Raw genomic sequence first — 55,933 nt, 5'->3', positions numbered from 1 at the left:
TCACGGGCGTGCAAGGCTTCAACCAAAGCGCCGTGGTCGGTTCGGCGGGTGGCGCCAACATCACGGCGGGCCAGCTCATCGGCGGCTCGCTCGGTGACGCGAGCGGCAATCCTCCGCAAACGTCGCGCAACATCACGGTCGGTCTCGACGCCCTCTTCCGCCTCGGATACGACGCGACGACCGGACTCGGCGCGAACGTGTACGTCGGCCCGCGTTACAACCTCTTCACGAACACCGTCTCGGGTCCGCTCGGAAGCTTGACGAGCACGTCCAACCAGTTAGGAATCGGCGGCGGCCTCCTGGCGAGCGTGCCCGTCTCCGGCAACGTCTACCTCACCGGTGACCTCGGCGTGGACCGCTTCTTCGACGCTCCCATCGTGCAAACGGGCCGCGACACCAATGGCGCCACGACCGGCACGACGACCTTCAATCCGGGCACGGCCGATTACGGCACCACGAACGGCTACATCAACCAGCCCGAAACGGTCTTCAAGGCCCGTGTCGGCCTCGCGATCCGCTTCTAAGACTCGTCTCGTTCGCCGCCCTCCGCTCGGGGGGCGGCGCGTTCTTTGCTCAGCACGTCCTTGAGTTGGGCGAACGCTCCGACGACCCTCGGGAAGCCCAGGAAGGGCGCGGCGAACAGCAGCGTCTCGCGCAGTTCGCGCTCGGTCGCCCCGACGCGCAAAGCGCCGCGCAAGTGCGTGCGAATCTCGTCAGGACTGCCGAGGGCGAGCAGCATGACGACCGCCAGCAACTCTTTCGTCTTGAAGTCCAGGCCGCCTCGCTCGAAGACCTCGCCGTACGCGAAGTCTTCGATGTAGCGCCCGAGGTCGGGATCCAAGGCTTCGAGGCGGGCGCGAATTCGAGCTTCGTGCTCGGCCCACACGAGGCTCGTCGCACGGTGGCTATGGTCGTTCGTGTCGCCCATCAGTTGAGCGTCCGCCGTCCGCCGCCTCGCAGCGCTTCCTCCGCGCGCGTCATGAGGTCCGTCAAGGTGCCGTACCACTCGTCGGTCGGGTCGGTGTGCTCCAAGGCTTGCGACGCGTGCGAGTAGATGCGCGCGGGATCTTGGAAGCCTTGCTGAGAGAGGATGTCGGCGGCCATGCTGTGCGCCGTCACCCAGTCGCGTGATATCGGCGCGGACTCGCGAATGACGCGCTCGTAGTGCTCGAGCGCCTCATCGAGGTGGTAGTAGTCGAGGGCAACCGACCCGAGCACGAGGCTCGCCGGAACGGTCGCACCTTGGCTGAGCGCGTACTGCGCGCTCGCTTCGGCTTCCGGCAGGCGCCCGAGGCGGTACTCGGCTTCGGCGAGGTCGGCGTACACTTCGGGCAAGAAGGGGTACTCGTCGAAGGCGAGGGCTTCTTGCAGGCGCTCGCGCGCCTCGACGGGCTTGTCTTGGTCGAGGTACGCCACGCCGAGTTCGTGCAAGGCGAACGCGCGGTCCTCGGGGCGCGCGAGCGTCAACGACTCCTCGAAGTGCGCGGTCGCCTCGTCGTGCCGTCCCAGCGCGCTCAGCACTTGTCCCCACACGAGTTCCACGCCGTGCGACGGATCGCCTTCGGCGCGTTCCATACGGCTGGCGGTCTCAATGGACTTCAACGCGTCCTCGGCGCGTCCGAGGCCGAGTTCGGCTTGGGCACGCAGGTAATGCCAGTTGGCGAGGTGAAGCGCCTCGTCGGGTTCGCGACCGTAGAAGGTGCGCGCCCGCTCCAGCACGACGAGGGCTTCCTCGTGCCGCTCGAGTTGCAACAGCACCGCCGCGCGCTCTTGCAGCATGATCGCGCGGTTGAGCCCTTTTGCTTGGTGCGCCGCCTCTGCGTACAAGCTTTGCGCTTCCTCGTGGTGGCCGAGCGCCTCCTCGGAGTCCGCTTGCCAAGAGCGCAGGCGCCAGCGCAGGTGAACGGGCAACTCGGTCGCGATCGGCGCGGCGTCGAGCGCTTCTTGCGGCTCGTCGCCAAGGGCGAGGGCGACCATTACGTGGTAGCGGGCGACTGGCTCGAGGTCGGGAAGAGGCACTTTGAGGTTGGGGTCTTGCGCTTCGCGGGCGAGAACCGCGCCGCGCGCGGGATCGGTACGCGCGGTGAGTTCGGCTTGCAGGGCGCGGTACAACTTGTCGTCTCGCAAGCTCGGGTCGAGCGTGACGGCGTCTCTGAGAGTCCGCCGAGCGTCCTCGGCGCCCGCGTCGCCATACAGGCTGTGCAGGGTCGCCGTGAGCAACGACAGGACCGCGCGTTCGGGGCGCTTCGCGACGCCGTACGCGGACTCCAGCGTCCAGTAGGCCGCGTCGAAGTCCTCGTGCTCCAGCGCGCTCAGGGTTTGTTGCCAAGTCGTCGAAAGCTCGATCATCTAGGCGCTCAGCATACCAAGGACAAACGGGCGGGCGACCGCTCGGATCGAGTCAGGACGTTTGTCCGCGAACGCCTCGCCTCGACACGTCAAAATGAACGTTCAAGACTGCTTCCACGGGCTTCGATTCCTGAAGCTTTTCCTGTGACACACACTACGCCGCTTCACCTTGAGTCTGGTACACTCAAGTATCGCGATTCCCGACGTGGGAATCCCACCCGACGCCGTCCATCGGAGGACCTACTTTGAGACGTTTCAACCCTTGGCTCATCTTGCTGCTCGTCCTCGGCTTGTACTTCGTGTTCGCGAGCAACCCCATTTCGAATCAACGCGAGGTCAGCTACACCAGCCTCGTCAACCTCGTTCGTGAAGGCCGCGTCGAAACCCTCGTTCAAACGGGCTCGACCGTCAACGTCACCTTGAAGTCGCCCACCGAGGTCACCACGGTGCGCGGCGGTACGCAAACCGTCGAGAACTTCATCGCGCGGATTCCCGACAATTCGGGGACGCCCGACACCTCCTTTCAGCAGCTTCTCATTCAGCAAGGCGTCGACACGCGCATCCAGGTGCCCAGCCCATGGGGCGGCATCCTGCTGAGCCTTCTGCCCGTCTTGCTGCTCGTCGGACTGTTCTACTTCGTGTTCATGCGGACGCAAGGCGGCCAAAGCGGCGTCATGCAGTTCGGCCAAAGCCGCGCGAAGAAGTACGGCAAGGAAAACCGCGTCTCCACCACGTTCGGTGACGTCGCAGGTCACGAGGAAGCGAAAAAGGAACTCATCGAGGTCGTCGACTTCCTCAAGAATCCGCAGAAGTACGTCGGCATCGGCGCGGAAATTCCCAAGGGCGTGCTTCTCGTGGGCCCTCCCGGCACCGGTAAGACCCTTCTCGCCCGCGCCGTGGCCGGGGAAGCGGACGTGCCCTTCTACACCGTCTCGGCGTCCGAATTCATGGAGATGTTCGTCGGGGTTGGCGCTTCGCGCGTTCGCACCCTCTTCGACGACGCTCGGAAGTCCTCGCCCAGCATCATCTTCATCGATGAAATCGACTCGATCGGTCGCAAGCGCGGCGCCGGCATCGGCGGCGGGCACGACGAGCGCGAGCAGACCCTCAACCAGATCCTCTCGGAAATGGACGGCTTCGACAAAGGCACGAGCGTCATCGTGATGGCGGCGACGAACCGTCCCGACATCCTCGATCCGGCCTTGCTGCGTCCCGGTCGCTTCGACCGTCAAGTCACCATCGACTTGCCGAACATGAAGGAGCGCGAGGCGATCCTCAAGGTCCACATGCGCAACAAGCCCCTCTCGGGCTCGGTGGACGTCGTGGAGCTTTCGAAGAGCACTCCGTACTTCTCGGGCGCGGACCTCAAGAACCTCGTGAACGAGGCGGCCCTCGAAGCCGCGCGCGTCAACAAGTCGCAAATCGACATGAACGACTTCTACCGCGCGCTCGACAAGATCACCCTCGGCCTCGAGAACGGAAGCCTCACCATCACGCCCGACGAGCGCAAGGCGATCGCTTACCACGAGGCGGGCCACGCCGTCACCGCCGCCGTCACGCCCGGCGCCGACAAGCTTCAGAAGGTCAGCATCATTCCGCGAGGCCGCGCCCTGGGCGCCGCGTTCTACCTGCCCGAAGAACAGGTGCTGATGAGCAAGGAGCGCCTGGAAAACCAACTCGTCGTCGCCCTCGGCGGACGCGCGGCCGAAGAGGTGTTCATCGGCAAGGTCACGACGGGCGCCGCCGACGACTTCAAGAAGAGCACGAACATGGCGCGCCGCATGGTCCTCGAGTGGGGCATGGGCGACACCTTCCAGCACCAAGCCCTCTCGACCGACTCCGGTCCGGTGTTCCTCGGCGAGGACATGGCGCGGCCCAAAGAGTTCAGCGAGCACACCGCCCGCCTCGTCGACGAGGACGTCAAGCGCATTCTCGACCGAGCGTACGCCCGCGCCAAGCAACTCGTGCAAGAGTACGCCTCGGCGATGCACGAAGTGGCCGAAGCCCTGCTCACGAGCGAACTCATCACGGGCGACGTCGTGCGAAGCGCGGTCGGCAAGGCGCGCGGCGAAGGTTCCCTGCAGCCCAACCCCGCCGACTGATCGAGTCGCCTCAACGTCAGCCGCCTCCCCTCGGGGGCGGCTTTATTTGCGCCACATAAATAATTGGTGAAGATCTCTGGGCATTCGTGGTATTTTGAGGCCAGCATCGCTAAACTGTCACGGATCGCTCGTGTCATGCGGGCACTTGAGGAGGATTGTTTGAACGCCAAAGTCATCGTCGTGACCTCCGGCAAAGGGGGCGTCGGGAAGACCACCACCACCGCCAACATCGGCGCGGGTCTCGCCAAGCTCGGGGAGAAGATCGCCGTCATCGACGTGGACGTGGGACTGCGCAACCTCGACGTCGTCATGGGGCTCGAGAGTCGCGTCGTCTTCGACCTCGTGGACGTCCTCGAAGGCAAGTGCCGCATGCGTCAGGCCCTCATTCGCGACAAGCGCGTCGAGAACCTTTACCTCCTGCCCGCCTCTCAAACGAAAGACAAAGACTCTCTGGACGCCGACAAGATGAAGCTCGTCGTACGCGAGCTCATCGAGCAGGAAGGCTTCGACCGCGTTCTGATCGACTCGCCCGCCGGCATCGAAAGCGGCTTTCGTACCGCGGCCGCGCCTGCCGAAGGAGCGCTCGTCGTCGTGAACCCCGAAGTCTCGTCGGTGCGTGACGCCGACCGCATCATCGGCCTTTTGGAAGCGCAGCAACTGCGTGAAATTCGCCTGATCATCAACCGCTTGCGGCCCAAGATGGTCGCGAGCGGCAACATGCTCAGCGAAGCGGACATCCTCGAGATCCTCGGTGTGAAGCCTATCGGCATCGTGCCGGAGGACGAAGGCATCCTCGTGTCCACCAACGTCGGCGAGCCCGCCGTGCTCGGCAATACTCGCGCGGGTCAGGCTTTCTTGGCGACCGCCCGTCGCATTCACGGCGAGGACGTCCCCTTCGAGAAGTACGAGGAGAACAAGGGCTTCTTCGCCACGCTGCGCCGCCTGTTCGGAGGTGCGTGATGTTCTGGGGCAGAAAACGCAGCAAGGAGACCCTCAAGGACCGCTTGGAACTCGTGCTCGCGTACGACCGCGCCCAAATTCCACCTGGCAAGGTAGACGCCCTGCGCCGTGACCTCATGGAGGTCGTGAAGCGTTACTTCCCCACGAACGGTTCGGACGTGGAAGTCGAGCAGCGCGGCGACATGGTCGTACTCGTCGCCAACATCTCGCTGCAAGACGACGTGCCCCAACGTGGCGGACGTCCCGCTCGCTGAGCCCTATGAAACGCCCGCTCACGATGGAGCGTTAACGTGAGGTCCGTGTCGAAGCTCGATTTCTCGCTGCCGATGCTCGTCGCCCTCTTGCTCTGCGCGGGCCTCCTCACCATCAGCTCCATCTCCTCGGCGCCCGCGCTCGACCACCAAAATCTCTTTCAGAAGCAACTGCTCGGGGTGGCGCTTTCACTCGTCCCGATCGGTTTGATGTGGTGGGCGGGCCGCGACCGCATCTTCGCCTTCGCGCCCTTCTTGTACTTTTTCGCGCTGTTGCTGCAAGCGTCCACCTTCGTGATCGGCAAGGATGTCAACGGGCAAACGAACTGGATCGATATCGGCTTCTTGCAGTTCCAACCGCTCGAAATCCTGAAGTTCGCGACCATTCTCTTTCTCGCGTCCGTCATGCGGGGCGGCTACCAAGGCTTCGCGTCGTACCTCGCGCCGCTCGCGCTCTTCCTGCCGGGCGTGGGCCTCGTCGTCACCGAGGACTTCGGCGGAGCGCTCGTGCTGTCCGTGATCTTCCTGGCGATTCTCTTCGCGTGGCGAGCGCCCATCTGGCACTTGGCGCTCGCGCTCGTCGCCGTCGCCGTGGTCTTCCCGACGGTGGTGTACCCGCATCTCAAGCCGTACCAGCAAGCGCGCCTCACGATCTTCCTCGATCCGTACAAAGACCCTCGGGGGCAAGGCTACCAAGTCATTCAAAGTACCATCGCCGTCGGCTCGGGCGGCTTCGAAGGCAAGGGCTACAAGCAAGGCACGCAGTCGCACAACGGCTTCGTGCCCGAGCCGCACAACGACTTCGTGTTCGCGTCCTTCGCCGAAGAGCAAGGCTTCGTGGGCTCGGTCGCGCTGCTCGTCGTGTTCGCCTTGCTGTTGTGGCGCCTCGCCGGCATGGCGACGGACGCCCCGAGGTTGCAAGACCAACTCGTGTTCGCCGGAGTGCTCGGCCAAATCGGCTTTCAAGTCATCGAGAACATCGGCGCGGCCCTTTCGATGCTGCCGCTCACCGGCATCACCCTTCCGCTCGTCAGCTATGGCTTGTCGAGCCTCGTGTCCGTCCTGTCGACGCTTGGCATGGCGTGGGTCATCTACCGCGACCGCTTTCAAGAAATCTGACGTCATGACATTCGGCCCTCACATGCCCCGTGTACAACGGGGCATGTTCGTTCGCTTCATCCTGACAAGCTTGCTGCTCCTTTCTGTCGCCGATTCGGCACCCCTGCTCGAATTGCGAGAACCGAACTGCCCGTCCGAGTTCGGCCCGGAACCTCGCACGGCGGCCGAGCGCGAGCGGCGCGAGGCGTGGAACCCCTACGTCAAAATTCTTCCGACGCTCGAAGCCAAGCTGCCAAAGGCGCCCGACGCCACGATCTCGATGCCGGTGCAAGGCGTCCGCGTCGCCCAAGTCTCCGACACCTTCGCCGCCCCTCGCTCGGGTGGACGCAAGCACGAGGGGCAAGACATCTTCGCCAAACGCGGCACGCCCGTGTACAGCGCGACGAATGGAATCGTGTGGCGACTCGCGAACACCCCGCTCGGCGGCAACTGGATTTTCGTGGTCGGCGCGGGAGGACGGCGCTACTACTACGCCCACCTCGACCGCTACGCGCCGAATCTCAAAGAAGGGCAGAACGTCACGACGAACACCCTGCTGGGCTATGTGGGAACCACCGGGAATGCCGAAACGACGCCGCCCCACTTGCACTTCGAGGTGAACGCCGGCTCGCAAGCAAAATGCGATTACCGAGCTATCAATCCGCTTCCGTTGCTGCGCGACCGATAACACGCAAGCCGTAAAATCAAACAGACGGCGTTACGTCAATCGGCCGATTCGGCGCGTGTGTTCTTCTGAAATCATAACGCCATGACCGATTCAGCGAGCTTGAGCGGAAAGGTTGCCCTCGTCACGGGCGCGACGCGCGGCGCCGGGAGAGGAATCGCGGTCGAACTCGGCGCGCTCGGCGCGATCGTCGTGTGTACGGGCCGCACCACGCGCACGAACCGTTCGGATCTCAACCGGGCCGAGACGATCGAGGAAACGGCCGACCTCGTGACGGCCGCCGGAGGACGCGGCATCGCCGTTCGCTGCGATCACACCGACGAAGGAGACGTCCGATCGCTCACCGAGCGTATCCACGCTCAGCACGGAGGACTCGACATCCTGATCAACGACGTTTGGGGTGGCGAGTCGCTCAGCGAGTGGGGCAAGAAAGCGTGGGAACTCGATCTCGCCAAGGGCCGCACGATGCTCGAGCGCGCCGTGCTCAGTCATGTCGTCACCGCGCGCTTCGCCCTGCCGCTTCTTAAAGCGGGCGCGTTGATCGTCGAAGTCACGGACGGCGACACGTGGTCTTACCGAGGCAACGTCTTTTACGACCTGGCCAAGACGGGCGTCATGCGCCTCGCGCGCATCTGGTCGTGGGAACTGCAAGAAGACGCGCGCGCCGTCACCAGCGTTTCTGTCACGCCCGGCTATCTTCGCAGCGAGGAGATGCTGACCTTCAAGGGCCTCACCGAAGACAATTGGCGCGAAGACAGCGACCCGAACTTCCAAGAGTCCGAGACGCCCCGCTTCGTCGGACGCGGCATTGCCCGTCTCGCCGCCGACCCCGACAAGCGCCGCTTCGACGGGCGCGCCCTTGCCTCGTGGACGCTCATGGACGAGTACCGTTTCACCGACGTGGACGGACGCACACCGCATTGGGGCAAGTGGTTCGCGCGTCTGCAAGCCGAAGGCAGCAGCGGAGAGTGAAGGCGCTCTTAATCCGGAGTGTGATTCGTTCGCGTTTGACTCCTCTGCGAACGGGAGTAAGCTTTCCCGCGTGGAATATCGCAACCTTGGCAAGAGTGGCCTGAAAGTCTCCGAGATCTCCCTGGGCGGCTGGGTCACATTCGGACACAACGTCAACGACGAGAGCATGGTGCGCGACATCGTCCTGAAAGCGTACGAGTCGGGCGTGAACTTCTTCGACCAAGCGGACGTGTATGCGCGCGGACGCTCCGAGGAGCTCATGGGCGCGGTGCTGCGCGAGCTGCCGCGTCACACCCTCGTCATCTCGTCGAAGGTCTTCTGGCCCATGAGTGACGACGTGAACGACCGCGGCTTGTCTCGAAAGCACGTCTTGGAAAGCATCGACAAGTCGCTCAAGCGCCTCGGCACCGATTACCTCGACATCTACTTCGCGCACCGCTACGACGAGAACGTCCCGATGGAAGAAATCGTCATGGCGTTCGATCACGTCGTTCGCTCGGGCCGCGCGATGTACTGGGGCACCAGCATGTGGCCTGCCGCGCGAATCGCCGAAGCCGTCGAGTTCGCCAAGGCGCACGGTCTGTACGCGCCCGTCACGGAGCAGCCCGAATACTCCATGCTGCGCCGAGAGCGCGTCGAGAAGGAAATTTTGACTTACACGCACAGGGCCGGCGTCGGCCTCGTCGTGTGGAGCCCGTTGGCGATGGGCATGCTGACCGGCAAGTACGACGAGGGAATGCCCGAAGGCAGCCGTCTCACCGACAACGAAAACTGGGGCAAGAACTTCGTGACGGAGGAGAACCGCCAGCGCGTCAAGACCCTCAAGACCATCGCCGACGAGCTCGGCATCACGCGCGCCCAACTCGCCCTCGCATGGGTGTTGCGTCAACCCGGCGTGTCCTCGGCGATCACGGGCGCCACGAAAGTGCAGCAAATCGAGGAAACGGTGGGCGCGAGCGGCGTGAAGCTCACCGACGACGTGGCCGCGCGCATCGACGAGATCCTCGCGAGCTGAACCCACGATTCGCGACGCTGGAGGCAATGCAACGTTGCCTCCAGCGTCGTCGTACTTTCTATGAACGAATGAACGACATGGAGATTGCCACATGACCCTCGCCATCGAAACGCAGGCCTTGCGCAAGGAATACCGTGGGCGCGCCGTCGTGCAAAGCCTCGACCTCGAAGTCGCCCAAGGAGAAGTCTTCGGCTTCCTTGGCCCCAACGGTGCCGGGAAGAGCACCACCGTGAAGATGCTGCTCGGCCTCGTCAAACCGACGAGCGGCAACCTCAAAGTTCTGGGTGGCAGCGTCGAGGACGCCCGAGTGCGGCGCTTCGTTGGCTTTTTGCCCGAACAATTCCGCTTTCACACGTGGATGAAAGGCTCGGAGTTCCTCACATTCCACGGACGCCTCGCGGGCCTCGACGCGCGGGAAGTAGCCGAGCGCGTTCCCGCCGCGCTCGACCTCGTCGGCTTGTCGGGCCGAGGCAACGACGAATTGAAAGGCTACTCGAAGGGCATGCTGCAACGCGTCGGCCTCGCACAAGCGATCATCCACAATCCCAAGCTGGTCTTCCTCGACGAACCCACTTCCGCCCTCGACCCTATCGGACGTGTGGAAGTTCGCAACATCATCCACTCGCTCAAGGACTCCGGCGTCACCGTCTTCCTCAACTCGCACCTGCTGTCCGAAGTCGAGCAGACGTGTGACCGCGTCGCGTTCGTCAACGGCGGCAAAATCTTGCAGGCGGGCAAGATCGATGATCTGCTCGGCCCACCGAAATTCCTCGACGTGCGCGTCGACAAGCTGTCACCCGAACTGCTCATGAAGCTTCGCAAGCTCGGCACCGTCAATGCCAGTGGCGGCGGCCGCTTCCGGCTGCAACTCGGCGCCGCCGACGTGCCCGACGTCGCCTCCACCATTGTGGCGAGCGGCGCGCGTCTCTTCGAGCTCACGCCGCATCGCCCCGACCTCGAAGATCTCTTCGTACGCCTCGTACAGCAAGGAGGAGACAAGTGAAGCAAGTTCTTCTCGTCGCCGAGCTCGCCTTGCGCGAAGCCACGCGGCGCCGTCTCGTCCTCGTCTTGCTCGCCCTCTCGATCATCTTCTTGGGGTTCTACCTGTACGGCGTCCACCTTCTGCACAACCGCCTCACCGAACGCGCGGGTGACCTCGGCCTCGACCGTCCCGGACGCTCGGCGAGGGTCGCGTACGGCTCCACCGTCTTGTTCGGCATGTACCTCGTGAACTTCCTCGGCGGCCTCATGGCCGTTTTGTCCAGCGTCGGCGCGATCTCCGGGGAAGTCGAAAGCGGCACCATTCAAAGCGTCGCGTACAAGCCCGTCTCGCGCGGAGCGATCGTCGCCGGGAAGTGGCTCGGCTTTGCCATCGTCAACCTCTCCTACGTCGCCATCCTCTCCATCGGCCTGCTTTACGGCTCGCGCGCCCTCACCGGCTACTTTCCCCCCAATCCTTGGCCGAGCGTCGGCTTGATCGGCCTGACGGTCGTGCTGCTGCTCACACTCACCATCCTCGGCGGCACGATCTTCACGACGCTCGCCAACGGCATCGGGGTGTTCTTGCTGTACGGCCTCGGCTTCGCCGGAGGCATCCTCAGCTCGATCGGCGGCTTCACGAACACCCCATTGCTGATTCGTCTCGGCAACGTCAGCAGCTACGTCATGCCGTCCGACGCCTTGTGGAAAGGCGCGTCGTACTACCTGCAACCCCAGGAGTTCCTGCAATTCGGTGACGCCACGCGCGGCGGCGGCAATCCCTTCATCGGCACCGCCCCGCCCGAACCCGCCTTGATCGTTTGGGCGGCCGTGTACGTCGTCCTCGCGCTCATCCTCGCCCTGCTGATCTTTCGGCGACGCGACCTTTGACTTCCGACAACGAAACGAGCCCCGCTTCTCGGCGGGGCTCGTTTCGTTGTCGCTCAATCGATCGGGCTGGGGTCGTTGCTCGCCAAGTCCGTCTGCTTCTCTTCGTTTTTCCCGATGATGCGCTCGTGGTGCGCTTCGGCGCTCGTGTCGGGCTGCACCGCCGCTCGATCGATGCCCAAGTCGTTGGCGGCGAGCGAACCGATTTTCGGAATCGGCGCGCTCGAACCGTGGAGATCCGCGTCCGTCAGCGTTCCCCGTGAGACCGTCTGCCCCTCGTCCAAGCGCTCCTGGTAGTCCTGGTTCGGCTGGTCCTTGAGGCGGTTACGCTCGATCGACGGCGGTGCCGCTCGCTCCTCGCCCGCGAGGTTCGAACTGCGTTCCGCGTCGCGCCGCAGCAACTCCTCGTTGGAGCCCGGGGTGTTCGGAGTGGTCATGTTGGGATTGTCGCGTTCGCTGTTCATGTCGATCTCCTTCGAAGGAAAGGCCGAAATGACGGTCGTCGAGCTCGACGGCGCGGCGGAAGCGGATACCACCTCGTCCGGGGGCGCTTGCGGAGACCGAGCGTTGATCTCCGCGATAAGTCGTTCTCGCGCCGCGATCTCCTCGTCCACACGGTCGATCTCTTCACGCAACGCCAGCAGGACGCTCTCGTCGGAGCCTCCGTGGTAAGCGCGCCCGAGACGACCGTACAACCCGTCCAACTCGCGGTGCAACCCGAAGACTTCGAGGCGCAGACGCGTCGTCTGCGTCATCTCCTCGCCGCGAGAACGGGCGCGATCCATGCCGCGTTTGACGCGATCGAAAATACCGTCGAGCAAGAGGTCACCTCCAAGTGAGTATGAGGACGAGGACTTCGGGAGGCGTTAGCACGGGCCTAAGGGGGCTTGGGGGTTGGCGGGGCTCGGAAGCGAGCTACGTCTGAAGCGAGGCAAAGGGGAGAAGGGTCGAAGACGATGGAGTGGTGACGAAGCGATACCGCCCGTGCCCGCTTCGACCCGCTCGGTGCAACGTCGAGCCCCCGACTCGCTTCGAGTCGGGGGCTCGGGTGTTCTCACGCATTGTGACTTGGCCGTTGCGAAGCCGAAACCACTCGTCAGTTCAACAATTCGGCTCTTTGAACTTGCTCTACTTGCGCCACGTAAGGCATCAAGGCATCTCGCAGCGCCCGCTTGAGCTCGTCGAGTCCCTGCTCCTTCTTCGCGCTCACGGGCACGCCGCCCATGCGGTCCCGCTCGCGTTCGAGCACGTCCGCGGAAGCCGCGTCCGCCTTGTTGAGCGCGACGACCGTGGGCAACTCGCCGATCTCGAGTTCACGCAGAATGCGCTGCACGCTTTCGTGACGGGCGTCCGCCGCGGGGTTGGCGACATCGACGACGTGGAGCAGGACGTCCGCGTCTCCGATTTCTTCGAGGGTGGAACGGAACGCTCGCGCGAGGTCCGTGGGAAGGTCTCGAATGAAGCCCACCGTGTCCGTGAAGACGACCGGGCCGACGCCGTCGATGAAGCCTTGCCGCGAGGTGGGGCGCAGCGTGGCGAACAGCTTGTTCTCCGCGAGAACCTTGCGCGGTTCCTCGGCGGCGTGCGTGAAGGCGTTGAGGAGGGTGCTCTTGCCCGCGTTCGTGTACCCGACGATGGAGATGACGGGCACGTCGTTGCGCGAGCGGCGCTTGCGGCGCTCTTCGCGGCGCACGGCCACACCTTCGAGTTGCTTTTCGAGAAAGGCGATGCGGTCGTTGATGAGGCGTCGGTCCATTTCGAGCTTCGTTTCGCCGGGACCGCGCGTTCCGATCGCGCCGCCCGCCGCACTGCCGCCCGAGGCGCCGATGCGCGAAAGCTTCGTTCCTTGCCCCAGCAGGCGCGGCTTCATGTAGCGAAGCTGCGCGAGTTCGACTTGCAGCCTGCTTTCCACCCCTTGAGCGTGCAAAGCGAAGATGTCGAGGATGAGCTGCGTGCGGTCGATGACCTTGAGGCTCGTCGCTTCCTCGATTTCACGCGCTTGCGCCGGGCTGAGCTCTTGCCCGAAGACGATCATGTCCGCGTCGAGGTGGTAAGCCTTGGAGGTGAGCTCCTCGAGCTTCCCCTTGCCGACGAGGGTGCCGGGCTTGAGGTGACGGCGGAAGACGAGCTCCTTGTACACGACTTCCGCGCCCGCCGTGCGCGCGAGCTCGCTGAGCTCTTGCAGGCGGTCCTCGGCGTCGAATTCACCCGTGTCGATCTGCACGAGGATGGCGCGCTCGCCGTCCTTCCTGCTTTCGCGCAACGTGCGCGCGCGGGCGATTTCCTGCTCGAGCGCCGTGACTTGCGCGCCGAGATCGAAATCCTCGATCTCGTACGGGCTTTGCGGAGGATAGACGCGCCAGTCTTCTTCCTCGCCGGTCGTGCCAGGAGGCGTGAGGTGCGCGAGGTGGACGTTGCCGGGCAAGCCGTCGCTGCGCACTTCGATCGCGGCGACCGCGTCGAGGCGATTGAGGAAGAGCGTGGAGAGGTCGCTTTTGCTGAGCCCGCCGCCCTTGGGATGCGTGTGCAGCAAGTGGTAGCCCGAGAGGCGCGTCTCACCGAGGCGCTGGGTGGGCAGCTCGGTGCCCTTCGCGTCGGCCACGGAAACGCTCAGGACGCGGCCGCGTCGATCGATGAGGACGCTGATTTCGCGCCGGATGTCGTGCGAAAGCTCGCTGAGGTTGCGCGCGAGTTCCGGGCTGGTGACGACGCCGGGTTCGATGCGGCGTCGGTAGAGGTTGCTGAGCTGCTTGACTTGAGCGGTCTTCAGACCGCTGGTATTACCATGCACTTTTTCTATGGTCATTCCTCCAAGGAACGAGAAGCGATTGGCCGCGAAACCCGCTCGAACGGAGCGGTTTCGTGCGGACGTCTAGGCTTCGACACGTGTCAAAAGTGTAACAAAACCGCGCTCAGCGCAATAGGAGCAAGGTTTCACTACACTTCACGGCTCAAAGCACGGCTTCTTGGCGCATGCGTCCAGGGTAGGGGAGACGTGGCCGGGATGCATCCGCCAAATGAACGAGGGGAAGGCGTGACCTACGCCTTCCCCTCGTGGGCGACCTTGCGGCGCTCAGCGTTTGTCGCGAGGCTCGCGTCGAACGTCGTCGTTCGTTCGGCGAAGCGCAGTTTCACCGGGCGTGCCGTCAGCGACCGAGTCGTCGCCGAGGTCGTCGAAGACGCCGCGAGCGCCGTGGGCATTGCTGACGTTCTTGCGGACGGTGTTGCCTGCTTCGATGAACTCGTTGCGCAGGTCGTCCATCGGACTGGGCGTGAGGAACGCGGGCCGTTCGTTCGTGATCTCCGTCGCCTCTTGCTTCTCGCTCTTGGCGGCGTCTTGAGAGCGTCGGGCGACGAGCGATTGCAGGCGTTCTCGAAGCTGGGGCTGGCGCCACAGGAAGTAGCTTCCGACCGCGAGGAGCGCGAGGCCGACAGGGAACGAACCGCCACGTGGCCGAGCAGACAGGTGAACCTTGACGTGCGACAAGCGCTCGTCGAGCTCCACGAGCCGCGCTTCTTGTCGCTCGAGTCGCGACGTCACGTCGCGCTCGTGCGTGGACAGCAAACGCTTCATCTCGGTCGTCACGGCCGCCACGAGTGGCGGCAGCTCGCGCCTCAGTTCCTGCCCGATCACGTCGCTCACGTCGCGCGAGCGTTGCTCGGTGATAGCAGTGGATGCCTCGCGGGCGTCCGAGACAAGGTCTCGTGCGGCGTCACGCGCCACTTCTCGCGCGTCGTGCATCTCGTGAACTTCGAGGTGGGCATCGACGGGACGCTCGGTCGTGGCAACGATGGGAGTTCCGTGGTCGGTGTTCGTCATGGCGGTGTCTCCGTTCGCGATGTTGGCCGACTGGCGTCGGCGGTTCAGCAGGAAGAGGGCGCCGCCCGCCGCGAGGATCGGGACGGCGAGCACGAGGGCACGTGGCCACTCGGAGGCGCGGCGCTCCGAGGTGAAGAGAACGGCCGTGCCGTCGGGATTTTCCGTCGGCGAGTCGAAGTTCTGCGCTCGAATGCCAAGCGGAGTGCGGTCGTCGCTCGCTTCGATGTGCTTCACGTCGAGCACTTCGCGTCCGACGGTCTCGGTCACCGTGTGCGTCTCGACGACGGCACGCTTTCCGACTTCGACCTCCTCGGTCATGAAGGCACGCTTGTGAACGGCGGCCCGTTCCGCTTCCACGTCGACGCGCAGGGTGGCACTTCCTTGTCCGATTCCGACGCCGTCGGCTCGACGTTCGTCCTCGACGGGATGACGGCGAATCTCCACGACTTCGCGCGTCAGGGGAACGGAGACGTGCTCGCTTCGGGTTTCGACGTGCTTTCCGACCTCCACGCTGCCGATCGGCACGCGTCGCTTGTCGACGACGAGGCGTTCCTCGAGGAGGCGCAGTCGCTCAGGCGTGCGGAACAAGTCCTCGCTCGCGGTCGCTGGGAGGGGCGTGGGCGCAGTGGTCGGCGAGGGAAAGTTCGGATTCGTGTACGAAGACGAGGGCGCGGTGGGTCCTCGGGCGTCTCCCGGCCCTTCGAGCGCTTCTCCGGGCGTGTAGGGACGCAGATCGAGGAACTGCTCTCGCGTGAGAGCCTCGAGATAGACGGCGTCGTCCTCGATGCGCGCCAATCCGACGGGGACGAGGAGGTCCTTGTGATGCAACATGGAGCCGCTGCGCACGACGAGGTACCGCACGTGCCCGCCCGAAGGGTCGACGAGGACGTCGTGGACCTTCCCGACGTTCGCGCCACCGATGACGTAGAGGGGATGGCCCATGGGATGGTCGAGGTGGTCGGTCCTGAGTTCGTCGCGTTCACGCATGAGATCCGACAAGGGAACGAGGAATGCCACGTGGACTCCTTTCCGGCACAGTGCCGTACGAGGTCATTGTTGGCACGCCGTGTCGATGAATCCTGTGGATTGCGGCCCCGATCTTGGGAAAACATCTACGGTCGGGGCATGAAGAAAGCCGAACCTTTCGGTTCGGCTTCGCTTGGCGGAGAGGGTGGGATTCGAACCCACGGTACAGTTGCCCGTACTTCGGTTTTCGAGACCGACCCATTCAACCGCTCTGGCACCTCTCCGCAGAGGCATGGGTCTGCGTCCCGGAATGTAGCATGCTTCGTTCTCGTTGACAAGCACCCGGCGAAGGGCGCGATGCACTAAAGTAAGCCGTGCGCTCGTCGTCCGATTCGCCCGCCTCGCTCCCGATCATCGACATCACCTTCGATTCGAAGCCTCCGCGCAAATCGGCGGCGCGAAACACGATCATCGTCATGCTCGGCACGCTCGGCTCGCGGCTCTCGGGTCTGGTACGGCAAGGCGTCATCAACACCTTTCCGCCCGCCCTCACGGACGCGTTTCTCGTCGCGTCGCGCGTGCCGAACCTCTTGCGCGAGTTGCTCGCCGAGGGCGCGCTCGTGAACTCGTTTATTCCGGTGTACAAGAGCTTGCCGGACGCGGATCGCCGCAAGTTGGCGGGCGCCGTGACGGGCGTGCTGATCGCCGTGAACTTGCTGCTGTTGGCGTTCGGTGTCTTGGCGGCGCCGTTGCTCGCCGATCTCCTGTTGTCGGCGAAGCCGAACGTGGACCGCGACACCGTCGTGTACATGACGCGCCTCGTCATGCCGTTCTTGATGCTCGTGAGCCTCTACGCGATCGCGATGGGAATTCTCAACGCCGACGAGCACTTTCGCGAATCGAGCTTCGGTCCGATCGCGTTCAACATCGCCACGATCGCCATGCTCCTCGTCTTGCCGCACTCGGCGACGTGGCTGGCGGTCGGATGGATCGTGGGCGGCGTGGCGCAATTGCTCATCCAGATCCCGGCGTTGCGCAAGTACGGCCTCTTGCCGAGGCCGAGCCTCAGAGGGCACAGGGCGCTGCGGCGCGTGCTCGTGAACATGGTGCCGTTCACCCTCACGGCGGGCGCGCGGCAGTTCTTGAATCTCGTCGTCACCAACTTCTTGTCGAGCTCTCAGTTTCCGCGCGGCACGATCACGGGCTACGCGAACGCCGAGACGATCTTCCAGATGAGCATGGGCCTGTTCGTGATGTCTCCGGCCCTCGCGATTTTTCCGCGCTTCGCCGCGTTGCGCGCCGAGGGCGACTGGAAGACGTTTCGAGCGTTGACGTTGTCCACGATTCGCTCGGTGGTGTTTCTCAGCGCGCCCATCTCCGCGCTGTTGTGCGTGCTGGCGCCGTACGCGGTGAGCGTCTTGATGTTCTCCGGCGACGCGACGGGCGACAAATTCCGCGCGGGCAGCCTGATCCTCTCGACGTGGTCGCTCGCGCTCGTGCCGTGGGGCATCAACACGATCTTGCTACGCACGTTCTACGCCCGTGAGAAGACGCGTGAGGCCGTGGCGATCTCGGCCGTGTCGTTCGTGTGCGAAGTCGGCTTGTACGCGTTGCTGACGCCCGCGCAGCGTTTGGGCCTCGCGGGGTTCGGCGTCGCGAGCACCATCATGGGAATCGCGACGTGCGTGGCGCTCACGGCGATGTACCGCGCGCAACTCGGCTTTCCCTTGAAGCAACTGTTCGCCTATCTGGCGCGCGTGCTTCCGTTGGCGCTCGTGGCGGGTTTGATCGCGTGGGCGGTGACGCGTGTCTTGCCTCAGCCGGGTCGTCCCGTGCCGGGCGCTCTCGGCTTCGGCGTGGCGAGCGCGATCGGGCTGGCCGCGTACCTCGGGTTGGCCGTGGCCTTGCGGGTGCCGGAAGTCTCGGGCGTCACGCGCCGACTGCTGCGGCGCTGAAAATCAGCGTTCCTCGTCGATCACGCCGAGCAGGGTGTACGCGAGAAGAAGCATCCTCTCGCGTTGTCGGTACGCCTCGGCGGCTTTGCCCGTGCTCGCGAGCTTCACGGTGGACACGTTGGCCTTCAAGCCGACGGCTTTCGCGAGGGCGAGGGCGCGCGTCGCGTGCACTTCGTCCGTCACGAGCGTCACGGCGCCCGTCAGGTACGGCTTGGAGTTGCGCAAGTTCTCCAGAGTGGAGCGGCTGCGCGTCTCGGCGATCAGGACACGCTCGGGTACTCCCTGGGACCGCAAGAACTTCACGCCGACGGCGCCTTCGCTGAACCGGTCACCTTTTCCCACGCCGCCCGATACGACGATGCGCTTCACTCCGCCCGCTCGGTACAAGTCCAAGGCGTGCCGCAAGCGCCGCTCGAACGCGGGCGAGGGATGCCCGTTGTACTGAGCCGCTCCCAAGACGAGCAAGGTCGGGTACGGGCGATCGACGCTCGCCGCGCCCGCCAACATCAACACCGCGCCGAGCACGAGAAGGACGAGGAGGGGAACGGCCCCGGGAGCACTGCCTTGCGAGCGCATTTCTCGAATCGTAGCACGGTCCTTGAAGGCTTTCTGAAGGTGGCGCGAAGGCTCGAAAGGTGGGTGTAGACTGCTCGTGATCCGAACGCTCGTTCGGCGACCACCGTACGCACCCGAGGAGGTTTTCATGACGCAGACGACCACGGCCCCCAAGACGGCGGGCGGCGACAAGGGCATTCAAGCGGGCAAGATCTGGTTCAACGGGCAACTCGTGCCGCAAGAGGAAGCGAAGGTCAGCGTCCTCTCGCACGCTCTGCACTACGGCAGCAGCGTCTTCGAGGGCATCCGCGCCTACAAGACCGATCGCGGTCCCGCCGTGTTTCGACTCGACGAGCACACCGAGCGCCTCATTCACTCCGCGCTCATCTTGCGCATGCCCGTTCCGTACACGCCCGACGAAATCAACGAGGCGATCAAGGCCGTCATTCGCGAAAACGCCTACGACGAGTGCTACATCCGCCCTCTGGTCTTTCGCGGAGGCGCGACCCTCGGCGTGAATCCGCTTCCGTGCCCTGTCGAAATGATGGTCGCCGCGTGGAAGTGGGGCGCGTACCTCGGCGAGGACGCGGTGCGTGAAGGTGCCAAACTCGTGACGTCCTCGTGGGTGCGCTCGCCGGGCAACGTCATGCCGACGAAGAGCAAGGCGGGCGGCAACTACGTGAATTCGAGCCTCGCGAAGGCGGACGCCGTGAGCGCGGGCTTCGACGAAGCGGTTCTCCTCGACGCGCAAGGTTACGTCGCCGAGGGCTCGGGCGAAAACATCTTCTTCCTCAAGGGCGGCAAGCTGCACGCCATCGCGCATTCCGTCACCTTGATCGGCATCACGCGCGACACGATCTTCCATGTCGCCAGGGACATGGGCTTCGACGTCGTTCCGGTCATGGCGACGCGCGACGAGCTCTACACCGCCGACGAGGTGTTCATGACGGGAACGGCCGCCGAGGTGACGCCCATCGGCTCGATCGACTTCCGCCCGATCGGGACGGGCAAGGCGGGCGAGGTGTCCTTGGAGATTCGACGCCGGTACCTCGACATCGTCACGGGCAAGAACGAGAAGTACGATCACTGGCTGACGTACGTGCGCTGAGCACTCGAACGAAAAGAGACACCCGGAAAACGTTTTCCGGGTGTCTCCACGTGAAGGTTCAGGGATTGACGGCGCCGAACAGTTGCGCGCGCGAGCCGAGACGCAAGTTGAGCACGACCGTTTCATCACCGCGCTGCACCGTCACGGGAATGAGGTCGCCGATCTTTTTGCTGCGCACGACGTTGATGAGGTCGTCCCAGGTGGGCGTGGCCTTGCCCGCGACTTCCACGATGACGTCCGCCTTGATGGTGGTGCGTGAAGTTCCCGACGCGCTTCGCAGACCCGCTTGCTCGGCGGGCCCACCCTTCGTGACGGCGGCGACGATGACGCCGGGGCGCTTGCCGAGGCCGTACTGCGCGTAGGCGGCATCTTGCAGGTCGTAACCGACCCATTGAATGCCAAGCACGGGCGCGTCACGCTTCACGCCCGAGCGAAGGTCGCGAAGCAAGACGCTTGCCTCTGTCATGGGCACCGCGTAAGACCGCCAAGAACTGCGATCGGTGGCACGAATGTAGCTCGTGATGCCGACCGCTTCGCCGTTCGCGTTGATGATCGGGCCGCCGCTGTCCCCGGGAATGAGGGGCGCCGTCATCTCCAGGGTGCCGTTCGGAAAGTCGGCGCGGCCCGCGTCGACGCCGAGCGCCTGCAAGTTGCCGTACTTCGCCGTGAGGAACGAGCCGCCGCCGTTGCCGACGCCGAGAACGGCGTCTCCGACCTTGGGCGAGGCCTTGGCGAGCGGCAGGAACGGAACGTTGCCCGTCACCTTGACCTTCAGCAAGGCGACGTCGTTGTAGTCGTCGAAGCCGATGACGTCGAAGGCGTACTCTTTCTTGTCGACGGTGATCGCCTTGGGATTCTTGGCATCGAAGACGACGTGGTAGGCGGTGAGGGCAAAGCCGTCGTTGCTGATGAAGAAGCCCGTGCCGACGCCGTTGTCGCCCTCGATGCGGAACGCGGCGGAGCGCGTCTTATCGAAAACGTCGGCGCCGACGCGCGGCGTGGTCGTGGTGGCGCCGCCTTGTCGAGCTTGGGCGACGGAGGGCGCCGTTTGCGCGCTGGCGATGGGAACGAGGAGGAACGCGGTCAGGAGCGCCGTGAGGGCGCGCAGTCGTTTCGACATACGTTATTTTCACGTCGGCGCATGAAGCCCGCTGCGAAGAATACTGAGAAGTAAAGGAAAGCTCTAACCTTCTCACGCTCCTCGAGCTTGATCGTTCGTGAGGCTTGTCGCTTCAGCCTCGTTGCTCGCCGTATGTTTTGTGCTAACCTCACGCGCAAGATCATGCCCAAGACCCTCGTCATCGTCGAATCGCCCGCAAAGGCCAAGACCATCGGGAAGTACCTCGGTCGCGGGTACGTCGTGGAGTCGTCTATCGGGCACATTCGCGACCTTCCGAAGAGCGCGGCCGAGATTCCCGAGAAGTACCGCGGGCAGGCCTGGGCGCGCCTCGGGATCGATCCCGACGACGACTTCAAGGCCCTCTACGTCGTCTCGAACGAGAAGAAAGGGCAAGTCGCGAAGTTGAAGGCGCTCGTGAAAGACGCCGACGAGGTAATTCTCGCGACGGACGACGACCGCGAAGGCGAAAGCATCGCTTGGCACCTGCTGCAAGAACTCAGGCCCAAGGTGCCCGTGCGGCGCATGGTCTTTCACGAAATCACGAAGGAAGCCATCCAAAACGCGATCGAGAATCCTCGTACCATCGACGAGAACCTCGTGGAAGCGCAAGAAGCGCGGCGCGCCCTCGACCGCTTGTACGGCTACGAGGTCAGCCCGGTGCTTTGGAAGAAGGTCGCACCGAAGCTCAGCGCGGGCCGCGTGCAAAGTGTGGCGACGCGCATGCTCGTGGAGCGCGAGCGCGAACGAATGCGCTTCGTGTCGGGAACGTGGTGGGACGTCGACGGGCGATTCGAAACGGCGACGCCCGAGCGTTTTCCGGCGGTGCTCGTGGAAGTGGAAGGCAAGCGCCTCGCTTCCGGCAAGGACTTCGACGCCGTGACGGGGCAGCTCAAGAAAGGCTCGGAGGCGTTGCTGCTGAACGAGGAGGGGGCGCGCTCGCTCGCGGAAGGGTTGCGCGGCCAGCCGTTCGCGGTGCTGTCCGCCGAGCAAAAACCGTTCACGCAGCGGCCCTATCCGCCGTTCATCACGTCCACTCTGCAGCAGGAAGGCAGTCGCAAGATGGGCTTCTCGGCGTCGCGGACGATGCGGGCCGCGCAGAAGTTGTACGAGGGCGGCTACATCACGTACATGCGCACGGACTCCACGACCTTGTCCAAAGAGGCCATGGACGCCGCTCGTAAGCAGGTGCGGGCCATGTACGGCGAAGCCTTCTTGCATCCCGTGCCGCGCACGTACGACAAGAAAGCGAAGAACGCCCAGGAAGCGCACGAAGCGATTCGCCCCGCCGGAAGCGCCTTTCGCACGCCCGAGAGCCTGCGCGGCGAGCTCTCGGGTGACGAGTGGCGCTTGTACGACCTCATTTGGAAGCGCACGGTCGCGTCGCAGATGGCGGATGCGAAAGGACGGCGTTTGCAAGTGCGGCTGGGCGGCACGGCGACGGACGGTCGCGCCGTGATCTTCGCCGCGTCGGGCAAGGCCATCGATTTCCCCGGCTTCCTGCGGGCGTACGTGGAAGGCAGCGACGACCCGGATGCCGCGCTCGAAGACCGCGAGGTGCTGCTGCCCGCCTTGAAGGCGGGCGACCGCGTGACGGCGCGCGACCTCAAGGCGCTTTCGCACGCGACACAAGCGCCCGCGCGCTACACCGAGGCGTCCCTCGTTCAAGCCCTCGAAGCGGCGGGCATCGGGCGCCCGTCGACGTACGCCTCGATTCTCGGGACGATTCAGGACCGAGGGTACGCCCAGAAGAAAGGCCAAGCGCTCGTGCCGACATGGACGGCATTCGCGACGTCGGCTCTTCTCGAACACCACTTCGGGCGCCTCGTGGACTACGACTTCACGGCCCGCATGGAAGAGGACCTCGACGACATCGCCGGAGGGCGCCAGCGACGCGCGCCGTATCTGCGCGGCTTCTACTTCGGTGAGAACGCCGGGTTGGGTCTCAAGACGCTCGTGAACGACCGCTTGTCGGAAATCGACGCGCGCGAAATCGCGACGATCGAGGTGCCGAAGTTGTCGGGCACGGACATCGAGGTGCGCGTGGGCCGCTTCGGGCCGTACTTGCAGCGCGCTGAGACGAAGGCGAATTTACCCGAGGACCTGTCGCCCGACGAGCTCACGCCCGAGAAGGCCGAGGAACTGCTGGGCCGACCGAGCGGTGAGCGGTCGCTGGGCGAAGACCCGAACACCGGCCTTCCCGTCATTGCGCGCGCGGGTCGCTTCGGGCCTTACGTGCAACTCGGCGAGGGCAACACGCCGTCGAAGACGGCGTCGCTGCTGCCCGGCGACGATCTGAACACCTTGACCTTGAACCGCGCGTTGCAACTGTTGAGCTTGCCGCGCTTCGTCGGCACGTCCGAAGGCGAGGAGATCTGGGCGCACAACGGGCGTTACGGTCCGTATCTCAAACGTGGCAACGACAGCCGCAGCCTCGCCGCGCCGAACGAGTTGTTCACCGTGACGTTGTCGCAAGCGGAAGCTCTCTTTATGCAGCCGCGCGCTTTCGGACGACGTGGCGGCGCGGCGAGCGGACCGCTGAAGAAGTTCGAGTTCGACGACCGTGACGCCATCGAGTTGCGAAGCGGGCGTTACGGCATGTACCTCACCGACGGCAGCGTGAACGCCACCTTGCGCAAGGACGACGATCCGAACACCCTGACCGCCGAGGAAGCCCTCGCGCTGCTCGTGGAGCGCGGCAAGCCGCCGAAGGGCAAGCCGGCGCGCAAGACGGCGAAGAAGGCGCCCGCCAAGTCGGCGACGGCGAAGTCGAGCGTCGCCAAGACCGTCGCGCCCAGGACGAGCGCCGCGAAGAAGACGTCGGCCAGCCCGAAGAGCGCGGCAAAGACGTCCGTCAGGAAGCCCGCGAGCGCCAAGAAGGCCGCGCCGACCAAAGCGGCCTCCACGGCGAAGGCAGTGTCGGCCGACAAGGCAGCGATCGGCTGGGACGTCTTGAAGCGGCACGTGAACGTCCTCAGCGACACCGAGCGTCGGCTCGTGACGGCCGTGCGCGAGGAGAAGCGCAAAGTCGAGGATGTCGCCGCAGAGCTCGGCTTGGACGTGAAGCAGGCCAAGGGCATGAACCTCCAGGCGTCGAAGAAGCTCAACCAAGCGGCGCGCGGTGGAAGGGCCGCTTGAACTCAAGCGTAACTTTTCACAACCGTTTCGTTTTCGCTTACACTGGGGCATGACCATCGTCAGACCCCAGTCGCTCCATCTCGGGCGGCTCGCGAGCGCGTCGGAAAGCGGCGCGCTCGAACTTCCGGCGTCGGGCGGGACGTTGCGCGTGCTGCATCTCGCCGACGAGCGCCCGGACGAACCGCGCGCGTGCTGGTACGTGTGCCTCGCGGGGCGCGTTATCGTGGATCTTCCGTACGCGAACTTCGCGCACTTGCGCTCTCAAGAAGCGTGCCGCGTCGAAGCGGGAATTCCGCGCACCCTGACGCCGATCGGCGCGGCGACCGTCCTCGTGATCGAGGTGCAGCCTTGACGCATTCCGAGCCGATCGATTCCGAGACACTGTTCACCGTCGAGGCGACGCCCTTCAAGTTCGGGCCGGGCGCCGTGAACGACGCCGCGTGGGAATTGAAGCGCCTCGGGGCGAAACGCGCGTTTCTCGTGGCCGACCCGAAGCTCGGGGAAATCACCGAGCGTCTGCGAGGCGACCTCGCCCGCGAGGGCGTCGAGACGGTCCTCTTCGACCGCGTACGCGTCGAGCCGACGGCCGAGTCCATGAAGGAGGCGGCCGTGGCCGCGGCGGCCGCCGAACCGGACAGCTTCGTCGCCCTCGGGGGCGGCTCCACGATCGACACCGCCAAGGTCGCGAACCTCCTGTTCACGCACGGCGGCAGCGTCATGGACTACGTCAACGCGCCGATCGGCGCGGGACGCAAGCCGCCGACTTCCCTGAAGCCGCTCCTCGCTATTCCCACGACGTCCGGATCGGGGTCCGAGGCGACGACCGTGGCAATTCTCGACTTGCCCCACCTCGGCGTGAAGAGCGGCATCTCCCATCGGTATCTGCGGCCCACGCTGGCCCTCGTGGACCCCGAGCTCACGCGCGGCGTGCCTGCGGCCGTGACGGCGTCCGCCGGACTCGACGTCGTCTGCCACGCGATCGAGTCCTTTCTGGCGCGTCCCTACACCTCCAGATCGAAACCCGATACGCCCGACGACCGCCCGCCTTATCAAGGCAGCAATCCCGTCGCGGACGTCTGGTCGAGCCGCGCCATCGAGTTCGGCGGACGGTATCTCCGCCGCGCCGTGCACGACCCGAACGATTTGGAGGCGCGCGGCTTCATGATGCTCGGCGCGACGATGGCGGGCGTCGGGTTCGGTTCGGCGGGCGTGCACGTTCCGCATGCCTGCGCCTACCCCATCGCGGGCTTGAAGCACGCGTACCACGCGCTCGGATACGACACCGCGTTCGTGCCCCACGGATTTTCCGTCATCGTGACGGCGCCCGCCGCGTTTCGCTGGACGTACGACGCGGACCCCGCTCGGCACGAAGAGGCCGCGCGCCTGCTCGGCGCCGCCGAGCAGGGAAGCAACGCCTTGCCGAACGCCCTGCTCGCGCTCATGCGCGACGTCGGCGCTCCCGCCTCCTTGCGCGAACTCGGGTACGAAGAGGCGGATCTCCCCGAACTCGTGAAGGGCGCCTCGAAGCAGCGACGTCTCTTGGACGTCGCTCCGAAGCGCGTGTCGGACGGTGACCTCGAAGCGATCTTGCGAGCCTCGCTGTGAACGAGCGCGAACACACCCGCCGTGACTTTCCACTTTTGCGCGCCGTCCCGACTCGATGGATGGACAACGACGTGTACGGGCACGTCAACAACGTCGTTTACTACTCGTACTTCGACACCGTCGTGAACGCGTACCTCATCGAGCGAGGCGTGCTCGACCTTCGCGGTGCAGGCGTGATCGGGCTGGTCGTCGAAACGGGCTGCCGATACTTCGCGCCGCTCGCCTTTCCAGAGGTCGTGACGGCGGGCTTGCGCGTCGCGAAGCTCGGGACGTCGAGCGTTCGCTACGAGATCGGTCTTTTTCGAGCGGAGGAGGACGTCGTCTCGGCCTTCGGTCACTTCGTCCACGTGTACGTGGACCGCGAGACGCGCCGTCCGACGCCGCTTCCAAACGACTTGCGCGCCGCTTTGACCGCTTTGAGCGAATCGTCACGAGCGGGATAAATACCCCCTCGACCCGGTGCTAGACTCCGTCCATGAGCGCGACGAACGGCCAAGCCCTCCTCGACAAGGCCCTCGCGGGCGAGCGACTCTCCCATGCCGAGATCGCCCGCCTGTACACCCTGCCCCTGCCCGACGTGGCCGCCGTCGCGCACGAATTGCGTCTCAGGCGCACCGACCCGAACGTCGTGACCTTCCTCATCGACCGCAACATCAACTACTCGAACGTCTGCAACGTCGCGTGCAACTTCTGCGCTTTTTACCGCACCGACCGCCAGAAGGACGCGTACGTTCTCGACTACGAGCAGATCTCCCACAAGATTCGTGAGCTCGAAGCGGTCGGCGGCACGCGCATCCTCATGCAAGGCGGCGTCAACCCGAACTTGCCGTTTGACTACTACACCGAGTTGCTGCGCCACATCAAGCGTCACCACCCCACGATTCGAATCGAGGCGTTCAGCCCGGAGGAGATTCTCGGCTTCGAGAAGTTCTTCGGCATGGACGCTCCCCGCATCCTCGACCTGCTGATCGAAGCGGGCCTCGACGGTCTGCCCGGCGCGGGCGGTGAGATCTTGGAAGACGACGTGCGGGCCAAGGCCGCGCCCGCGCGCATCAAGAGCGCCGATTGGTTCCGCATCCTCGACGTCGCGCAGGCCAAGGGCTTGTACACCATCTCCACGATGGTCATCGGCTTCGGCGAGACGTACGAGCAGCGCGCCTCGCACCTCCTTAAGATCCGCGATCAGCAGGACAAGGCGCTGCGCGACTACGGCAACGGCTTCGCGGGCTTCGCGATGTGGTCCTTGCAAACCGCCAACACCCGCCTCGCTGGCAAGGCGCCCGGCGCGACCGCGCACGAGTATCTGCAGCAGATTGCCGTGGCCCGCATCGCGCTCGACAACCAGCCGAACATTCAAACGTCGTGGCCCGCTCAAGGCTTCAAGGTCGCCCAGACGGCGCTCTTTTACGGCGCGAACGACCTCGGCTCGACGATGCTGGAGGAAAACGTCGTTTCGGCGGCGGGCGGGCACGGCCGTTACAGCGCCACGGTGCGCGAACTCGTCCGCATCGCGGTCGACGCGGGCTTCACCCCGGCGCAGCGCAACTCGTACTTCCAAGTCATCAAGTACCCGGACGTCGAAGAACTTTTGAAGCCGAACCTCGAAGTCGTCGCGGGCGACTGACACGCGTCACGAAGGCGACAAGCATCGTCGTGTCGACGCGGTGTCGGCGGCTTGACGGGCGAGTTCGTTCTGCCGCGGCCCGGGAGCGACCTTCGCGACGACGCAAGGCTTCGCGCCAAGCTTGACGACCGCGAGGTACGACGTGATCCTCTTAGGATCGGCGGAGTTCTCGGAAGCGTTGTAGCGCACGATCAGCGCGGTCGGCACGCCGCCGCCGAGGCGCCACTCGGCGCGAGGTCCCAACGTCGAGAAAGACGAGCTCACGATCGTCCACAAGTCGAGGGACGTGCTGGTCTTGCCGCGCACCACGACGACGTTTTGCCGAAGGTCGCCTTCCTCGACGAGAAGACGGTAACCGCCGAGGCCGCCGCAGTCGTCGCGAACGTACCCCGTATACGACGTGTTCGTGACGAGGTTACGGCAGTCTTTGGCTTCGAGTGAGGTGTACGCGTGGGTGTTCGCGGCGAGCGCGAAAGTGGAAACGGAAACGGTCAGCAGGGCCGTCAAGATGGCGTTCATGACTCCTCCTTGAGCCGAGTGTACACACCGCACGTTACGATGCCTCATGCCGAACTGGGTGCTGTACGCGTTCATCTCGATGCTCTTCGCGGGCTTCACGTCCGTCGTCGCCAAGCAGGGCTTGACGGGCATCTCGGGCGAGCTCGGCCTCACGATCCGCACGATCTTCGTCTTCGTGTTCGTCGTGCTGTTCTCCTTGTTCGCCGTGCCAAGGCAGGACTTCTCGTTGCTGACCCGCACGAATTACCTGTGGCTGGCCCTCTCGGGCGTGACGACGGCGGTGTCGTGGGTGTTTTACTACCGCGCGCTCAAGCTCGGCGAGGTGTCCACCATCGCCTTGATCGACAAGGGCAGCTTCATCGTCGCGGTGATTCTCGCCTGGCTGCTTCTCAAAGAGCAGATCACGCCGAGGGTGATGCTCGGAAGCGCCCTCATCTTGGCGGGACTACTCGTCGTCTCGCGGAAGTGACCGTCTTCTCGTTCGGCGTCGCGCCGAGCCGCTAAACTGCTCGTCTGATGTCCGCGCTTCGCCCGCCCCACACCTTGTCCGTCGCGCCGATGATGGATTGGACGGACCGTCACGACCGCTCCTTCTTGCGCCTCGTCACCAAGCGCACGTTGCTGTACACCGAGATGGTCACGACGGGCGCGATTTTGCACGGCGACCAAGGTCGGCATCTCGACTTCTCGCCGCAAGAGCATCCCGTGGCATTGCAACTCGGCGGCAGCGACCCCGAAGCGCTCGCGAAGTGCGCCCGAATCGCGCAGGCGTGGGGGTACGACGAGGTGAACCTCAACGTCGGCTGTCCGTCGGACCGCGTGCAGAGCGGAATGTTCGGCGCTTGCCTCATGGCCAAACCCGATCTCGTCGCGGCGTGCGTGGACGCCATGCGCGCCGCGACGAGCTTGCCGGTGACGGTGAAGCACCGCGTCGGCATCGACGACCTCGATTCCTACGAGCACCTCGCGACCTTCGTGGCAACGGTCTCGGGCGCAGGCTGCGACACGTTCATCGTGCACGCCCGCAAAGCGTGGCTCTCGGGCTTGTCGCCGAAGGAGAACCGCGAAATTCCGCCGCTGCGCTACGAGGTCGTGCGGCAACTCAAGGCGGACTTCTCGCATCTCACGATCGTCCTCAACGGTGGCGTGAAGTCGCTGGAAGCCGCGCGAGAGCACTTGACGTGGGCGGACGGCGTGATGATCGGACGAGAGGCGTACTCGAATCCCTTCGTGCTCGCCCTCGCCGACGCGACGATCTTCGGCGAGGACACCCCGGCCCCGACTCGCCGGGACGTCGTCACGAGGCTGCTGCCGTACCTCGAGGACATGCTGGCGCAGGACGTGTACCTCTCGCGCGTCACCCGCCATATTCTCGGCCTCTTCGCGGGACAGCCGGGCGCGCGCGGTTGGAAGCGCGTGTTGAGCGAGGAAGCGCACAAGCCGGGCGCGGGCGTCGAGGTGGTGCTCAAGGCCCTGGCGCAAGTTCCCGACGCCGTGCTCGATGCTCGGCCGTGCGCTCGGACGGCTGCGCCCACCGTTTGAAGCGGCGCGGTAGACTACTCGAAGTTTCGCCTTCGGAGGGCTTCATCATGACTCAGACCTTGATCCGTGACTCGCAACTGTTCGCCCTCGTCGATCGTGAGCGCCAACGTCAATTCGAAGGCTTGGAGCTCATCGCGTCCGAGAACTTCACGTCGGCCGCCGTGCGTGAAGCCGTCGGATCAGTCCTCACCAACAAGTACGCCGAGGGCTACCCTGGCAAGCGCTGGTACGGCGGCTGCGAGGTCGTGGACGAGGTGGAGCGCCTCGCCATCGAGCGGGCCAAGGAACTGTTCGGCGCCGCTTGGGCGAACGTGCAGCCGCACTCGGGCAGCTCGGCGAACCTCGCCGTGTACTTCGCCTTGCTGCAAAAGGGCGACAAGGTCCTCGGTATGGACCTCAGCCACGGCGGTCACCTCACGCACGGCAGCCCCGTGAATTTCTCAGGGCAGAACTTCGAAATCGTGGGTTACCAAGTCGACCCCGAGACGGAGACCCTGGACATGGACACGGTGCGCCGCCTCGCCCGCGAGCACCAGCCGAAGATGATCATCGCGGGCGCGAGCGCGTACTCGCGCACGATCGACTTCGCCGCCTTCCGTGAAATCGCGGACGAAGTCGGGGCGCTCCTCATGGCCGACATCGCGCACATCGCGGGCCTCGTCGCGGCGGGCCTCCACCCGAGCCCGGTGCCGCACGCGGACGTCGTCACGACGACGACCCACAAGACCTTGCGCGGACCTCGAAGCGGCCTCATTCTCTCGCGCGACCCCGAGATCGGCGCGAAGATCGACCGCATGGTCTTCCCGGGGACCCAAGGCGGCCCGCTGGAACACGTCATCGCCGGAAAGGCCGTCGCGTTCTTCGAGGCCCTCCAACCCGAGTTCAAGGAGTACTCCGCGCAAGTCATCAAGAACGCTCAAGCGATGGTCGCGGCGTTCCTATCGCGCGGATACCGCGTCGTGTCGGGCGGCACGGACAACCACCTCTTCGTCCTCGACCTTCGCCCCCTGGGCCTCAACGGCACGAAGGCGACGAAGCTCCTCGACGCCGTGCACATCACCATCTCGAAGAGCACCCTTCCGTACGACACCGAGAAGATTTTGCACGGAGGCGGCATCCGCATCGGAACGCCCGCCGTCACGACGCGCGGAATGAAGGAAGCGGAGATGGACAAGATCGCCGACCTCATCGACCGCGCCTTGAAAGGCGAAGACGCCGAGACGGTGAAGGCGGACGTGAAGGCCCTCGCGACGCGGTTCGAGTTGCCGTAAGACGTTTGCTCGCCGCGGCTCCTTTCCCCGGTGGGAGAGGGGCTCGTTTTCTTGTTACCCTGGCTCATGTTCAAGCGATTCATAGCGCCCCTGGGTGCGGGGGCGATCACCCTCGCACTCGCCGGAGGTGGCGGCGAGCCGTCGGTCGCGTACGTCATGAACCGCGACGCCGCGCGAAGCGTGACCGCCGTGAAGCTCGCCGTGGACGGACAAGGTCGCGTCGTGCTCGCTTGGCAGGAAGACACTCGGCGATCGGGCGACGATCAAGAACGCGCAACATTCGTGAAGCGCTTCGAGAACGGGGCGTGGCGAAACCTCGGCGCGAACTTGAATTACCTCGCCGCGCGCACGGCGACGGATCTCGATCTCGCGCTGGATCAAAGCGGCAATCCGGTTCTCGCTTGGAACGAGAACTTCGCGCACGCCGACACGCAACAATTTCGAGCGTGGACGGGTTCGGCGTGGACGAACTGGCCCGAGCGCCGCATCAGCCAAGACCTCACGCTCGCGGCGAAAGCGCGCGGTCTCACCGCGTGGAACGGCGAGCCGATCTTCGCGTCGGGCGACATCGTCCGCAAAGGAACGGGCACCGTGCTGCGCGTACGATCGTGGCATAACGGCTCGTGGATCGTGTCGCCGAATTTCAGCGACGACCCCGCACGCTACGCTTACGCGCCGAGCGCCGCCATGACGCGTGACGGCCGAGTCGTCGTGGCGTGGCTGGAAGGAAACGTCGCGGCGAGCGACGTGCGCGTCAAGCGCTGGAACGGCGGCCGTTGGGAGCGTCTCGGCGGCAACCTCAACGTCCGCCCGAACACGTTCACGTTCGCGCCCGCCTTGAAGCTCGACGTTCACGACCGGCCCGTCGTCTCTTGGCTGGAGGACCACGGCGGTTACGACACCCTGTTCGTGAAGCGGTGGACGGGAAGCGCGTGGCAAGCGCTCGGCGGCGGATTGAACGTGAACGCCGAGCGCGCCGCCGAAGCGCCGTCGCTCGCCCTCGACGGCCTCGGCCGCCCGGTCGTCGCGTGGTCGGAAGGCACGCCCGAGGCGGCCCGCGTGTACGTGAAACGCTGGACAGGCGCGTCGTGGAGGCTTCTGAGCGTCGGCTCGGTGAACGCCGACTTCGCGGCGGACGCTCGCACGCCGAGCGTCGGGGTGGACGCGAGCGGAACCGTGACGGTCGCGTGGCGTGAAAAGCGCGGCGGTGTCTACCACCTCCTCTTGAGAACCTTCAGGTCTTGAATCGACGCGGACTTCTCGCTCGTTCGCTATGCTGCGAACATGAATCAACGCCGCACCTCCGCCCTTTCCGCCTTGCTCGTCGTGGTGCTCGTGCTGCTGTGGCGCGCCTTCTTCCCGACCGCCGCTCCGAACGGAGGCGGCGGCGGAGGCGGGACTGGAGGTGGAAGCCAAAGCGGCGTGTGCGGCGACAAGTTCGCCTTCGGTCAGCCGAGCGCGACGGGCGAGGGAGACAACGCGCGGTTCTTGTGCCGTCAAGGATACGCGACGCTGCACGACCCGGACCTCAAAGTGCCGTTGTACGTCGCCGAGCACCTCAAGGAAGGCGACGCGAACGGCGCCGTGCCGCGCAACGACGACTTCGAGCCCGATCCGGACTTGTCGTCAGGCGAGCGCGCCGAACTGACGGATTACCGGGGAAGTGGATTCGATCGTGGCCACATGGCGCCTGCCGCCGACTTCTCGGACGACGCGACGGAGATGCAGCAGTCGTTTTACCTGTCGAACATGGTGCCGCAAAACGGCGTCATGAACCAAGGCATCTGGGCGGGCTTGGAATCGGCCGTGCGTTCGTGCGCGAAACGCGTCGGCGACCTCTACGTCATCACGGGACCGCTCTTCGACGGACCGAGGCGCACGATCGGCGAGAGCCGCGTGGCCGTGCCGAGCGGTCTGTACAAGATCGTGATCGACCGCCAGGACAACAAGGCGCGGGCCTTCGTGATGCCGAACCGAGCCTTGCGGAACACTTCGGATTTTTCAAAATACGAGGCGGACGTCGCAGGCATCGAACGCGAAACCGGCCTCGACTTCGCCCCGAACGGCGAACTCCCTTCGGACCGGGACTTGTGCCGTGACGCGTTCGGTGGCTGACGAAGGCGGCTTGTTCGACGCGCCCGACGGGTACGCTCCGAGGTCGGCGTGGCGTCGCGAATGCACCGCGTGCGGCGCGTGCTGCGCCGCGCCCGACATCACGGCCTTGAACAAGCCGCTCGGGGTGCCGTGCGCGTTTCTGCGCCCCGACTGCCTGTGCGACCGCTACGAGACTCGCCCCGGCGTTTGCCGAAACTACCGTCCCGACTGGGTGTGCGGGGAAGTGGCGCCGCTCGCAACTTTGGAGGCGCGCGTGCGCCGCTTCCTCCAGATTTACGACCTTACATGACCATCGTCCCGCGCGGGGCGCTCTAGACTGAACGCCGCATGTTCGATTCCTTCCTCAAGATCATGGGCGACTACGGAAATCCTGTGCCGCGCTACACGGGACCGCGCTGCCTCGTGGAACGCATGAGCGTCGGGGGATGCGACGTGTGCGCGACCGTGTGCCCGCACGACGCCATCACGGTCGACGGGAAGGTCGAGATCGACGAGCGCAAGTGCACGAGCTGTGGTTTGTGCGTGCAGTCGTGCCCGACGGGCGCTTTGGAGTTCGACGTCACGGCCAACTTGACGGCGATTCGCACGCAGGAGGAAGACGCGAAGCTCGTGTGTTCGCGAACGAGCGAGGGCGGCAAGACCGTTCCTTGCCTCGCTCGCGTCACGGCGAGCGTCATCGTCGCGGCGGGCGCGTGGGACAAGCCGCTCGAACTCGTGCACGGTGACTGCGCCACTTGCGACCTTGGCAGCGACCTCGTGCCCGTCAAGCTCGCCGAGGTCGTGGACGCGGCGCAATCGTTGCGGGAAGCGACGGGCCGCCTCGCGAACGTCACGATTCGGCGCGGCGTGGAAGGCGGCGCAGAGAACCGTGGAGAGCGCGTGACGCGGCGAGGCATGTTCGGAACGCTGCTGCGCTCGGCGGCGGGCGTTGCCAAAGACCTCGTGCCCGACAAGCCGCTTCCCTTCGTCGATTGGTCCGCGCCCGAGGAGCGCGTTCCCGCCGATTGGCTGTGGCGCCGCCGCGCCCTCAAGCCCACTCCCGCGCAAGACGTCCAGGTGCGCTGGAAGGCGCCCCTCGTGGACGCCTCGTGCATCTTCTGCCCGGTGTGCTCGAACGTCTGCCCGACCGAGGCGATCACCCGCACGATCGAAGCGGACGGAAGCGTCGCGTTGCACCTGCAGCTCGAAGCGTGCACCGGCTGCGGCGGATGCGCCTCATCGTGCCCGCCGCAGGCGATCGAGTTGTCCGACGATTGGCGCGAGGAGCATTTCGCCGCGCCCGTCCTGCTGCGTGCGTCCGACGGACCGCCGTAACGCGCTACACTCCAGGGCGTGACTGCCCTCCTCCCCTCGTCCCTCACTGCCGCCCTGAGCGAGTTGACGCGTCCGATCGGCGTGTTCGACTCGGGCGTGGGCGGCCTCACCGTCCTCAAGGCGCTGCGCGAGGCGTTGCCGAAGCGTGACTTCGTGTACCTCGGCGACACGGCGCGCCTGCCCTACGGTCGCAAACCGCGCGACATGGTCGCGGGCTTCGCGCGCGGCAACACGAACTTTCTCGTCGGTCTCGGCGTCGAGGCCGTCGTGGTCGCCTGCAACACCGCCGCGTCGAGCGCGCCGAATCTCGGGCGCGAGTTTCCCGTGCCGATGTTCGACGTCATTTCGCCCGGAGTGGAGGCCGCGCGCCGTCGGACGCGCGACGGGCACGTCGGCGTGATCGCCACGAAGGGAACCGTCGCGGCGGGCGCGTACCAAGCGCGGCTCGAAGCGCAAGGCTTGCGAGTGTGGGCCAAGGCCTGCCCGATGTTCGTCCCGATCGTGGAGGAAGGCTTGACGGATTCCGAGGAGGCGCGCCTGCTCGCGGACTTGTACTTGCGCGGCCGACCCGAGATCGACACCCTCATTCTCGGATGCACGCACTACCCGGTGCTGCGGAACGTGCTGCAGGAGACGGTCGGCACCACGGTGCAACTGGTGGACAGCGCGGAAGTCACGGCGGAAGTCGTGCGCGCCGCCCTCGGGAGCGAAGGAAGCGGATCGGGCCGCATCGTCCATCTCGTGACGGGCGACACCGTCGCGTACGAGCACACGGCGCGCAACATCGGCGGCGTGGACGGCGTCGTGATTCATCTGGACGTCACGCACCTCGTCGCGGCCGAGACCGCCCACAAGGAAGCGCATGTCGCGCGCTGACGGTCGAGCGAACGACGTCACGCGCTCGCTGAAGGTCGCGCGCGGCGCGAACCGCTACGCGGAGGGAAGCGCGCTCGTGGAACTCGGCCATACCCGCGTCCTCGCCACCATCAGCGTCGACAACAAAGTGCCGCCGCACGTGCGCGGCAAGAAGACGGGCTGGCTGATGGCCGAGTACGACATGCTGCCGCGCGCGACGCACGAACGCGTCAGTCGCGAGCGCAACGCGAACGGCGGTCGACGCCAAGAAATCCAGCGACTGCTCGGCCGCGCCTTTCGTTCCACGGTCGACCTCGACCTTTTTCGCGACAAGACGCTGATCGTGGACGCGGACGTGCTGCAAGCCGACGGCGGCACGCGCGTCACGAGCGTCCTCGCGGGGTACGCCGCCTTGTTCGACTACGCCGACAAGCTCGTGAAGACGGGCAAGTTGTCCGAGTGGCCCCTGCGGCACGAGCTTGGCGCCGTGTCGGTCGGCATCGTGAACGGCGAGTTGCGCCTCGACTTGGACTACGCCGAGGACGAGAAGGCAACGGCCGACCTCAACGTCGTCGCGACCTTCGGAGGCCAAGTGCTGGAGGTGCAAGGCGGCGCGGAAGGCGAACCGATTCCGCCCGAGCGCTTCACGCACATGGTGACGCTGGGCTTGAAGGGCGTGCACGCGTTGCTGGAGGAGCTTCGAAGGCAGCTCTAAGGAGACTCTCCGCTGACGAAGGCAGTCACGCGCCTCTCGGTCGGCTCATCGCCTCCACGTCGCCCAAGAGGATCGCCGCCGCCTTCTCGCCGCTTTCCATGGCGCCTTGAATGCTGCTCATGGACGTTCCCTCCGAGGCGATCAAGACGTTCGGCCAGGGCGTCGCGTGTCCGGCCAGGGTACGCTCGAATCCCGGCGGTTGAGCGAACTGCGCGAATCGAACGCGGTCGAGCGACAGCAAGCGGAGCTTGGCGACCTCGTCGGGACCGTACCATCGTGATAGTTCCGCGCGTACGCCGTGATCGAGGGCCTTGTCGTCGAGCGGGGGGTCACCCAGCACCGTGACGCTCAGCAAGTGGGCGTGCCTCGGGGCGAGGGCGGCGTTCGTGTTGCTCGACCAGAGGGCGTTGTTGATCAGCCCGCCCGACGTGCCGAGTTGCAGCCTCGTCTCGTCGTCGAGCTGCACGCTCGCGCCGTAGTAAAGGTAGGTGCTCGACACGGGCGTGCTCGGCACGTCGGCGGCCGTGAGGCGACGAATTTCGGGCGGACTGGCGGCGACGATGACGTGCGACGCCTCCTCGACGCCGTTCGAAGTTTGAACGCGAACGCCGTTCGCGGCGGCGTCGAGGCGCGTCACGCGGACGTTCGTGCGAACGTCCGTGCCTCGCGCGAGCTGCTTGGGAAGTTCGCCCATTCCGAGTTTCGGCACGGCCGCCTCGCCGTCCGTGAGCATGCGAAAGTAGTACCGAAAAAGGCCAGCGGAAGGGCTGAGATCGCGCTTGAGGAAGATGCCGCCGAAGAACGGCCCGAAAAAGGCGTCGATCGAAGCGTACGAAAACCCTTGGCGCCGCAGGAAGTCGAGGGTACTTTCCTCCGAACCGTAGAGCAGCGAGTGCGCGGGCGGCACCTTGAGCTGCAAGGCGAGCCGAGCCACGCGCACCTTGTCCGAGAAGTGCAGCGAGGACGCGCTCAAGGTGTCGAGCAGAACGGCCGCGTCGCGAACGGGATCGCCCATTCGGTCGGCACCGCCCGGCTTGCGAATGACCGCGCCCGGCGGAATCGCGACGAGGTCGAGCGCGGCGAAATCCACGTGGCGACGAACGGCGGGGTAGGCCGTGAACAGCACTTGAAAGCCGAGGTCGACGCGGAATCCGTCGATGTCGCGCGTGCGGACCCGCCCGCCGACTTCCGCGCGTTGCTCCAAGACGCGCACCCTAGCGCCTCGCTCACGCAGCACTTTCGCGGCGGTGAGTCCCGCGAGCCCGCCTCCGACGACGATCACGTTCATGCGGTCGATTGTAGACGCTTCGTTCGCGCGGTCTGCACACGACTTTGTAGGCCACCGCGCCTTGCCGGACGTTCGTCACGCTTTCCACGCGCGCTATACTCCCTTCGTCCACCGGGGGTGTCTCGCGCGTGCGCGAGGCTGAGACAGACCCCAAGAACCTGATCCAGTTCATGCTGGCGGAGGGAGAGTGGGCCTTCCTCCCCCATGCCACCGCAAGGGGGTTTTACATGTTGAAGTGGTTGATGTTGATGGGCGCGCTCGCGTCGACGGCGAGCGCGGCGACCCTGACGGTCGTGACGCACGATTCGTTCGACCTCGACAAGGCGCTCGTGGCGAAGTTCGAGCGCGAGCACGACGCCAAGGTGCGCTTCGTGAAGGCGGGCGACGCGGGCGCGATGCTCAGCCGTCTGATCCTCACGAAGAACGCCCCGATCGGTGACGTGGTGTTCGGCCTCGACAACTCGCTGCTGCCCCGAGCGCGCGAGGCGGGCATCCTCGAACCGTACAAGAGTTCCGCGCTCGCCAACGTGCCCGCCAAGCTCCACTTGGACCCTAGCGGCTTGCTGACGACGGTGGACTACGGCTACGTGGCGCTCAACTACGACAAGGCCTGGTTCGAGAAAAAGAAGTTGCCTCTCCCGAAGACGCTCGAAGACCTCGCGACCGCGCGCTACGAGAACCTCGTGGTGGTGCAGAACCCCGCGACGTCCAGCCCGGGCCTCGCGTTCCTGCTGGCGACCGTACGTCATTTCGGCGAGGACCGCGCGCTGAAGTGGTGGAGCGACATGCGCGCGGGCGGAATGAAGATCACACGAGGCTGGAACGACGCGTACTACACCGACTTCACGCGCAACGGCGGCAAGTACCCCATCGTGCTGAGCTACGCGAGCAGCCCGGCCGCCGAGGTCTTCTACGCGACGAAGAAGCTCGGCGACAGCCCCACGGCGAACCTCTTGCTGCCCGGCAGCAGCTTTCTGCAACTGGAAGGCGTCGGCGTCCTCAAGGGCACGGCGCACCGCGAACTCGCCCGGGCCTTCGTGGACTTCTTGCTGTCCCCGGCGGTGCAAGCCGACATCCCGACTCGCATGTGGGTGTATCCCGCCCGAAGCGGCTTGAAGCTCGCCGACGTGTACCGTTTCGCTCAAGAGCCGAGGGACGCGACGTCCAACGTGAACGGCGCGGCGAGCCTCGTGGACCGCTTCACCCGCACGGTGATGCGCGCGGGGCGTTGACCGAATCGCGCCGAGCGCTGCTGGCCGCGCCGTTTCTCGCGTTGCTGGCGGCGTTCCTGATCGCGCCGCTGCTGCGCACGCTCGCCGAGGGAGGAGTGAGCGTCGGCCTTCTGCGCGACCCGTACTTCCAAAGTCGCCTCGTCTGGACGTTCGGCGGGGCGACCTTGTCGGCCGTGCTCGCGGCGCTCGTCGGCGTGCCGCTCGCCTGGGGCCTCGCGGGGTACCGTGTGCGAGGCGCGTCCTTCTTGCTGCGCGCCTTGCTGCTGCCCTTCGTCACCCCCACCCTCGTCGCGGCGATGGGCCTCACCGCCCTCGTCGGTCCCAGGGGTTGGCTGAAGTTGGATCTCAGCGAGACGCCCGCGATCGTCGTGCTCGGCAACTTGTTCTTCAATTTGCCGCTCGTCGTGCGCCTTTCGCACGCCGCGTTTTCGCGCGTCCCGTCCGAGTTGGAAGCGAGCGCTCGCTCGCTCGGCGCGTCACCGCTGCGGGCGTTCGCGCGCGTCACGTTGCCGCTGGCGGCGCCCGGCCTGCTCGCCGGGGTGGTGCTGGTGTTTTTGTACAGCGCCTTGTCGTTCGGATTGCCGTACCTCCTCGGGGGCGAGCGGTACGCCACCTTGGAAGTCGAGGTGTACGCGCTCGCCTTGCTGGAAGGACGCCTGTCCGAAGCGTCCGCGCTCGTCGCCGTGCAGCTCGTCGTGACGACGCCCGCCTTGCTCGCTTACCTGCGCCTCGCGCGGTCGACGCCGCTCGGCGTGGCGACGCGGCTTCCTCACCGTTCCGCTCCGCTCGCCGTGCGCCTCGTCCTCGCCGCCTTCTTGGGATTCACGCTTCTCGTGTGCTTCGGGCCGCTCGTCGCGGTCGCGGCGAAATCGTTGCTCGGCCCCGACGGCCTCACCCTGGCCTTCTGGTCGGGCGTCGCGTCGTCCGACGACCCTCCGCTGAGCTTTCTGCTGCTCAACACCGTTCGCTTCGGGGTCTTGACGCTCATCGCGGCGGTCGCGCTCGGCGTGGCGTTCTCTTTGGCGGCCGCTCGCTCGAACGTTCTCGACTTCGTCAGCCTCGCGCCGCTCGTCGTGTCGCCCGTCAGCCTCGGCGTGGGCTTTTTGCTGCTCTACCCGCGTCTCCTCGCCGAATTGCCCCTGCTCGTCGCCGCGTACGTCCTGCTGAGCACGCCGCTCGTCGTGCGAAGCCTGCTGCCCGCCTTGCGGGACGTGCCGCGAGGTCTGCTCGATCTCGCGCGCACCCTCGGCGCGACTCCCGGCCAAGTTCTTCGCCGCGTCACCTTTCCGCTCGTCCTGCCCGCCTTGAGGGGCGGCGCGGCGCTCGCCCTCGCGGCGACGTTCGGCGAGTTCGCGGCGACCCTCGTCCTGTCGCGTCCCGAGTGGGCGACGCTCAGTTTGGGCGTCGCCGAGAAGCTCTCACGGCCGGGCGAGCGAAACCTCGGGGAAGCGTGCGCGCTCGCCACCCTCCTGATGGGCCTCGCGCTCGCCGGGTTCGCCGCGCTCGACGGGGGCAGGGGAGACGTCACGTGAACGCCTGGATCCTCGTGGGCGGCACGCTGACCGACACGCCCGAACTGCGCCGCCGACGAGAAACGCCTCCCGCCCTCGTGATCGCCGCGGACGGCGGCGTGCGGCACGCGTCCTTGCTGCAAGTCGAGCCGACCTTGTGGGTGGGCGACTTCGATTCCTCCGACGGCCTCGACGTCAGGAACGTCGAGCGCGTCACGGTCCCGAGGGACAAGAATTTCACCGACGCCGAACTCGCCTTGCACCACGCCCGAGAAGCGGGCGCGACACACGTCACCTTTTGGGGCGCCTTCGGTGGACGCCTCGATCACACCCTCGCCCTCGTCCTGCTCGCCTTACGAAGCGCGGAGGAAGGCTTGGACGTCGAACTGCACTCGGGTGACGAGTCGGCCGTGCCGCTTCTCGCGCGCGTCGACGTTCGCGCCGTGCTCGGGCAGATCGTGAGCATCGTCGCCGTGGACGATCTCGCGGGCCTCACCTTGCGCGGCGTGCGCTGGCCTCTCACGGACGCTCACGTGAAACGCGGCTCCGGGCACACCGTCTCCAACGAGGCGAGCGACCGCGTCGTCACGGCGACCTTGACGCGAGGACGCGCTCTGCTGACGCAACGGTGGAGTTGACGCAACTTCCCGGCGTCCCGCGTCGTACAAGGAAGTGATATGGTCAGGAACTTCGTTTTCGGCTGCCTGTCGGCCACCCTCGTGATTCTCGTGCTCGTAGGCGTCCTCGGGTACTTCTTCGTGTGGGTGCCGATTCAAAACTTCCTCGCCAACTTCAACGTTCCCAACGTCGCCGTCGGTCAACGCCAACCGGGCGTGCCCAGCACCCCGCAATCCGTGCGCTCGGCGGTGAGTCTCACGGGCGAGGAAGTCCGAGACTTCGTTCGCATTCGCCGTTCGGTGGGTCAAGCGGTCGGGCAGGACCTCGGGCAATTCCAGAATCTCTACCAGGATTTCGCCAACGGTCAAACGCCGAGCGCGCTGGAAGTGTGGAACGTCATTCGCAACGCGGGCGGCGTCATCGGTCAAGCCAGGACCGCCCAGGAAGCGGCGCTGCGCCGCGAGAACATGACACAGGCGCAGTACGCCAACGTCCGCACGGAAGTCAATCGCGTTCTCGGTCTGCCCGAAGTCGACCTCGGGGTCGCCGCGCAGTCTTTGCAGAACTTGCAGCTTCCGAATTGGGATCAAGTCGTCGTGCCGCCTCTTCCGGCGAACAAGCGACTTATCGACCCGTTCGTGAACGAACTGCGTCCGACGGCCGCCCTCGGGTTGCTGGGCTTGTAGGATGACCGCATGATCACCGTCGCCAACCGCATCTTCGTCGCCCCCGAGTTCGCCGAGCAATTCGAGGAACGTTTCCGGGCTCGCGCGGGTCTCGTCGACACCATGCCGGGTTTCGTCGCCAACCACGTTCTGCGGCCCACGAAGCTCGGCGAGCCGTACGTCTTTCTGACCTTCTGGGAAAGCCACGAGGCCTTCCGGTCTTGGACGGAGTCCGACGCTTTCAAGCAGGGGCACGCCCGCTCCGGTAGCCTTCCGCGCGAGGCGTTCAGCGGCCCGAACGTCCTCGAAGTGCACGAAGTCGTCACGAGTTCAGATCCGCGATTCTGATGAGACGCTTCATCCGCCGTCAGCTTCCCCGGGTACCCTGAAGTATGAAGCCCGTCCTGCTGCTCTTGGCGTCGGCCGTCGTCCTCGCTTCCTGCGCTCCCGCCCTCACCGCTCAGCAGCGAGCAGGACGGCTCGTGAACGTCGCCAACGGGCAAGAAGGGCGCATCACCTTGACGGGCGCCACCATCACGGGCCGCAACGCCGTTCGCGTGGATCTCGGCGGGGAGGTACTGACGGGTGAGTACAACGTCCTTGGCGCAGACACGCGCCTCGGATTCGGCGTCAGCGTCGGCGTGTCCTCGCCGAGCGCGAACGTCTTGTTCGGAAATGTCGAGGCGGCACGCGTCCCGAACGGCACGCGAAACGGGACGATCATCGCCAAGAGCGAGGGTGGCTTGGTGTTGACGTGCGACTTCCTCGTGGACGTGGAAAACCGAGGCAACGGCACGTGTACGGATGGAAGAGGCGGGCGGTACGCGTTTCAATTCTGACGTCATGAACGACGCCCTCGCTCGAACGAGCGAGGGCGCCGTCGACGCGGTGCTTACACTTGCTGGTACATCACCGCGCGCTTGACTTCCTCGATGAGCTGCGTCACGGGAATTTCGCGCGGGCACGCTTCGGTGCAGTTGTACGCGGTGCGGCAACGCCACACACCCGTGTTTTGATTGAGGATGTTGAGGCGCCGCTCCGTTCCGTGATCACGCGAGTCGAAGATGAAGCGGTGCGCCTGCACGATCGCGGCGGGACCGAGGTAGCGACCGTTCACCCAAAAGATCGGGCAGGACGTGGTGCACGCGGCGCACAAGATACACTTCGTGCCTTGGTCGAAGCGCTCGCGGTCCTCGGGCGATTGCAAACGCTCACCCGCCGGAGGCGCCTCGTCGTTGATGAAGAACGGGAGGACGGCGCGGTAGCTCTCGAAGAACGGCTCCATGTCGACGAGCAGGTCGCGTTCGACGCGCAGGCCACGAATCGGTTCGACGGTGATGGTGCCGCCGTCCTTCGTAAGGTCGCGCACCAAGATCTTGCACGCGAGGCGGTTGCGCCCGCTGATGAGCATCGCGTCGGAGCCGCACACGCCGTGCGCGCACGAGCGGCGATACGTCAAGGTGGGGTCGACGTACCACTTGACGTGGTTGAGGAGGTCGAGGACGCGGTCGCCCGGCTCGCACTCGACTTTGTGCGTGTCCCAGTGTGGCCGCTTGTCCTTCTCGGGGTTGTAGCGAAGAATCTTGAGGTTGACGAACATGACACTCCAGCCGGGATGCGGCTCAGTAAACGCGAGGCTTGGGTTCGAAACGACCGAGGACGACCGGCTTGTAGCCGATGAGGACGTTGCCGGGACGGCTGAGGTCACGGTACGCCATGGTGTGCTTGAGCCAGCTCTCGTCGTCACGGTCGGGGTAGTCTTCGCGGGCGTGCGCGCCGCGCGACTCCTTGCGGTTGAGGGCGGACGCCGTCATGGCCTCGGCGACGTCGAGCAGGTACCCGACTTCGAGCGCTTCCGTGAGCTCGGTGTTGTAGCGGGCGGTGGTGTCGTGGACGGACACGTTCTTGTACCGCGCTTGCAGCTCTTTGAGCACTTCGACTTGACGGCTCATGGTTTCGTCCGTGCGGAAGATGGAGACGTTGTCCATCATCGTCTCCTGAAGTTCCTTGCGGATGCGCGCGGCGTTTTCGGTGCCCGTGCCGCTCTTGAGGCGCTCGATCTCGCCCTTGGCAAACGCGTCGGGACGAGCAGGAAGCTCCTCGAAGTGGGCGCCTTCCGCGTACTTCGCGGCGGCGATGCCGGCGCGCTTGCCGAACACGATGAGGTCTCCCAGCGAGTTCGTTCCAAGGCGGTTCGCGCCGTGCAGGCTCACGCACGCCACTTCCCCGGCGGCGTACAAGCCGCGCACGAGGTTGCCGTTGCCGTCGGCGAGCGCCTCACCGTCGATGGAGGTCGGAATGCCGCCCATCGCGTAGTGCGCCGTCGGCTGGATGGGGACAGGCTGCTTCACGGGGTCTACGCCGAGGTACGTGCGGGCGAAGTCCGTGATGTCGGGCAGGCGCCCTTCGACGATTTCACGCGGCAGGTGCGTGAGGTCGAGCAGCAGGTAGTCCTTGTCCTTGCCTGCGCCACGTCCCTCGCGCAGTTCCATGTAGATCGCACGACTCACCATGTCGCGCGGCGCGAGGTCCTTGATGGTCGGTGCGTAACGCTCCATGAAGCGCTCGCCGGAATCGTTGCGAAGAATGCCGCCTTCGCCGCGCGCTCCCTCGGTGATGAGGATGCCGAGCTTGGCGATGCCCGTCGGGTGGAATTGGTAGAACTCCAAGTCTTCGAGCGGCAGGCCTTTGCGGTAGTAGATCGACATGAGATCGCCCGTGAGCGACAGCGCGTTCGACGTGACCTTGAAGGCCCGGCCGTATCCGCCCGCGGCGAGGACGACGCTCTTGGCGTGGAAGGTGTGGATCTCGCCCGTCGAGATTTCCAAGGCCACGACGCCACGGCAGACCTTCTCGCCGAGCGCGTCGTCCTCGATGATGAGGTCGAGCACTTGGTACTCGTTGAAGAAGGTCACGCCGCTCTTGACGCTTTGCTGATACAGCGTCTGCAGAATCATGTGGCCCGTGCGGTCGACGGCGTAGCAGGCACGCTCGACGGGCGCCTTGCCGAATTCCTTCGTGTGACCGCCGAATTTGCGCTGCGCGATCTTGCCGTCGGGCAGACGGCTGAAGGGCAGGCCCATGTGCTCCAGTTCGTACACGGCGTCGATGACGTCTTTGGCGAACACCTCGGCGGCGTCTTGATCCGTGAGGTAATCGCCGCCCTTGACGGTGTCGAACATATGCCATTCCCAGTGGTCTTCGCTGACGTTGCCGAGCGCTGCCCCGACTCCACCTTGCGCGGCGCCCGTGTGGCTGCGCGTCGGGTAGAGCTTGCTGAGAACGGCGACGGAAACGTTCTTGTTCTTGCTGGCGTACAGGGCGGACATCAGGCCCGAGCCGCCCGCTCCCACAACCAGGACGTCGTATCTGTGGTGCATCGTCACTCCTTGCTGAATCGGTCCGTGGAGGTCACTTGTTGAACGACGGCGTCAAGGTGAAGAGCCCGATCGATCCGAAGATGAACAAGGCCGCCATCACGGCGTAGAAGATGATCTTCACCCAGAAGCGGTTGGGGCGTGAGCGCACGTAGTCCTCGATAGAGTAACGCGCGCCGTTGGCGCCGTGCAGCAACGACAGCACCAAAATCAACCAGTCGTACAGCTTCCAAACGGGATCGGCGAGCTTGGCGGTAACGGCGGTGAACGTGGCGTCCTTCTCGGACACCGACACGTACGTCATCCACAAGTGCCCCAGGATCAGGAATACGAGGACGACGCCCGACACGCGCATGAAGATCCACCAATTGAGCTCGGCGTTCGTGTGGGATTGCTCTTTGGCATCGGCGTAAGTCTTGGCGCGAATCACTTCAAACTCCTGCCAGGACACGCGGAATCACCATGTAGGCGGTGTACGCGGTGCCGATGAGCGTGATGACGATGGTGGCCCAGAACAAGTGGCGCTGGTAGCGGATGCCGTGTCCCGTGAAATCCATGACGATGACGCGCAGCCCGTTGAACGAGTGGTAGAGCACGCCAGCCACGATCGCGATCAGGCCGAGTCGGAACAGCCAATGGTCGTAGACCTCGTGAATCGCCATGTACACCCGTTCGCCGAAGATGAACGAACCGATGCTGATGATGTGGATGCTCAAGTAGGCCAAGATGGCCAGGCCGGACAGGCGGTGAAGCAGCCATGCCCACTGTCCTTCTCTTCCTCGATACATGAAAGGTGATCCTCCTTCGGTGGCGCCCCTTCTCGGGTTCCGGATTGAAGCAGCGTCTAACCGCTCCACAGAATATCACCAAGCGTTGCTCGGGACGCTGTTCACAAGCGGTATTTTGCCTGAAGTTTCGAGCCTGACGTACGATCGCGCCGCGCAAACCGGGCGCCTCGTCGAACAAAGGCTTTTTCGCGCCAGGTCGAGAAAAACTTGACTTTCGAACCCCCTGGCTGTAGTATTGGTCTTCGTGCGTTCGGGAGGCGGACCAGCCCGCGAACACAGCACGTGCCTGGAGGCCAATGGCCGCGCTGCGAGGCGTGTGAGCGGGATGCTCGGGCGGCAAATTTCAAGGAGGTCGCTGAGATGGAACTCTTTGGTTTCGGCCCGCACCTGATGATTGACGGTTACCATGCGAGCTCCGAGAAACTCGACGACGTCGAGTTGATTCGTAAAGTGCTTGACGAACTGCCTGTCGAAATGGAAATGACGAAGATCCTGCCGCCGCACGTGCAGCGGTACAACGGAACGACCCCCGAAGACAGCGGTGTAACGGGCGTAGTCATCATCGCCGAGTCGCACATCGCGATTCACACGTTTCCCCAGCGCGGCTTCCTGAGCGTCGACGTGTTCTCGTGCAAGGAATTCGACGTCCAAAAAGCGCTGAATTACCTTATCGAGCACTTCGAGATGGGCCGATACGACACGCACTTCATCAACCGCGGCAAGGAATTCCCCAAGGACCTCACCGAAGCCGAGCGTATCGTCAGCGGCGAACGCGAATACCTCGAAGCGCGCATCGCTTAACCGCCGAAGCAACCCCACCAACCGAACGAACGGCGCCGGGATCGATCCGGGCGCCGTTCTCGTCATTCCGTTCAAGTCATGCCATCACGCGTTTCGGGAGCCGCTGGACGGTCGTGAAGGCGTTGACCGGGGTATAGAGATCCACGGTGCTCTCGAGCTTGCCGTCAGGCGTGTACTTGCGCAAGATCTGGCCGCCCGACCGGACGCAGTACAGGTGCTGGGAATCGTCGATCGTGATGAGCCAAGGCACGTCCTCGGCTTCTCCTTGCAGTGTCTCCACCGTGTACGTCGCGCCCGTCTTGCCTTCGGCGTTGATGCGGCGAATCTTGGCGGCTTGCGCGTCGGCGATGTAGACGTTGCCTTCGCGGTCCACGCCGAGCCCGTCGAGGGGACGTAGCGTCTCCGATTCACGGTCGAGGCGGAAGGCGAGGCGCGACAAGTAGCGTCCGTCGCTCGAAAAGCGCTGCACCTGCCGATTGCCCATGTCGAGGACGTACACGTCCCCGTCGCCGCTCGCGGCGACCGTCGCGGGCGTATCGAAGGTTCCACGGCCGGAGCCGCGTCCGCCGAAACGTCCCAGGTACTCCCCGCCTGGGGAGTACATCGACACGAAGCACGATTCCGCGTCCAGTACGTACAAGACGTCGCTTCCCACGCTGAGGCTCACCGGCTGAAGCAATTCGCTTTCCGCGAGGCCGTAACGTCCGAAGGACAGCAACTCGCGTCCGTTCGCGTCCAACTTGTACAGCATGTGAGGGACGTTCGCGCCCGCGCGGTAGGTGACGATCGCGGCATACAACCCGCCCTCGTGATCCGAGGCGACCGCCGTCGGCGCGGCGGGAAGCGCGCCCTCGCCCGAAAGTCCTCGCAAGCTCACGCGCAACCGACCCGTGAGGTCGAGCAGGCGAAGCGCGCCTTGCTGCTCTCCCACGCTCACCGCGAGCGCTTCCGGATCGTCGAAGCGCTCTTCCTCCAGTACACCGCTCTCGATCGCGTCGATCACCTCGTCGAGCGACGGGCGGGCCGACGGGTCCTTTTCGATCATGTGCAGCGTCAGTTCGGACAGACGTCCCGGAATCGCCATGCGCACTTGCTTTGGAGGCCGGGGAGACTCGAAGACTTGCTGATGCACCACGGCTTCGTAACTGCCTTTGAAGGGCGGCTCGCTCGTGATCATCTCGTAGAGCAGCACCCCGAGGCTGTACACGTCGCTTCGAGCGTCCACCTTGTTGCCCTTGGCCTGCTCGGGCGACATGTAGATGGGCGTGCCGACGCGAGCGCCCGTCATGGTCAGACGCGTGAGGACTTTGCCGACGGCGATGCCGAAGTCCATCAACTTCACGCCGCCATCACGCAGTTTGCCGTCCTTGAAGGCGCCGCGCAGAATCATGACGTTGGCGGGCTTGAGATCGCGGTGCACGATATTCTGGCCGTGAATGTGACGCAACGCTTCGGCGAGCGCCCGAACGATTTGCACGCTTTGCTCGAACGTGGGTGGATTGAGCTCCAGCATGTGCTCCAGCGTTTCGCCGTCGAGGTACTCCATGGCGATGTAGTGCTCGCCCGGCTCGGCCTTGTAATCGTAGACCTTCACGATGCTGGGGTGGGCCAAGCGCCGCAGCACTTCCGCTTCCCGATAAAAGCGCTTGACGAACTTCGCGTCGGCCAGGTACTTCTCCTGCGGCACCTTCAAGGCGACGATGCGTCCGTCCGCGAGACGACGCGCACGGTAGACGCTGCCCATCCCGCCGATGCCGATTCGCCCGAGCACCTCGTACTCTCGCAGAGTGATCTCGGCCGTCGGGGGACCACTGGCGAGCAACGGCGGCGCCTTGACGGTCTGACGCTGGGCACGGCGTTGACGCGCGGCGATTCGGGGCAACGCGACACTCGTGGCGACGAGCGCGCTGCCGAGCAGCAGCGCACCGACGTCGAGCGCGGCGCGAGCGCGCGTCACGCTGCCGAGCAAGGTGACGGCCAAGGCGAGCCCGAGCACGACGAGCCCCGTGGCGATGCCGAGCACCCGCTCGGGCAACCGAACCAGCAGCAGCAGCGAGACGACGAACAAGCCGCTCAGCAGCAAGGCGCTCACGGCGTCACCTCGCGAGGCGGAAAAGACCGAGACACGAAGCCGAACCGTGTCGAGATTATGGAGTCGTGGATCAACGCGCACTCCTTCACGATGCGCCTATGGTAGCACCCTCATTTTTTGCGGCACGTGGAATTTTCGCGCGCCACGCGGGACGAGCCTCTATACTGAGCGCGTGAACGTCGAAGACGCGCTGCCCGAACTCATCGAACTGTACGAGTACAAGGTCGCGGACCTGCTCGCGGGCAACGAGCCGCGCGGTGGACGCCGCTCGATCGTCGCTCTGCGCGACGTTCTGCTCGGCGCCGACATCGAGTCCACGTTGATGCGCCGATTTCGCAACACGGACCGCGCGTGGCGCTCTTGGATGCAGCAAGGCACGTTGCCACCCCCCTTGCCTCCGGAGCCGGAAAGCACGGACCTCGACAACTGGGCGCTGCAAAGTGACACCCCTCTGGACCCCGAAGGTCACGCGCTCGTGTCGCTCGCGACGGCCTTGTGGCGCGTACGGCTCGACGACGAACTCGCTCGCATCGCCTCCGAGTGGCGCCGCGAGAAGAACCTCGTGACGCTTCGCTCGATGTACGCCCTGAGCTTGAACTTGGAGGCGGGCCGCCTCACCGACGACGTGCCTGCCGAAGGTGACCCGCTCGTGTCGCTCGGCAACGTGAAAGTCGCGCACGGCATGCTCTCGAATCTGCTCGACTTGCTGCTCGCCCACGATTCCCCGACGCAAACGTCCGCGGCGTGGCTGCGCTCCATGATGCTCGAACTTGCCGACAATCCGTTTCCCAGCGCTCGTCACGGCGGTATCGCCTTGGAGCGTGCCGCCGAGCGCACGCAGATTCGCGACGCGCTGGGACGCGGAGTCGAGGTCATCGTTCGGCTGCTTCCCCTGCAACGTGGCGGCAGCGGGGAAGACCCGCCCGCCTTGACTCGGGTGTTGTTCGCGCGCAACCCCGCGCGGCGCGCTTCGGCTCCCGACGATGCTTCCAACCAGCTCGTGGTGCGGCTCGCCGGAGCGGGCGAAGTCGTGTGGCAAGGGCAATCCATCGGGTGGCGACCGGCGGGACGTGAGTGGCACCTCGTCGTGGGTGGGGCCGCCTACCCGTTGAGGCGAAGTGGCGACGAAGTCGGCGTGACACGTGTGCCCCTCGATGGGCGCGAGTTGCGCGCCTGCTACAGCGGCGATTACCTGCTGCTCGACTTGGAGTCGGGCGACCATACCCCTTTGTCTCACCTGCTCGCGCTCGGTGCGGCGGTCGCGACCGTGCTCGACGCGCGAGACGACTTTTTGCACTTGCGCCTCGTGCGCGGCGCGGCGCAGTGGCTGCGCGACGCGCGCGTCGATGCTTCCACTATCATGCCCGACAGCGCCCAGAAGTACGCGGTGGCCGCTCCCGAGGCCCTCATCGCCTTCGCGCGCAAGGGCGTCGAGAACTTGTTGACGCGCGCGCAACGCCGAGCCCCCCAAGATGTACGCCGCGCCCTCGTGGAAGCCGCGCGAATCCTCGGGGCCCCCGAGGAGCGTGCGACCTCGCTCTACACGACGCTGATGGACGTGCAGGCGGGCAAGGAACCGCGCGAGACTCGAGAAGTCCAAGTGCCTGGCGAGGCCATCGTCGTCGCCTACGACGGCGAACCCGTCACGGTCAACGTCATGGGACGTCACATCACCTTGCGCGCCGACTACCGAGGCGAAGTCACGTCCGTCATGCCAGGAGCGCCCGCCGTGCTGCTGAGCGATTTGTGGGTGTACACGTTGACGACGGGCGGTATCGTCATCGCCCGACAAGGACTGCGTATCGGACTGACCTTCCAGTCGGCCGTTCCCTCCCGCTGACGGTCGGAGGCGGTTGGCCTTGACTTGGCCGGGCCCCGACGATCTCGAGCGCCTCGGACCCTACCCGTGGGTGCACGTTCGCGCCTTGCACGGCGGAAGGCGCGGCATTCGCCGATTGCCCGACGGCACCCTGAGCTTGCTGCTCGACTACGATTTGTCCGGGTACTCGAATTACTGGCGAGGCGACAACTTGCACTACCTCGGTCAGGGCTTGACCGGAGATCAAGTCGTGACGCCCGCCACCGCCCTGCTGCTCGAAGGATTGGAGCGTGGCGTCCCGGCGCGCGTGTGGGAGCGCTTGAAGGTCGGCGTGTGGTACGACCTCGGACTCTTCGAGGTTCTTGGCGTGGAGCGGCGCGATCTGGACGGGCGGCTCGTCTTCGACTTCACCCTTCGCCGTGCCGCACGGCGCAACTCGGACACCTCCGAAGACGTACCTTGAGGCATGACCGCGCCATCGAAACGACCGAACTTCACGGGCGCCACCACTGTCGTTGCTGTGCTGCTCGGCGTGATGTGGATCGTGGAACTCGTCAACCAATTCCTCTTTCGCGACCAACTCGATTACCTCGGCATCCAGCCGCGCTCGGAAGTGGGATTGCGCGGACTGCTGTTCGCGCCGTTTTTGCACGCGGACTTCGCGCACCTCATTTCCAACACCGTGCCGTTCGCCGTCCTCAGCTTCCTGATCGCGCTGAGGTCGCTGCTGCGCTTCGCCGCCGTCACGCTCAGCGTGATGTTCGGAGGCGGCTTCGCGGTGTGGCTGACGGCGCCGAGCAACACCATCCACCTCGGCGCGAGCTTGTTGGTGTTCGGCTACCTCGGGTATCTGCTCGCGAGCGGCTGGTACGAACGCAGCACGAGCGCCGTCGTGGTCGGCGTGCTCGTGCTGCTGGTGTACGGCAGTCTGCTCTGGGGCGTGTTGCCGATCGTTCCGGGCGTGTCATGGCAGTCGCACTTGTTCGGCTTCCTCGCCGGTCTGCTCGCCGCGAGGTTGCTCGCGCGGCGCCGCGCGAGCAATCCTTACACGAACCGCCCGCTCTCTTGAAACACCTCGCCGTCGAGCAGGATTCGTCCACCTTCTCGCAAGTCGCAAATCATGTCCCAATGCAGGGCCGAGACGTTCGTGCCGAGGGTTTCCGGATAGGCGTTGCCGAGCGCGAGGTGCACCGTTCCGCCGATCTTCTCGTCGAACAAGATGTTTTTCGACGCGCGCTGAATGCCGAAGTTCGTGCCGATGCCCAACTCGCCGAGACGCCTGGCTCCTTCGTCGGTGTCGAGCGCCGCTTGCAGCACGTCGTCCCCGACGTCCGCTCGCGCGCGCACGACCGTTCCATCTCGGAATTCCAGCTCGATGCCGCTCACTTCACGTCCCGCGTACACCGTCGCAAGGTCGTAGCGTATGACGCCGTTCGCCGACGCTTCGAGCGGCCCGGTGAACACCTCACCCGACGGCATGTTGCGCTTTCCGTCCGAGTTCGCCCATACGCGGCCCTTCACCGACAATGTGAGGTCCGTTCCGCGTCCCTCGATGCGCACCTCGTCCGCGCGCGACAAGCGCTCGATAAGCTGCGCCTGCATGGCGCGCACCTCTCCCCAGCGCGCCACGGGGTCCGCGTCGCCGAGAAACATCGCGTTCGCGACGAACGTCTCGTACGCCTGCAAAGTCATGCCCGAAGCCTGCGCGCTGTACGCGGTGGGGAAGAGGGTGAGGTTCCACTTGCGCTTCGCGCGTTCGCGCGCCACGGGCGCGAGCGTGCGCCGGTAGAGCGCGCTTCGGTCCGGGGCCACGTTGCTGGGCGGGGTGGGCGTGAGGACGCGAATCGAGCCGTCGAGGCTCTCTACTTCCGCGAGTTGTACGGGATGCAAGTTGGCGAGGAGCGCTTTTGGCGCGAGGCGAATGAAGTCGTCGAGTTGGGACGGGTACTCCAAACGCACGATCGGCATGGCGCCTCGCGCCAAAAGCGCGTCGTGCACGGCCGCGACGAGCGGCAAGGCGAGCGTGGACGCGGCGACGAGGATGCGTTCGCCGCCCTTCGCGTACACGCAGTAGTCGACGAGGAGCTCGGCGTGCTTGACGGGATCGTAAATCACGCGCGAATTCTAATACGAATCCAAACGCTCAAGGTGTCCGCCGAAAGCGGCCGCCGCGCAATTCCAAGGTCGCGTCGGCGGTGGTCACGGTCACGACGAGACGGCCGTCTTCTACCGACAGGCGAGACGACGTGACGCTCGAAGGTACCTTCAAGCGGGCGGATGGCAGCGACAGGTCCGCGCAGCTCTTCGCGTTCACCGCGTCGAGCGTGCTCCCGCGCAGCGCTGTGAAGCATCCGAGAGCGTACACCCGCGCTGCCACGTCGCCGAGCGAGGCACGCACCGAGGACACGTCACCTTCACGCGTCGCAACATCCGAGCGCACACGGTCGACGTCGCTCGACAGGGCGTCGAGCTTCGTTTTGATTTCGGAAAGTTGCCGCGTCAAGTCCGACAGCGAAGACGAAGGTGAAGCTTGCGCGAACGCCGACGAGGCGAGCAGCATGCTCGCGAGCAAGATGAAGCGCATGCCGTAGTCTAGGGCGCCGCCCGGCGACTTCGATGAAACGACCTCCGCGCCTTGTATCCTGCCCTTCATGAGCTCGACCGACCGCCCGCACGTCGCACGCCTGCTGATCTCCTGCCCGGACAAGCGAGGCATCGTCGCCGCCGTCTCGCAATTCCTGTACGCGCACGGCGCGAACATCCTCGACTCCGATCAGCACTCGACCGATCCCGAGGGCGGCCGCTTTTTCATGCGCATGGAATTCCACCTCGACGGCCTCGACCTCACCCGCACGCAATTCGAGAAGGCCTTCGGGGACGTCGTCGCGACGCCGTTCGAGATGACGTGGCGCGTGTGGTACGCCATGGAACCCAAGCGGATGGCCATCCTCGTGAGCAAGTACGACCACTGCCTGCTCGACCTTTTGTGGCGCCATCGTCGCGGCGAACTCGACGCCACGGTTCCGCTCGTCGCGTCAAATCACGACGACTTGCGCGCCGACACCGAAAGCTTCGGCGTGCCCTTCCATCTCGTGACGGTGGAGAAGGGCCGCAAGGAGGAAGCGGAGGCGCGCTTGCTCGACCTTCTCGCGGGGCAGTGCGATCTCGTCGTGCTGGCCCGCTACATGCAAATCCTGAGCGGCGACTTCCTGCAAAAGGTGGGCGTGCCCGTCATCAACATCCACCACTCCTTCTTGCCCGCGTTCGTCGGCGCCAATCCGTACCGAGCGGCGTTCCAGCGAGGCGTGAAGATCATCGGGGCGACCGCGCACTACGTCACCGAAGAACTCGACGCGGGTCCCATCATCGAGCAGGACGTGGCGCGCGTATCTCACAACGACGGTCCGGACGCGATGACGCGCATCGGACGCGACATCGAGCGCGCGGTGCTTGCCCGAGCGGTGAAGGCGCACCTCGAAGACCGCGTGCTCGTGTACGGCAACAAGACCGTCGTGTTTTGAATTTACACGCGTACGACGACGCTCGGGATCGGACGAACGCCGGTGTCGTCCCCGTTCGTCTTGTAGTCGCCTCGATTTCCGAGCACGAGTGAGATCACGAAGGCGATCACGATCAGCAAGCTCAGGGCCAGCAGGATGAGCCCCCAATTCGGCCCGCGCCGTACGGGCTCTTGCGCGAATTGCTTGTCGGCCTCGGTTCGTTCGTTTCCACGATTTGTCATGACGCCATTCCACGCGTCCCTGCCTCCACTTCGGTAGGAGGAGCATGACGGCTCCTCCATAAATGCCGTGAAAGGCTGACCGTCCGTGCCGCTCGTTTCCCAAAGGCGAGCGGCCAGAATCGACTTGTCCAGTACCACGTCGTCGGGCCGTCGTATCGCTTACTACCTACGCGTCCAGCAACGTGAAGTGAAAGGTGCTGCCCATCCTCGGTTCGCTCGTCACCCACAAGCGCCCAGCGTGCCGCTCCACGATCTTCTGGCAAACGGCGAGTCCCACGCCCGTCCCCTCGAAGGCGTCACGTCCGTGCAGGCTTTGGAACATGCCGAAAATCCGCTCGAAGTATTGCGGCTCGATGCCGATGCCGTTATCCGACACCATGAGACGCCACATGCCGCTTTCACGTTCGCTCGTGACGCGCAAGCGAGGAGGTACGCCCTCTCGGCGGTACTTCAATCCGTTGGAGATCAAGTTTTGAAAGAGCTGGTCGAGTTGCTGCGCGTCCGCCAACACCATCGGCAAGTCCGAGCAGGATACGGTTGCACCCAACGCGTCCAATTCGGGGCGCAAGCGTGTGAGAACCGCGTTGAACACGGCGCCCACGTTCGTCGGTAATAAGGGGCGGCGCTCACTCGTCACGCGCGGGTACGTCAGCAGATCGTCCATGAGGCGCTTCATGTGCTGTCCGTTCTGCACGATCTGCCGCAGGTATCCTTGGCCACGCTCGTCGAGCACGTCCTTGTAGCGGGCCGTGACGGCTGGTGCATCACGGAATAACGCCCTTTTCATCGATACCGGTTGAAGTTACTCGGGAGAAGGTCGTCTTCCCGCCCTTTACAGCAAAAGTTGAATTTTCGACCACCCTACTTCCCTTTTACCCTTATTAATAAAGAGCTATTTATTCATTTAAATACTACGTATCCCTCATTGGTCGTAGCCTTGAGTGTCGACGCAACTCCCTACAATTTCGTGTCCCCTTTTGCTCACACGGCCCTGCACTCACGAACTTGCCTGACTGCAACCACGCCCTGTCGAGGCTCGAATCCTTTTTTGGTTTGAAGATCCTCTCCCCACCAAGACAAGGCTTAGCGAGGAGGCTCACATGCAAGGAAGAACCGGAGCGCGTACCAGCACGCCAAACGGAGGGAAGCTTCACCGCAAGGTGCTCACCATCATCACGGCCACCTTCTTCTCAAGCACGCTCGTCGCACTCGCCGGAGGAAGCGCTCCTACATCTAGCGGAGCGACAACACCCGCGGGTCAAGGCGCGCTCAAGCTCACCACCACCTTAGCCGGTAAAACAGCGCTTCCCACCAGAGTCCATTGGGTCGCGAGGATCGACATGCCATCTGCGGACGTTCCCCAGTTTCCTGCGAATCTCGTCGATCACGTTGACTTTAAGATTGACGGCGTGACCCGGTGGGTTTCCAAAGCCTTCCCCTATACGTATGCCGGGTGGGGAAATTACCTCGTCACCACCTTCCTGACTCCCGGCAAACATACGTTCACCACAGAGGTGACGTCCACAGACGGCCGGAAAGCTTCGGAGACAGTTGTGGCGAGCGTCTCCAAGCCGTCCGCACCCCCTGCCGCGCTTGCCGGACGGTGGATGATTCAGCGAAAAGGCTTCCCGGTGGACGCCGCTGGCAATAGTCTCGACGGGCGCTGGGATCTGGTCTTCGATGAAATCGGCGCGTGGGTCCTCGATCCTACGGGCTCAGGAGCCGTTGATGGGGTTCGCATTGAGGGTGATACCGTTATCCTTTACGGCGGTATAACGATGGGTCCAAGGGAACTTGGCGTGAGTGCCTATGGCCACAAAGACATTGTGGGGGGACTTTGCGGCAACGGAGGTGAAACCGTTCTGCGCGTCTTCGACGCAACCTTCAAATGGTCTGTGCAAGGGGATAAGTTAACTTTGAGGGCCATCAACCCGGCCTGTATGGGCGAAGAGGTAAATCTTTGGACTGGGACGTGGACGCGGACGAGCGGAGGCGCGCCGAGAGGCCCACTGCTGCTTGGCAAGTAGGTCGGGGGCTTTCCTTGTCCTCGACGCTCTGATCCGCTTTGACGCTGTGATTGGTGCTGGTCAAGATCGTGAGCATCCGGGCAGCACCATCCGTTCGCGGAGCCTTGGGTCATTCGTTTGCACCAAGGCGCTTGGTCACTTCAAGCTGTCGATGAACGACTTGTCAGGCGCGTCCCCGCCAAGGAAGCGGTACACCGTACCAGGGTCGATGCTGCCCGTACTGAGGCTATCTTGTCGAGCAACTCGCGCACGAACGCGACTGGCATCGATCAAGGTAGAGCGGGAACAGTCTGCGTGCTTGCTCCGCGATAAAAGCGGTCTCCGTCCTGTACCACCCGCGTAACTTCTGCGGTGATCAATAAAGTGCGTCTGAAAAGCGTGCAGGACGAGATTTTCCCGTTTCATGAGGTTGGTCGACGATAGAGGTCGAGGTGATGTCCCGTGAGTCGACCCGCG

General features: G+C 64.9%; 56 protein-coding genes, 1 tRNA gene and 1 riboswitch (1 of these 58 cut by a window edge). Of the genes, 38 read left to right on the top strand and 19 right to left on the bottom strand.

Features of this window, described 5'->3' with window-relative positions; translation table 11 throughout:
- A protein-coding gene (locus DES52_RS14090) for a hypothetical protein (RefSeq protein ID WP_110887466.1) crosses the window boundary here: on the top strand, positions 1-524 show its 3' portion. It extends 205 nt beyond the left edge of the window; the window shows 524 of its 729 coding nt (coding positions 206-729); its start codon lies beyond the left edge, outside the window; the stop codon is at positions 522-524.
- Here DES52_RS14090 and DES52_RS14085 read toward each other — a convergent pair.
- On the bottom strand, positions 521-928 hold the full coding sequence (locus DES52_RS14085; RefSeq protein WP_110887465.1) for a carboxymuconolactone decarboxylase family protein: 408 nt from the start codon (positions 926-928) through the stop codon (positions 521-523). The genes DES52_RS14090 and DES52_RS14085 overlap by 4 nt on opposite strands.
- Entirely contained in the window at positions 928-2,349 is a 1,422-nt protein-coding gene (locus tag DES52_RS14080) for a tetratricopeptide repeat protein (RefSeq protein WP_110887464.1), read from the bottom strand. The genes DES52_RS14085 and DES52_RS14080 overlap by 1 nt, the downstream gene beginning before the upstream one ends.
- A 245-nt stretch (positions 2,350-2,594) precedes the next feature.
- Between DES52_RS14080 and ftsH the strand changes: the two genes are divergently transcribed.
- The 9 genes from ftsH (at position 2,595) to DES52_RS14035 (ending at position 11,301) form a co-directional block, all read left to right on the top strand.
- Positions 2,595-4,451 carry an ATP-dependent zinc metalloprotease FtsH gene (ftsH, locus tag DES52_RS14075; RefSeq protein WP_110887463.1) on the top strand — a complete coding sequence of 619 codons (1,857 nt, stop codon included), beginning with the start codon at positions 2,595-2,597 and terminating at the stop codon, positions 4,449-4,451.
- A gap of 135 nt (positions 4,452-4,586) precedes the next feature.
- Positions 4,587-5,411: a septum site-determining protein MinD gene (gene minD, locus DES52_RS14070; protein WP_110887462.1), complete on the top strand. Its 825-nt coding sequence runs from the start codon at positions 4,587-4,589 to the stop codon at positions 5,409-5,411.
- Complete coding sequence (gene minE / locus DES52_RS14065; protein WP_110887461.1) at positions 5,411-5,665, top strand: cell division topological specificity factor MinE; 255 nt, start codon at positions 5,411-5,413, stop codon at positions 5,663-5,665. The genes minD and minE overlap by 1 nt, the downstream gene beginning before the upstream one ends.
- Positions 5,666-5,710: 45 nt before the next feature.
- A complete protein-coding gene (locus tag DES52_RS14060) occupies positions 5,711-6,781 on the top strand; it encodes an FtsW/RodA/SpoVE family cell cycle protein (RefSeq protein WP_245901008.1) in 1,071 nt (356 codons plus the stop codon).
- Positions 6,782-6,824: 43 nt separating this feature from the next.
- On the top strand, positions 6,825-7,448 hold the full coding sequence (locus DES52_RS14055) for a M23 family metallopeptidase (RefSeq protein WP_245901006.1): 624 nt from the start codon (positions 6,825-6,827) through the stop codon (positions 7,446-7,448).
- Between the two features lie 81 nt (positions 7,449-7,529).
- Positions 7,530-8,417 (top strand): SDR family oxidoreductase, encoded by an 888-nt coding sequence (locus DES52_RS14050; protein WP_110887459.1) that lies wholly within the window; start codon positions 7,530-7,532, stop codon positions 8,415-8,417.
- A 70-nt stretch (positions 8,418-8,487) separates the two neighbouring features.
- A complete protein-coding gene (locus DES52_RS14045; protein ID WP_110887458.1) occupies positions 8,488-9,432 on the top strand; it encodes an aldo/keto reductase family protein in 945 nt (314 codons plus the stop codon).
- A gap of 91 nt (positions 9,433-9,523) precedes the next feature.
- Positions 9,524-10,435: an ABC transporter ATP-binding protein gene (locus DES52_RS14040; protein WP_110887457.1), complete on the top strand. Its 912-nt coding sequence runs from the start codon at positions 9,524-9,526 to the stop codon at positions 10,433-10,435.
- Positions 10,432-11,301 (top strand): ABC transporter permease, encoded by an 870-nt coding sequence (locus DES52_RS14035; protein ID WP_110887456.1) that lies wholly within the window; start codon positions 10,432-10,434, stop codon positions 11,299-11,301. The genes DES52_RS14040 and DES52_RS14035 overlap by 4 nt, the downstream gene beginning before the upstream one ends.
- Before the next feature lie 53 nt (positions 11,302-11,354).
- On the opposite strand, the gene DES52_RS14030 is transcribed toward DES52_RS14035, so the two are convergent.
- The 4 genes from DES52_RS14030 to DES52_RS14015 form a co-directional block, all read right to left on the bottom strand.
- A complete protein-coding gene (locus DES52_RS14030) occupies positions 11,355-12,119 on the bottom strand; it encodes a hypothetical protein (RefSeq protein ID WP_110887455.1) in 765 nt (254 codons plus the stop codon).
- 275 nt (positions 12,120-12,394) lie between these two features.
- The gene (gene hflX, locus DES52_RS14025) at positions 12,395-14,104 is read right to left on the bottom strand and encodes an HflX GTPase family protein (protein WP_484068173.1); all 1,710 of its coding nucleotides are present in this window, start codon (positions 14,102-14,104) and stop codon (positions 12,395-12,397) included.
- A gap of 267 nt (positions 14,105-14,371) precedes the next feature.
- Entirely contained in the window at positions 14,372-16,135 is a 1,764-nt protein-coding gene (locus DES52_RS14020; protein ID WP_110887454.1) for a PRC and DUF2382 domain-containing protein, read from the bottom strand.
- Between the two features lie 143 nt (positions 16,136-16,278).
- Positions 16,279-16,368, bottom strand: a tRNA-Ser gene (locus DES52_RS14015).
- A 90-nt stretch (positions 16,369-16,458) separates the two neighbouring features.
- Here DES52_RS14015 and murJ point away from each other — a divergent pair.
- Positions 16,459-18,039, top strand: a complete 1,581-nt coding sequence (gene murJ / locus DES52_RS14010; RefSeq protein WP_342767084.1) for a murein biosynthesis integral membrane protein MurJ — start codon at positions 16,459-16,461, stop codon at positions 18,037-18,039.
- A gap of 3 nt (positions 18,040-18,042) precedes the next feature.
- Here the strand turns inward: murJ and DES52_RS14005 are convergent, their stop codons facing one another.
- Positions 18,043-18,615 (bottom strand): YdcF family protein, encoded by a 573-nt coding sequence (locus DES52_RS14005; RefSeq protein WP_110887453.1) that lies wholly within the window; start codon positions 18,613-18,615, stop codon positions 18,043-18,045.
- Between the two features lie 127 nt (positions 18,616-18,742).
- Here DES52_RS14005 and DES52_RS14000 point away from each other — a divergent pair, with 127 nt between their 5' ends.
- Positions 18,743-19,702, top strand: a complete 960-nt coding sequence (locus DES52_RS14000) for a branched-chain amino acid transaminase (RefSeq protein ID WP_110887452.1) — start codon at positions 18,743-18,745, stop codon at positions 19,700-19,702.
- A gap of 58 nt (positions 19,703-19,760) precedes the next feature.
- Here the strand turns inward: DES52_RS14000 and DES52_RS13995 are convergent, their stop codons facing one another.
- Positions 19,761-20,822 (bottom strand): S1C family serine protease, encoded by a 1,062-nt coding sequence (locus DES52_RS13995; protein WP_110887451.1) that lies wholly within the window; start codon positions 20,820-20,822, stop codon positions 19,761-19,763.
- Positions 20,823-20,984: 162 nt separating this feature from the next.
- Between DES52_RS13995 and topA the strand changes: the two genes are divergently transcribed.
- From topA to mqnC, 5 genes are read left to right on the top strand one after another with little or no spacing between them, the layout of a single operon-like run.
- Positions 20,985-23,957 carry a type I DNA topoisomerase gene (gene topA / locus DES52_RS13990; protein WP_110887571.1) on the top strand — a complete coding sequence of 991 codons (2,973 nt, stop codon included), beginning with the start codon at positions 20,985-20,987 and terminating at the stop codon, positions 23,955-23,957.
- A 49-nt stretch (positions 23,958-24,006) separates the two neighbouring features.
- Positions 24,007-24,309, top strand: coding sequence for a hypothetical protein (locus DES52_RS13985; RefSeq protein ID WP_110887570.1), 303 nt, complete (start codon positions 24,007-24,009; stop codon positions 24,307-24,309).
- Positions 24,306-25,562: a hydroxyacid-oxoacid transhydrogenase gene (locus tag DES52_RS13980; RefSeq protein ID WP_110887450.1), complete on the top strand. Its 1,257-nt coding sequence runs from the start codon at positions 24,306-24,308 to the stop codon at positions 25,560-25,562. The genes DES52_RS13985 and DES52_RS13980 overlap by 4 nt, the downstream gene beginning before the upstream one ends.
- Positions 25,559-26,005 (top strand): acyl-CoA thioesterase, encoded by a 447-nt coding sequence (locus tag DES52_RS13975; RefSeq protein WP_245901004.1) that lies wholly within the window; start codon positions 25,559-25,561, stop codon positions 26,003-26,005. Before DES52_RS13980 ends, DES52_RS13975 begins: the two co-directional genes overlap by 4 nt.
- A gap of 32 nt (positions 26,006-26,037) precedes the next feature.
- A complete protein-coding gene (mqnC, locus tag DES52_RS13970) occupies positions 26,038-27,186 on the top strand; it encodes a cyclic dehypoxanthinyl futalosine synthase (RefSeq protein ID WP_110887449.1) in 1,149 nt (382 codons plus the stop codon).
- Positions 27,187-27,192: 6 nt separating this feature from the next.
- Here the strand turns inward: mqnC and DES52_RS13965 are convergent, their stop codons facing one another.
- Positions 27,193-27,705 carry a hypothetical protein gene (locus DES52_RS13965; protein ID WP_110887448.1) on the bottom strand — a complete coding sequence of 171 codons (513 nt, stop codon included), beginning with the start codon at positions 27,703-27,705 and terminating at the stop codon, positions 27,193-27,195.
- A 46-nt stretch (positions 27,706-27,751) separates the two neighbouring features.
- On the opposite strand from DES52_RS13965, the gene DES52_RS13960 reads away from it, so the two are divergent.
- From DES52_RS13960 to rph, 9 genes are all read left to right on the top strand, one after another.
- On the top strand, positions 27,752-28,174 hold the full coding sequence (locus DES52_RS13960) for an EamA family transporter (protein WP_110887447.1): 423 nt from the start codon (positions 27,752-27,754) through the stop codon (positions 28,172-28,174).
- Positions 28,175-28,221: 47 nt separating this feature from the next.
- On the top strand, positions 28,222-29,247 hold the full coding sequence (gene dusA, locus DES52_RS13955) for a tRNA dihydrouridine(20/20a) synthase DusA (RefSeq protein WP_110887446.1): 1,026 nt from the start codon (positions 28,222-28,224) through the stop codon (positions 29,245-29,247).
- Positions 29,248-29,294: 47 nt separating this feature from the next.
- Positions 29,295-30,518 (top strand): serine hydroxymethyltransferase, encoded by a 1,224-nt coding sequence (glyA, locus tag DES52_RS13950; RefSeq protein ID WP_110887445.1) that lies wholly within the window; start codon positions 29,295-29,297, stop codon positions 30,516-30,518.
- Positions 30,519-30,584: 66 nt separating this feature from the next.
- The gene (locus DES52_RS13945; RefSeq protein WP_110887444.1) at positions 30,585-31,763 is read left to right on the top strand and encodes a hypothetical protein; all 1,179 of its coding nucleotides are present in this window, start codon (positions 30,585-30,587) and stop codon (positions 31,761-31,763) included.
- 39 nt (positions 31,764-31,802) lie between these two features.
- Positions 31,803-32,633 carry a DNA/RNA non-specific endonuclease gene (locus DES52_RS13940; RefSeq protein ID WP_110887443.1) on the top strand — a complete coding sequence of 277 codons (831 nt, stop codon included), beginning with the start codon at positions 31,803-31,805 and terminating at the stop codon, positions 32,631-32,633.
- Positions 32,626-32,922 (top strand): YkgJ family cysteine cluster protein, encoded by a 297-nt coding sequence (locus DES52_RS13935; protein WP_245901003.1) that lies wholly within the window; start codon positions 32,626-32,628, stop codon positions 32,920-32,922. Before DES52_RS13940 ends, DES52_RS13935 begins: the two co-directional genes overlap by 8 nt.
- A 38-nt stretch (positions 32,923-32,960) precedes the next feature.
- The gene (locus tag DES52_RS13930) at positions 32,961-33,947 is read left to right on the top strand and encodes a 4Fe-4S binding protein (protein ID WP_110887441.1); all 987 of its coding nucleotides are present in this window, start codon (positions 32,961-32,963) and stop codon (positions 33,945-33,947) included.
- An 18-nt stretch (positions 33,948-33,965) separates the two neighbouring features.
- On the top strand, positions 33,966-34,823 hold the full coding sequence (gene murI / locus DES52_RS13925) for a glutamate racemase (protein ID WP_211317930.1): 858 nt from the start codon (positions 33,966-33,968) through the stop codon (positions 34,821-34,823).
- Complete coding sequence (gene rph / locus DES52_RS13920; RefSeq protein WP_110887440.1) at positions 34,810-35,517, top strand: ribonuclease PH; 708 nt, start codon at positions 34,810-34,812, stop codon at positions 35,515-35,517. The genes murI and rph overlap by 14 nt, the downstream gene beginning before the upstream one ends.
- 25 nt (positions 35,518-35,542) lie before the next feature.
- Here the strand turns inward: rph and DES52_RS13915 are convergent, their stop codons facing one another.
- Complete coding sequence (locus DES52_RS13915; RefSeq protein ID WP_110887439.1) at positions 35,543-36,805, bottom strand: NAD(P)/FAD-dependent oxidoreductase; 1,263 nt, start codon at positions 36,803-36,805, stop codon at positions 35,543-35,545.
- 103 nt (positions 36,806-36,908) lie between these two features.
- A riboswitch (TPP riboswitch) is annotated at positions 36,909-37,008 on the top strand.
- A gap of 24 nt (positions 37,009-37,032) precedes the next feature.
- Here DES52_RS13915 and DES52_RS13910 point away from each other — a divergent pair.
- From DES52_RS13910 to DES52_RS13885, 6 genes are read left to right on the top strand one after another with little or no spacing between them, the layout of a single operon-like run.
- Complete coding sequence (locus tag DES52_RS13910; RefSeq protein ID WP_110887438.1) at positions 37,033-38,037, top strand: thiamine ABC transporter substrate-binding protein; 1,005 nt, start codon at positions 37,033-37,035, stop codon at positions 38,035-38,037.
- A complete protein-coding gene (locus tag DES52_RS13905; RefSeq protein ID WP_110887437.1) occupies positions 38,034-39,569 on the top strand; it encodes an ABC transporter permease in 1,536 nt (511 codons plus the stop codon). The genes DES52_RS13910 and DES52_RS13905 overlap by 4 nt, the downstream gene beginning before the upstream one ends.
- A complete protein-coding gene (locus tag DES52_RS13900) occupies positions 39,566-40,186 on the top strand; it encodes a thiamine diphosphokinase (RefSeq protein ID WP_110887436.1) in 621 nt (206 codons plus the stop codon). Before DES52_RS13905 ends, DES52_RS13900 begins: the two co-directional genes overlap by 4 nt.
- 39 nt (positions 40,187-40,225) lie before the next feature.
- Positions 40,226-40,852: a hypothetical protein gene (locus DES52_RS13895; protein WP_110887435.1), complete on the top strand. Its 627-nt coding sequence runs from the start codon at positions 40,226-40,228 to the stop codon at positions 40,850-40,852.
- A gap of 9 nt (positions 40,853-40,861) precedes the next feature.
- Positions 40,862-41,179, top strand: coding sequence for an antibiotic biosynthesis monooxygenase family protein (locus DES52_RS13890; RefSeq protein WP_110887434.1), 318 nt, complete (start codon positions 40,862-40,864; stop codon positions 41,177-41,179).
- Between the two features lie 44 nt (positions 41,180-41,223).
- Positions 41,224-41,670: a hypothetical protein gene (locus DES52_RS13885; protein WP_110887433.1), complete on the top strand. Its 447-nt coding sequence runs from the start codon at positions 41,224-41,226 to the stop codon at positions 41,668-41,670.
- A 53-nt stretch (positions 41,671-41,723) separates the two neighbouring features.
- On the opposite strand, the gene DES52_RS13880 is transcribed toward DES52_RS13885, so the two are convergent.
- The 4 genes from DES52_RS13880 to sdhC are packed head-to-tail and all read right to left on the bottom strand — an operon-like array spanning position 41,724 to position 44,996.
- On the bottom strand, positions 41,724-42,431 hold the full coding sequence (locus tag DES52_RS13880) for a succinate dehydrogenase iron-sulfur subunit (RefSeq protein WP_110887432.1): 708 nt from the start codon (positions 42,429-42,431) through the stop codon (positions 41,724-41,726).
- 22 nt (positions 42,432-42,453) lie between these two features.
- Complete coding sequence (gene sdhA, locus DES52_RS13875; RefSeq protein ID WP_110887567.1) at positions 42,454-44,211, bottom strand: succinate dehydrogenase flavoprotein subunit; 1,758 nt, start codon at positions 44,209-44,211, stop codon at positions 42,454-42,456.
- A 31-nt stretch (positions 44,212-44,242) separates the two neighbouring features.
- The gene (gene sdhD, locus DES52_RS13870) at positions 44,243-44,638 is read right to left on the bottom strand and encodes a succinate dehydrogenase, hydrophobic membrane anchor protein (protein ID WP_110887431.1); all 396 of its coding nucleotides are present in this window, start codon (positions 44,636-44,638) and stop codon (positions 44,243-44,245) included.
- 1 nt (position 44,639) lies between these two features.
- On the bottom strand, positions 44,640-44,996 hold the full coding sequence (gene sdhC, locus DES52_RS13865; protein WP_110887430.1) for a succinate dehydrogenase, cytochrome b556 subunit: 357 nt from the start codon (positions 44,994-44,996) through the stop codon (positions 44,640-44,642).
- Positions 44,997-45,278: 282 nt separating this feature from the next.
- Here sdhC and speD point away from each other — a divergent pair, with 282 nt between their 5' ends.
- Positions 45,279-45,797, top strand: a complete 519-nt coding sequence (gene speD, locus DES52_RS13860; RefSeq protein WP_245901001.1) for an adenosylmethionine decarboxylase — start codon at positions 45,279-45,281, stop codon at positions 45,795-45,797.
- 76 nt (positions 45,798-45,873) lie between these two features.
- Here the strand turns inward: speD and DES52_RS13855 are convergent, their stop codons facing one another.
- Positions 45,874-47,889, bottom strand: a complete 2,016-nt coding sequence (locus tag DES52_RS13855) for a protein kinase domain-containing protein (protein WP_110887428.1) — start codon at positions 47,887-47,889, stop codon at positions 45,874-45,876.
- 172 nt (positions 47,890-48,061) lie between these two features.
- On the opposite strand from DES52_RS13855, the gene DES52_RS13850 reads away from it, so the two are divergent.
- The 3 genes from DES52_RS13850 to DES52_RS13840 are packed head-to-tail and all read left to right on the top strand — an operon-like array spanning position 48,062 to position 50,777.
- The gene (locus DES52_RS13850) at positions 48,062-49,729 is read left to right on the top strand and encodes a hypothetical protein (RefSeq protein WP_110887427.1); all 1,668 of its coding nucleotides are present in this window, start codon (positions 48,062-48,064) and stop codon (positions 49,727-49,729) included.
- A gap of 19 nt (positions 49,730-49,748) precedes the next feature.
- Complete coding sequence (locus DES52_RS13845) at positions 49,749-50,171, top strand: SRA domain-containing endonuclease (protein WP_146237300.1); 423 nt, start codon at positions 49,749-49,751, stop codon at positions 50,169-50,171.
- Positions 50,172-50,174: 3 nt separating this feature from the next.
- The gene (locus tag DES52_RS13840; RefSeq protein ID WP_110887425.1) at positions 50,175-50,777 is read left to right on the top strand and encodes a rhomboid family intramembrane serine protease; all 603 of its coding nucleotides are present in this window, start codon (positions 50,175-50,177) and stop codon (positions 50,775-50,777) included.
- On the opposite strand, the gene DES52_RS13835 is transcribed toward DES52_RS13840, so the two are convergent.
- The gene (locus DES52_RS13835; RefSeq protein ID WP_110887424.1) at positions 50,753-51,823 is read right to left on the bottom strand and encodes an aminopeptidase; all 1,071 of its coding nucleotides are present in this window, start codon (positions 51,821-51,823) and stop codon (positions 50,753-50,755) included. The two genes, DES52_RS13840 and DES52_RS13835, sit on opposite strands and share 25 nt — an antisense overlap.
- A gap of 28 nt (positions 51,824-51,851) precedes the next feature.
- A complete protein-coding gene (locus DES52_RS13830) occupies positions 51,852-52,292 on the bottom strand; it encodes a hypothetical protein (RefSeq protein WP_110887423.1) in 441 nt (146 codons plus the stop codon).
- 67 nt (positions 52,293-52,359) lie between these two features.
- On the opposite strand from DES52_RS13830, the gene purU reads away from it, so the two are divergent.
- A complete protein-coding gene (gene purU / locus DES52_RS13825; RefSeq protein ID WP_110887422.1) occupies positions 52,360-53,229 on the top strand; it encodes a formyltetrahydrofolate deformylase in 870 nt (289 codons plus the stop codon).
- 2 nt (positions 53,230-53,231) lie between these two features.
- On the opposite strand, the gene DES52_RS13820 is transcribed toward purU, so the two are convergent.
- Both DES52_RS13820 and DES52_RS13815 read right to left on the bottom strand, forming a co-directional pair.
- Complete coding sequence (locus DES52_RS13820; protein ID WP_110887421.1) at positions 53,232-53,450, bottom strand: hypothetical protein; 219 nt, start codon at positions 53,448-53,450, stop codon at positions 53,232-53,234.
- Between the two features lie 166 nt (positions 53,451-53,616).
- Positions 53,617-54,237 carry a sensor histidine kinase gene (locus tag DES52_RS13815; protein WP_110887420.1) on the bottom strand — a complete coding sequence of 207 codons (621 nt, stop codon included), beginning with the start codon at positions 54,235-54,237 and terminating at the stop codon, positions 53,617-53,619.
- 313 nt (positions 54,238-54,550) lie between these two features.
- Between DES52_RS13815 and DES52_RS13810 the strand changes: the two genes are divergently transcribed.
- Positions 54,551-55,477 (top strand): hypothetical protein, encoded by a 927-nt coding sequence (locus DES52_RS13810; protein WP_146237299.1) that lies wholly within the window; start codon positions 54,551-54,553, stop codon positions 55,475-55,477.
- Positions 55,478-55,933: the final 456 nt, after the last annotated feature.

The organism is Deinococcus yavapaiensis KR-236 (assembly GCF_003217515.1).
In the GTDB taxonomy this organism is placed as follows: domain Bacteria; phylum Deinococcota; class Deinococci; order Deinococcales; family Deinococcaceae; genus Deinococcus_A; species Deinococcus_A yavapaiensis.
Note: the sequence above shows the minus strand (reverse complement) of the source record. Positions and strands in the feature narration are given on the sequence as shown.

What these genes read in the sequence shown, in the direction of transcription:
- DES52_RS14085 (WP_110887465.1), bottom strand. Translation starts at nt 928, where the DNA reads ATGGGCGACACGAACGACCATAGCCACCGTGCGACGAGCCTCGTGTGG.
- DES52_RS14080 (WP_110887464.1), bottom strand. Translation starts at nt 2,349, where the DNA reads ATGATCGAGCTTTCGACGACTTGGCAACAAACCCTGAGCGCGCTGGAG.
- minD (WP_110887462.1), top strand. Translation starts at nt 4,587, where the DNA reads ATGCGGGCACTTGAGGAGGATTGTTTGAACGCCAAAGTCATCGTCGTG.
- minE (WP_110887461.1), top strand. Translation starts at nt 5,411, where the DNA reads ATGTTCTGGGGCAGAAAACGCAGCAAGGAGACCCTCAAGGACCGCTTG.
- DES52_RS14055 (WP_245901006.1), top strand. Translation starts at nt 6,825, where the DNA reads ATGTTCGTTCGCTTCATCCTGACAAGCTTGCTGCTCCTTTCTGTCGCC.
- DES52_RS14050 (WP_110887459.1), top strand. Translation starts at nt 7,530, where the DNA reads ATGACCGATTCAGCGAGCTTGAGCGGAAAGGTTGCCCTCGTCACGGGC.
- DES52_RS14040 (WP_110887457.1), top strand. Translation starts at nt 9,524, where the DNA reads ATGACCCTCGCCATCGAAACGCAGGCCTTGCGCAAGGAATACCGTGGG.
- hflX (WP_484068173.1), bottom strand. Translation starts at nt 14,104, where the DNA reads ATGACCATAGAAAAAGTGCATGGTAATACCAGCGGTCTGAAGACCGCT.
- DES52_RS14005 (WP_110887453.1), bottom strand. Translation starts at nt 18,615, where the DNA reads ATGCGCTCGCAAGGCAGTGCTCCCGGGGCCGTTCCCCTCCTCGTCCTT.
- DES52_RS14000 (WP_110887452.1), top strand. Translation starts at nt 18,743, where the DNA reads ATGACGCAGACGACCACGGCCCCCAAGACGGCGGGCGGCGACAAGGGC.
- DES52_RS13995 (WP_110887451.1), bottom strand. Translation starts at nt 20,822, where the DNA reads ATGTCGAAACGACTGCGCGCCCTCACGGCGCTCCTGACCGCGTTCCTC.
- topA (WP_110887571.1), top strand. Translation starts at nt 20,985, where the DNA reads ATGCCCAAGACCCTCGTCATCGTCGAATCGCCCGCAAAGGCCAAGACC.
- DES52_RS13985 (WP_110887570.1), top strand. Translation starts at nt 24,007, where the DNA reads ATGACCATCGTCAGACCCCAGTCGCTCCATCTCGGGCGGCTCGCGAGC.
- mqnC (WP_110887449.1), top strand. Translation starts at nt 26,038, where the DNA reads ATGAGCGCGACGAACGGCCAAGCCCTCCTCGACAAGGCCCTCGCGGGC.
- DES52_RS13965 (WP_110887448.1), bottom strand. Translation starts at nt 27,705, where the DNA reads ATGAACGCCATCTTGACGGCCCTGCTGACCGTTTCCGTTTCCACTTTC.
- DES52_RS13960 (WP_110887447.1), top strand. Translation starts at nt 27,752, where the DNA reads ATGCCGAACTGGGTGCTGTACGCGTTCATCTCGATGCTCTTCGCGGGC.
- dusA (WP_110887446.1), top strand. Translation starts at nt 28,222, where the DNA reads ATGTCCGCGCTTCGCCCGCCCCACACCTTGTCCGTCGCGCCGATGATG.
- glyA (WP_110887445.1), top strand. Translation starts at nt 29,295, where the DNA reads ATGACTCAGACCTTGATCCGTGACTCGCAACTGTTCGCCCTCGTCGAT.
- DES52_RS13945 (WP_110887444.1), top strand. Translation starts at nt 30,585, where the DNA reads ATGTTCAAGCGATTCATAGCGCCCCTGGGTGCGGGGGCGATCACCCTC.
- DES52_RS13940 (WP_110887443.1), top strand. Translation starts at nt 31,803, where the DNA reads ATGAATCAACGCCGCACCTCCGCCCTTTCCGCCTTGCTCGTCGTGGTG.
- DES52_RS13930 (WP_110887441.1), top strand. Translation starts at nt 32,961, where the DNA reads ATGTTCGATTCCTTCCTCAAGATCATGGGCGACTACGGAAATCCTGTG.
- rph (WP_110887440.1), top strand. Translation starts at nt 34,810, where the DNA reads ATGTCGCGCGCTGACGGTCGAGCGAACGACGTCACGCGCTCGCTGAAG.
- DES52_RS13915 (WP_110887439.1), bottom strand. Translation starts at nt 36,805, where the DNA reads ATGAACGTGATCGTCGTCGGAGGCGGGCTCGCGGGACTCACCGCCGCG.
- DES52_RS13910 (WP_110887438.1), top strand. Translation starts at nt 37,033, where the DNA reads ATGTTGAAGTGGTTGATGTTGATGGGCGCGCTCGCGTCGACGGCGAGC.
- DES52_RS13895 (WP_110887435.1), top strand. Translation starts at nt 40,226, where the DNA reads ATGGTCAGGAACTTCGTTTTCGGCTGCCTGTCGGCCACCCTCGTGATT.
- DES52_RS13890 (WP_110887434.1), top strand. Translation starts at nt 40,862, where the DNA reads ATGATCACCGTCGCCAACCGCATCTTCGTCGCCCCCGAGTTCGCCGAG.
- DES52_RS13885 (WP_110887433.1), top strand. Translation starts at nt 41,224, where the DNA reads ATGAAGCCCGTCCTGCTGCTCTTGGCGTCGGCCGTCGTCCTCGCTTCC.
- DES52_RS13880 (WP_110887432.1), bottom strand. Translation starts at nt 42,431, where the DNA reads ATGTTCGTCAACCTCAAGATTCTTCGCTACAACCCCGAGAAGGACAAG.
- sdhA (WP_110887567.1), bottom strand. Translation starts at nt 44,211, where the DNA reads ATGCACCACAGATACGACGTCCTGGTTGTGGGAGCGGGCGGCTCGGGC.
- sdhC (WP_110887430.1), bottom strand. Translation starts at nt 44,996, where the DNA reads ATGTATCGAGGAAGAGAAGGACAGTGGGCATGGCTGCTTCACCGCCTG.
- DES52_RS13840 (WP_110887425.1), top strand. Translation starts at nt 50,175, where the DNA reads ATGACCGCGCCATCGAAACGACCGAACTTCACGGGCGCCACCACTGTC.
- DES52_RS13830 (WP_110887423.1), bottom strand. Translation starts at nt 52,292, where the DNA reads ATGCGCTTCATCTTGCTCGCGAGCATGCTGCTCGCCTCGTCGGCGTTC.
- purU (WP_110887422.1), top strand. Translation starts at nt 52,360, where the DNA reads ATGAGCTCGACCGACCGCCCGCACGTCGCACGCCTGCTGATCTCCTGC.
- DES52_RS13820 (WP_110887421.1), bottom strand. Translation starts at nt 53,450, where the DNA reads ATGACAAATCGTGGAAACGAACGAACCGAGGCCGACAAGCAATTCGCG.
- DES52_RS13815 (WP_110887420.1), bottom strand. Translation starts at nt 54,237, where the DNA reads ATGAAAAGGGCGTTATTCCGTGATGCACCAGCCGTCACGGCCCGCTAC.
- DES52_RS13810 (WP_146237299.1), top strand. Translation starts at nt 54,551, where the DNA reads ATGCAAGGAAGAACCGGAGCGCGTACCAGCACGCCAAACGGAGGGAAG.